A 57,671-nucleotide genomic window follows, 5' to 3' on the forward strand; every position below is an offset into this window, starting at 1 on the left:
TGCCGAAGATCGGCCGCATCGTTCTGACGCCGATGCTGAACGAGAACGGCAAGCTGATCGGCGATTTCACCATCGCCCGCGCCACCGAGCAGACGTTCTACATGTGGGGCTCGTCCCAGGCAGAGATCTATCACATGCGCTGGTTCGAAAAGCACCTGCCAGAAGATGGCTCGGTAACGATCCGTGCGATCAATCTCGGCTGGGTTGGTCTGTCCATCGCCGGCCCGAATTCACGCAAGGTTCTGGAGAAGATCACCGGCGAGGATGTCTCGGGCGAAGCCTTCCGCTTCATGGACTTCCGCGAAATGGATGTTGCCAATGCACCCTGCAAGGTCAACCGCATCACCTACACGGGCGACCTCGGCTACGAGATCTGGATGGCACCGGAGTATCAGCGCCAGGTCTATGATGCCCTGATGGCAGCCGGGGCCGAGTTCAACATCGTCAACTTCGGCATGCGCGCCCTGCTCTGCCTCAGGCTGGAAAAGAACTTCGGCACCTGGTTCCGCGAATTCCGCCCGATCTACGGTCCATTCGAAGCCGATCTCGGCCGTTTCGTGAAACTGTCCAAGGACGCCTTCATCGGCAAGGACGCAGCCCAGAAAGAATTCGATGAAGGGCCGAAGCGCCTGCGTGTCAGCTTCGTGGTCGACGCTTCGGACGCCGACGTCATGGGCGACGAACCCGTCTGGCACGACGGCAAGGTGATCGGCTGGGTGACCTCCGGCGGCTATGCCCACTACCTGCGCAAATCCCTTGCCCAAGGCTACATTCCGGCAAACCTGGCAACAAACACGCAGGAAGGCGCTTTCGAGATCGAGATCCTCGGCGAGCGCCGCAAGGCCACCATCATCAGCGAGCCGCTGTTCGACCCGAAAGCCGAACGCATGCGCATGTGAGGGTTTGGTCTGGCCGGGCAACCCCACCCTGCCTCACTCCGCCCCGGGGTACATCCTGCCGGAACACAGGCTGAAGTCTGTCAATGATCTACGTGCTTGGGACAATCCAACATTGCCCGAGACGTCCCGAACCTCGTCCTCACGATCTCCTTCTGAGGAGACGCCTTGGCGGCGTCTCGAAGCCAATCTCAACAGATAAGGATGGGTGGCGACCTCCGGAGCAAGCGGCCCATCCTTCGAGACGCGCGCAAGCGCGCTCCTCAGGATGAAGCGGTGGTCTTGGATGGGCACTATCGAGTGTCGAAAGATGGATGCGGGCGGGAACGTTCGGATAAACCGGTCCTTCGCCCGCTCAAGACCTGCGTGGCGCAAGCCTAACGGCTCAACAGCTTAAAACCGGGAACACGCTCACCCGACCAGGATGCGCGCCGTCCTGTCCTCATCTCAATCTGAACTCCGCTCCCCACGGCCTCATCCTGAGGAGGTGCCAAGCGCCGTCTCGAAGGATGGGCGGCAAACGCCAGCGCAATTTGCCCATCTTTCGAGATGGGCTTTCAGCCCTCCTCAGGATGAGCAGTTTGGTGGGGACTGGCAGATTATCATGCCACCTAAGCAAACCGATGGCAGAAGCCAGTCGGCTTATCAGAACACACCAGCAGACCGGCTCTCGGCCTTTACTTCAACCGGATGATCTTCGGCCCGAGGGCACGCACGTAATCGCTCTGATCGGCAAAAACCATCACGTTGGTTTCGGTCACTTCGGTCTGTTTCAGTTCCAGTGGCGTCTTGCCGTCCGGATTGACGATCACCTTACGAGTCGGCGGCAGGCCGCGGAAGACCAGAACACCGGCTTCCTTGGTGACGATGGCGCCATAGGGCTCGTTGTGGACGATGCGCGTCGTGCCGCTTTCGGCCTGTGCTGCGGCTCCAAGGGTGATGCTCAGGCCGGCTGCGGCCAACAGGGTTTTGCAGAACGAATTCATGACACGTCTCGCTGTTAACGCTTCATTTACCATGAATCGTAACCGCTCGTTAACTTTTGCGCCAGAGCCTCTGCGGGTTTCTCCCGTGAAACGGTATTTATGGTTAATGCGGCAAGGCTGCTGTCAGGCCAGCACGGGATAATCGTGGCCGGCAGCCTCGGCTTCCATTTTCAAGATCACCGCGTAATCGTCAGAAGACAGGTTCGAGAAGCCCTTGATACCAAGACGGCAGCGGCTTGGTTGCGTTTCAGGGGCGGTAAACACCTCGGCGACGGCCTCGGTTATAAGCGCGTGTTGCGTATCGCTGAACCGGCGAGAGGTGATCAGGGGCAACCCGGGCGCAGATGCAGTGCGGGCAAGCGGCCGAAGTTGCTGCGCCAGGTCGGGAACCTCCCGGCAGACCAAGGCCCAGCAGACCGCGTCGATCGAAGCGATGTCGGCCTTGCCGTCAGCGACGGCCCTCAACGACGCCAGATGACTGCCGCTCTCACCCACCTCTGAAAAGAAACTTCCGCCGGTTTCAAGCTGCGCCACCGCGTGCCGAAAGGCATTCATGCCCGACTGGCTGTCCGGACCGTTGAAGACGGCTCGCTTCCCGCGCAGGTCTGCCAGGGTCTGATGGGCACTGTCCCGCTGTACGATCAGCTGGCTGCAATAGCGTGGACCATCACACCCTTCGGCATCGTAATGAGGTGTCCCCACCAGCCTGACCTTGCCTGCGAGTGCATGGGTCAGCGGATAACCGCAGGTTTGCGACAGGAGAAGACCCGGATCCGTCCAGGTGTCAGCAAGGTCGCGTCCCGCCGGCCACGGCCGGATGTCACCATCGGTCAGGTTCAGAGTCTGGCAAAGTGCGGCCTGAAGCGCGCTTTCAAGATCTCGGGTCGCAGCACGCACTTCCGGCCAGTCATACATCGGCAGCCGAACGGCGAGAAAAGATCTCCCGGTCAAGACACCGCCTTTTCCGCGGCGGAAAACCCACTTGTTTGATTGTGTTTGATCGGGTGCACAACGGGCTCCTTGACCTTGAACAGGTAATGTCTGGCCAACTGGAAATAGCTGGAAAAGACATAACCGCCGTTCCGCTCGTGCCATTGCGTTCGGGCGGCGCGGTAGAGATGCGGCAGACGATACCAGGGCGCACGCGGATTGGCATGATGAACGACATGGAGATTATTGTTCAAGAACAGAAGCGAGAACACCGGGCAAAACTCGACGATGATGGATCGGGCTTCCGCCTGTTCATGTGCGCGGTGTTCCGCATAGGTGCGCAGCATCAAGAGGCTCATCCCCGGATAGGCAACAGCGACGATGTAAAGCCAGAACGGCATGCCGCCAACCAGCGTGACATAGAGAACCACCGGCACCAAACCGGCGGCATGATGCGCCCAGGCCCGCATGACCACCCTGTCCCCGGCCATCATCATCCGGATTTCAGCCCCGACGAAACCGGCCACGGAAACCGCCGGGCCGATCAGCAACCTGCCGATGAGCGTGTTGTTGATCGTCAGCACCAGTTGGATCGCACGCGGCAGCTTCTGCCAGTCTGCCCAGGCCAGATAGAAGCTCTCCGGATCGTCATAGGGGTCCGTCAGGCGATCATTGTTGTGATGGCGCAGGTGAAGTGACTTGAAACGGCGATACGGCACACACAGGCCGAACGAGCAATAAACCAGCGCTTCGTTGAGCGCGGGACTGCGCGTCGGGTGCCCGTGCAGCACTTCATGCTGCAGGGAGGATTGCAGCGTCACCAGGATCGCCGCCAACGGACAGACCACCAATGGCCCAAGCTCGGAATAAAGTCCAATCACCAGAATCCATGCCGACGAGCTGGCCAGAATAAGGGCCAGCGTCGGCCACTCGCAGAATGTCACTCGCGGCAAGGAAGTCTCCAAATGTTTGAAAAATCGGCGCAAACCGAAGGAACGGGTCAACTATGCGAGCAGGCCGAGTTCAGAACAATTTGAGACTTGAGAACAAATTCTGCGATATTTCGCAAATTCATCAGCATGTTAAATTTTATAACCATATGATGATTTTTATTCGCAAATGTAGCCTTTTCGATAAGGCGGATGACCGGATCGGAACATCAAGTGGCGGTTTTGCCGCTAGACAAAAATGGGGCTGTCCCCTGTTGTTGGCCGAATGCCGGAAAGAAGGACAGCCATGCCAGAATCGCACCATACGCCGCACCGTTACGACGTCATTATCATCGGCGCCGGCATCATCGGCTGCGCCATCGCACTCTCGCTGACCCGCAAGGGTTACAAAACATTGAACGTCGACGCCTTGCCGGCCGCTGGCTATGGTTCTACCTCCAGTTCGGCCGCGGTGATCCGCACTTACTATTCCACCCGCGATGGCACGGCCATGGCGCTGGAGGGCTATCACGACTGGAAGAACTGGCAGGCCTATCTGGACACGGAGGAAACGGACGGTCTGGCCCGTTTCATCGAGACCGGAACCCTGGTGATGAAAACGGCGTCCGATAATTATCAGAAGCATGTTCTGGAACATGCCGACGCGCTCGGCATTCCCTATGAACACTGGTCGGCCGACCGCATTACGCGGGAACTTCCGGGCTACAATCTGGACTGCTTCGCTCCGGCGAAAACCATGGATAACGACGACTTCGGTATGCCGACCGGCGGTTCGCTTCAGGGCGGTGTCTTTTTTCCAGCAGGTGGATATGTGGACGACCCGCAGATAGCCGCGCGCAATCTAAAGGACGCGGCTGCGAAGCTTGGGGCCGAGTTTCGTTTCAAGACCAAGGTCGTCAAGATCCCGGTGGAGAACAACCGTGTCACTGGTGTGGCCTGCGATAGCGGTGAACACATTCCCGCAGGAATCGTCATCAATGTGGCCGGTCCGCATTCCGGCAAGGTGAATGGCCTTCTGGAAGGGGAGACAGGGCTGAAGATCGGCCACCGTCCATTGCGGCAGGAGGTGGTCCAGATCGCGCCGCCGGAAAGCCTCAACTATTCCCGCGAAGGCCTTGTGGTTTCCGACAATGACATCTCGGTCTACGTCAAGCCTGGCGGTGGCGGCCAGTTGATGATCGGCAGCCAGAATCCGGCCTGTGATCCGCATCTTGAAGAAGATCCCGACGATTTCGCGATGGACCTCACCGACCGCGGCCTCACCTATGCCTACCGTTACTCCCAGCGTGTGCCGGAACTTGGCGTCTCGCAGCACCCGGTTGGTGTGGCAGCGCTTTATGATGCCACGGACGACTGGTTGCCAATCTACGACCGGACCAATGTGGATGGCTATTACCTGGCCATCGGCACCAGCGGCAACCAGTTCAAGAACGCAACGGTCGCCGGACGCCTGATGGCCGACCTGATCGGCTACTGCGAAGCCGGCAACGACCACGACGCCCATCCGCTGCAATTCAAGCTGCAGCATGTTGCCCACACGCTCAACACGGCCACATTCTCCCGCAAGCGCGCGCTGACGAAGGAAAGTTCATTCTCGGTGCTGGGGTAGGAACCTCACTCGCGCCCTTCAACCACGTACACCTCATCCTGAGGAGCGTACGAAAGTACGCGTCTCGAAGGATGAGGCTGAGATTGAGGCTTGGGCCGACAATAGATTGCCGCCCAAGATGGCACTTCTCGGTCAGCGCTTGACGACCTTGCCATTCGGCAACCACGAGCAAATCCACCAGGAGACAGACCTGTCGATTTCCGCCGTGGTCGAATCGCCCGTTTCGGGGTAAGCAACCGAGTCTAATCCTGAAGGAGCATTTTCGTGGCCTGGTCCCCGCAACAAGACGAAGCCCTGAAAGAAGCCGCTGCCTGGCTGAAGCGCGGCGACCGGCAGGTGTTCCGCCTGTTTGGCTTTGCCGGCACGGGCAAGACCACCTTGGCCCGGCATCTGGCGGAAGGCATCGACGGCGATGTCTGTTTCGGCGCCTTCACCGGCAAGGCAGCGCATGTGCTGCGCCAGAAAGGCTGCGAGGATGCAGGCACGATCCATTCGCTGATCTACCGCCCGCGCTCGGCCAAGGAAGAAGAAGATCTCGACGACGATGAGGACGACAATGGTCCGCAGTTCGCCATCAAGCGGGACAGCCAGGCCGCAACGGCGAGCCTGATCGTCATCGACGAATGCTCCATGGTGGACGAAGACCTGGGCAAGGACCTCCTGTCTTTCGGCACGCCCGTTCTTGTGCTCGGCGACCCGGCTCAGTTGCCTCCGGTCAAGGGCGGCGGCTTTTTCACCGAAGCAGAGCCCGACGTGTTGCTGACAGAGGTTCACCGGCAGGCGCAGGACAATCCGATCGTGCGCATGTCGATGACGATTCGCGACGGCGGCCAGCTCGATTACGGTACCTTCGGCGAGAGCCGGGTGATTCATCGGCGCGACATCGACAAGGACCAGATCCTTGCCGCCGATCAGGTGCTGGTCGGCACCAACAAGACGCGCCGGCTCTATAACGCCCGCATTCGCGAGCTGAAGGATTTCTCCACCCCCATGCCCGCTGTCGGTGACAAGCTGGTGTGCCTCAGGAACGACAAGACCAAGGGGCTATTGAACGGCGGCCTGTGGACGGTGAAACGCCTGCGGCCACCGCGCGGCAACACATTGCGCTTCGACGTCGTGTCCGAAGACGAGCTATCGAGAAACGCCGTCAAGGTGAAGGTATTGCCGGCGATGTTCGAAGATGGTGCGGAAAGCATTCCCTACGCCATCCGGCGCAAGGCGGACGAATTCGACTACGGCTACGCCCTGACCGTGCACAAGGCTCAGGGCTCGCAGTGGGACAATGTGGTGCTCTTCGATGAAAGCTGGGCCTTCCGCGAGCACAAGGGCCGCTGGCTCTATACCGCGGTCACCCGTGCTGCCGAGCAGATCACTGTCGTAAGATAGGCGCGTTCGCTGGAACGCCGGAATACTCCTGCACGCCGTCGTTTCCCGGAAGAGCCTGAAGACCTGTTTCGACAAAGGTCTTCAGATCGTTTTCGGTGCTGCCGCTGCGCCCGAGCAGGGCAATCGCTGAAAACTGTCCGTCGATGAAGGTCGCCGTGCGATCGATATCCGTGTCTTCGGGTATCTCGCCGGCTGCAAGCGCCTTCAGGAGCCGGTCCCTGATGGCCTTGAACCGGGCCGCCCGCAGGTTCAGGACAACCTCCTGATGCCGCTGTGCGCCATAGGTGCAGTCGACAAGGGCATTGACCAGGAAGCATCCTGCAGGCGTTTCCTTGTCCAGCGTCAGGTCCGCGACCGCGCCGAGGAAATCCCGAAAGTCCTCGACCACGTGTTTTTCGGCCCGTTTCAACTTGTCGAAAACCGGCCCGCCATAGGTCTCGAAATAGTGCATCAGCGCTTTTTCAAACAGTGCTTCCTTGTCGCCGAATGCAGCGTAAAGGCCCGGTTTGGCCATGCCCGACGCTTCGGCGAGGTCGGTCATCGAGGTCCCGGTATAGCCGTTCTGCCAAAAAGCGATCATCACGGAATGAAGAGCGTCTTTGGTATTTACTTTTCTTGGCCGTCCGCGTGCCATCGGTCTGCACTCCTCATAACAAACCGTGTTATCTGGTTATTAAAGCTCGAGAAACCCGAGCTCCGGCAGGTCATGCATTTTTGTAAAAACATGCACACTGCCAACCAACCACGATATCGTGTTCAAAGAATACCTGCTCGTTTCGAACGTAGAATACGCAATTTATTGCTATCCGTACAGCAACCACCCTACACTCAACCTAAGAGTGTATCTCAAATCCGTCTCTTTTCAATACCTGCCCTGAAGCCGGGAAATCCCGGGGCGTGAGAAGGGTTGATCCCGTGCTTGCCGAATGGCGCGAAGCGGGCATTTCACAGTGGACGGAGCCCTCTTGTCCCTTTTCCGCCCGATTGTGGAGGCTTATCGTCTGCGGCTCAGTTTTTTCGACGGAAAGTACCTTTCGCAAATGGCAAGCGTAACGATGACCGACCCGGCCGCCTCCACTTCCAAGGGGGCCCAGAGCGCCCTGTCCGCCCAGACTGCCCTGCGCATCGCGCAGAGGATCGCGGATGAAATCGGCTGCAAGGCCGGACAGGTGAATGCGGCCGTCCAGATGCTGGACGAAGGCTCCACGGTGCCTTTCATCGCCCGTTACCGGAAGGAAGCCACCGGCGGGCTGGATGACACCCAGCTTCGCAAGCTGGAAGAGCGGCTGATCTATCTGCGCGAAATGGAAGATCGCCGCGCAGCCATCACCAAATCCATCGAGGAGCAGGGCAAGCTCACAGACGATCTTGTTGCCAGCATCCAGGCGGCCGATACCAAGTCCCAGCTTGAGGACATCTATCTGCCGTTCAAGAAAAAGCGCCGCACCAAGGCGCAGATTGCCCGCGAAGCCGGTCTGGAACCGTTGGCGGACACGCTTCTGGACGACCCGTCCCGGGATCCCGAAGCTGAAGCTGCTGCCTTCGTCGATGAAGGCAAGGGCGTTGCCGACACCAAGGCGGCGCTGGACGGGGCCCGCCAGATCCTGATGGAGCGATTTGCCGAAAATGCCGATCTGGTCGGCCGCTTGCGCCGCCATGTCGAGGAACGCGGGGTCGTTCAATCGAAACTCATCGACGGCATGGCGGAAAAGGGGGCGAAATTCGCCGACTACTTCGACTATTCCGAACAATGGTCCAAGATCCCCAGCCACCGTGCGCTCGCGCTGTTCCGCGGCCGCAACGAAGGCATCCTGTCCGTCGACCTGACGGTCGATGCGGACGATGTCTCTCCCGTGCTGCCCGCCGTGAAGATGGTTGCCGACACCTATGGCATCGCCGACCGGGGCAGGGCCGCCGACAAGTGGCTGATGGAAGCCGCCCGCTTTGCCTGGAAGGTGAAGCTCGCCCTGCACCTTGAACTCGACCTGATGGGCGTTCTGCGCGACAAGGCGGAAGAAGAAGCCATCCAGGTGTTTGCCCGCAACCTCAAGGATCTGCTGTTGGCAGCCCCCGCCGGCTCCAGAACGACGCTTGGTCTCGATCCGGGTATCCGGACCGGCGTGAAGGTTGCCGTTGTCGATGCGACGGGCAAGCTGGTCGACACGGCTACCATCTACCCCTTCCAGCCGCGCAATGATGTTTCCGGCTCCCGCGCCGCCCTGCTTGCCCTGATCGCGAAACACAAGGTCGGTCTGATCGCCATCGGCAATGGTACCGCAAGCCGTGAAACCGACAAGCTGGCAGGCGATGTTCTTGCGGACATCCCGGCCGCCCAGCGCCCGGTCAAGGTCATCGTCAACGAAGCTGGCGCCTCGGTCTATTCAGCCTCGGAACTGGCGGCGAAGGAAATGCCTGACGTCGACGTTTCGCTGCGCGGTGCAGCCTCCATCGCCCGCCGTCTGCAAGACCCTCTTGCCGAACTGGTGAAGATCGAACCGAAATCCATCGGCGTCGGTCAGTATCAGCATGACGTCAACCAGACCAAGCTGGCCCGTGCGCTGGATGCGGTTGTCGAAGATGCGGTGAATGCTGTCGGCGTTGATCTCAACACCGCCTCGCCTGCCCTGCTGTCACGCATTTCCGGCCTTTCGGACAGTCTGGCGAAGGCCGTGGTCGAACACCGTGAAGCCATCGGCCGGTTCGACAGCCGGACCCAGCTCAAGGACGTGCCGCGCCTTGGTGCAAAGGCGTTTGAACTTTGTGCCGGTTTCCTGCGCATCAACGAAGGCAAGGAGCCGCTGGACGCCTCCTCCGTCCACCCGGAAGCCTATCCGCTGGCCAAACGGATCGTGAAGGCCTGCGGCCGCGACGTGCGCCAGATCATGGGCGATGCATCACTTCTGAAAGGCCTCGAACCGTCCGAATTCACCGACGAGAAGTTCGGCCTGCCGACAGTGAAGGACATCCTGTCGGAACTGGAAAAGCCCGGCCGCGACCCGCGCCCCGAATTCAAGACCGCCACCCTTCAGGACGGCATTGAGGAAATTTCCGACCTGAAGCCGGGCATGAAACTGGAAGGTACGGTGACCAACGTTACCAACTTCGGTGCCTTCGTCGATGTCGGGGTCCATCAGGACGGACTGGTGCATGTCTCCCAATTGGCCGACCGTTTCGTTGATGATCCCCACAAGGTCGTCAAGGCCGGCGATATCGTGAAGGTGACGATCCTGGAGGTGGATGTTCCGCGCAAGCGCATCTCCATGACCATGAAGTCCCAGGCCGACTATCAGGGCCAGCGCGAACGCGGCAGCCAGGACAGGGGTAGCCAGGATCGCGGCGGTCAGCTCCGGGGTGCCCCGGCAGGCCGAGGCCCCGGCGGAAAAGGCCCCGGCGGTGGCAACGGCCCGCGCGGAAACGGCCCGCGCGGCGGCAGTGGCCCGAAATCCTCTGGCGGAGACAGCGGCAATAACGCACTGGCCGCGGCCCTCGCCGCAGCCATGAACAAGAAGAAATAATCTCCTGATCCAGAGGTGTTTCCGGGCGCCGCTGGATCAGTGCGCTACTGGTTTTCGGAACAGCTATCGGTCTCCGAAGGCGTCTGGAGAAGGAGGTCCCGCCCCTTTCTTTGGACCGTGACTGCATGTCGGCAGATCCCGCTCTCAGGCCAATATGACCCGTTCCCTGCCTCAGGTTTCACCTGGTCAATTTTGCCCCTCTGGCATTACCGGGAAACTGCATTACTCTGTTCGCTAGGAACTCCTTCGAGGAACGGATAATGCCGGAGAAGGATCAGGAACAGGTTTGGCCCAAGCAGGACATGGAGTCCGGCACGCTCACCGCGCTTGCTCACCTTTACCGCGCCGAGGTGTTTCGCAGCACCCATTGGCGTACCCGCCTCGACAACACCACCAACTGGGCCGTGGTCACCACTGGCATCGCCCTGTCGGCGACATTTTCCAACAAGGATGCCTCGCCCCTGCCCATGGTGCTGGTCGGTTTGCTGGTGACGGTTTTTCTGATCTTCGAAGCCCGGCGCTATCGCTATTACAATATGTTCCGGGCCCGCGCCCGGCTGATAGAAACAGATTTTTTTGCGCCAATTCTCGCCGGACGAAAGGTTCCCATGCAGGGGAGCTGGGCAACCATGCTCGCCGACGACTATGAGATGCCGCATTATCACATCTCTCTCGTCAGGGCGGCAGGGCGGCGGCTGCGCAGCAACTATTCCTGGATTCTGGCGATCCAGGCAGTCGCCTACTACGGCAAACTGGCCATTCATCCCGTTCCGCTGAGCAGCCTTGCCTATGTGTTCCACCGGGCCGCCATCGGCCCGATCCCCGGATGGACCGTAATGCTTGCAGGTCTCGTGTTTCACACAAGCTGGGTGGTGTTTGCCATCGTGACCTTGCGGCTGGACAAGCTCTACCGGGAAAAACGCCAATCGCCGATGCAGGCGATCTGAGCCGGAACAGGTCAGCCTCAACAGTGCGCCGCTCTTTTCCTTCATTTGCGGGCTGTGGTATGGGGAGGTACAGTCCACTTCGGAGATTTTATGTCCTGACCTTCCGGGCACCCCTTTGGTGCCCATCCGCAAATCGCCCCCGGCCCTACCGGGCAGCGTTTGCCGAACATAATCACAGACATTACCCGGTCATGTCGCCATGATGGGATCAGGACAATGTTATCCAAATGATCAGACCCTATGTCAGCCAGGACGCTGAGCGGATTATCCATATCTGGCGCAAGGCCAGCGAATACGCGCATCCGTTTTTGAGCGACGAGTTTCACGATACGGCAGCTATCCTCATTCGAGATGTTTATCTGCCGCAGGCGGAAACCCACGTCATGGAAGTCGACGGCAATGCCGTTGGTTTCATATCACTGCTGGACACCTATATAGGCGGCTTGTTTCTCGACCCGCGTTTCCACGGACAGGGCCTTGGAAGGGCCCTTGTGGAACATGCGGTGAAACGAAAAGGACCGCTCACGGTTGAAGTCTTCAAGGAAAACATGAGCGCCCGGCTCTTTTATGCCGCCTGCGGTTTTGAGCCGAGCGGAGAATACTTCCACGAGATGGCGCAGCATATCAGCGTGAAGATGGCCATGAGGCCCTGAGGATCTGAAGCTCAGAGACGACAGCGGCGGCCCCCGGGCCGCCGCAACTGTTCCGCAAAAAGCAAAACCCGCTTTTGGCTCAGAACCGGCTTGCCGCAAAGGGTGCTGGATCAATGCCCGGCCGCGCACCCTCGATCATATCCGCAATCATCTCGCCGGTAACGGCGGATTGGGTCAGACCGTGGTGGGCATGGCCGAAGGCATAGAAGACACGGTCGTGCCGTGTTGACGGCGAAATCACCGGCAGGCTGTCCGGAATGGACGGGCGGAAGCCCATCCAGCGTTTTCCGCCCTCCGACTTGAGCCCAGGAAAGAACAGTTTTGCCTTGGCCAGCATGGCATCTACCCGGCGCCAGTTCGGTGGCAGATCCAGACCGCCGAATTCCACGGCTCCTCCCACCCGCAAGCCGCTGGACAAACGCGACAGCACGAACCCGTGGCCGGACAGCATGATCATGCGCTTCACGGTAACGCCGGGTTCCGGAATGGTGATGTTGTACCCACGCTCCGTATCGAGCGGAATCCGGTCACCCATTTGCGCGGCAAGGGTTTTCGACCATGCACCGCAGGCAATCACCAGCCGTTCGGCTTCAATCTTGCGACCATCTTTCAGAACCACATCACAGCCGGTGTCATTGGGCTGCAAGCGGCTGACCTCACCCACCTCGAATTTGACACCCTGCGAGGAAAGCCACTCGGCAACGGACAGGCAGAGCACCTTGGGTTCATCCATCTGAACCCAGTCCGGCACCAGCGCGCCGCCGACGACACGGTCAGAGAGGTCCGGCTCCAGATCGCGGATCGAAGAGGCGTCGAGTTCCTCCACCTTGATGCCGTAGTCGCGCTGCTCGGCCCAACCCGCGCGCGAGGCTTCAAGTGATTGTACCGTGTCGAACAGTTCCAGGCAGCCGTCCCGGCGCACCTGGTTGTGGGTTCCCGTCACGCGCCAGAGCGCCTCCCAGGCCGGGAGTGCACCGCCGTTCAGGTCTGCCAGCGCCTTCGTGCTTTGCTCCACTTTTGCGGGATTGGAGGCCGCCATGAACCGCAACATCCACGGCAGGATCTTGAGCGCGTAGGCCGGACGCACCGACAAGGGGCCCAGAGGATCCAGCATCCATTTGAAGGCCTGCTTCCAAAGACCGGGCGATGCCAGCGGGGCAACATCCGTCCAGGCGATAGCGGCCGCATTGCCCTGGCTTGCCCCTGCCGCCGGGCCTTCGCGGTCCAGCACCGTGATGCTGTAGCCACGCTGCACCAGGGCAGCTGCGGTTGCCAGGCCGACAATGCCGGCGCCGATCACATGGACATGTCCCTTGCTCATTCGGTCAGTCTTTTCTCGTATGTCATCGCTTGTTCGTACCGCCGGATCAGGCGGCGAACACCTGCGGCAGCCGACAAGGACCGGTCATCGTTTTCTGGTTCCACGTCCTGCCAGAACCGGCAAGGCTCGTCTACAGCTTCATTTTGTGATATATCACAAGTACACCTGAAACATACAAAGGTCTTCTCTTCCATGTCTGCAGAACCCAGCCGATCCGCGCAGGCTTATCGCCTGCTGGAAGAAGAGATCGTCACCCTGAAGCTGAAACCAGGCGGCACGATAACCGAAATTGCCCTCACCGAACGGCTGGGGCTTGGCCGAACGCCGATACGAGAGGCCATTCAACGGCTGTCATGGGAAGGCCTTCTCAACATTCGGCCGCGTCTTGGCATCGTCGTTGCCGAAATGAACCCGTCCGATTTTCTGAAGGTCCTGGAGGCGCGCCATGCGCTGGAACGCCTCGTTGCCGGACTTGCTGCACGCCTTGCCGGCAAGGATGAGCGAAGAACCCTTGAAGCGATTGCCGAAGACATGCGCGAGGCCGCTGCCAAACCGGATGTGGAGGACTATCTGCGCCTCGACAAGGCCTTTGACGAGGTCGTTGCGGCGGCGGCCTGCAATCCATTCGCCGCGAAGGCTCTTGCTCCCTTGCAGACGCAAAGCCGCCGGTTCTGGTACCGCCATTTCGGCGAGGCAGATCTCATCCCGGCGGCCTGGAGCCATATGGAGGTTATGCGTGCCATTGCAGCAGGAGATGAAGACGCGGCAATGGATCACGCAGAGAACCTGATGCTATACCTGCGCCGCCAGGCAACGACGCTGGTCAGCGGCGCCGGTTAGGCCGCCGCCGGAAAATGCGACCGCGTCCTGTTTGCAAAGGCAACCAGCGACAGCATCACCGGCACTTCCACAAGAACACCGACAACCGTCGCAAGAGCCGCCCCTGAATTCAGGCCGAACAGGCTGATGGCAACAGCGACGGCCAGCTCGAAGAAATTGGACGTTCCGATCAGCGCAGCCGGTGCGGCTGTGTTGAACGGCACGCGCCAGAAATAGCCCCAGGCATAAGCCACCAGGAAGATGCCGTAGCTCTGGATCAACAGAGGGACCGCGATCAAAACGATCACCAGGGGCTTCTCCAGAATGGTCTGCGCCTGAAAACCGAACAGCAGCACGACGGTCGCCAGAAGCCCCATCACGGAAAAGGGTTTGACCTTTGCCGTAAATTCGGAGATGCGCGCGTCATTGCCCGATCCATCCAGCGCCTTGCGGGTGAAATAGCCGGCCACCAGCGGAATGATCACATAGAGGATCACGGAAAGAAGCAGGGTCTGCCACGGCACCACAATGTCGGTCACGCCAAGCAGCAGCGCCGCAATGGGCGCGAAGGCGAACACCATGATGATGTCGTTGATGGAGACCTGCACGAGCGTGTAGTTGGCATCTCCGCGAACCAACTGGCTCCATACGAAGACCATGGCCGTACACGGTGCGACCCCGAGCAGGATCATGCCGGCGATATATTCCTTGGCGGTCTGCGGATCCACCAGCCCGGCAAACACATGCTCGAAGAACAGAATACCGAGCGCCGCCATCGTGAAAGGCTTGATCAGCCAGTTGACCACGATCGTGATGCAGAGGCCCTTGGGCTTGCGACCGACATCTTTCAGCGAGGCGAAATCGACGTTGACCATCATGGGGTAGATCATCACCCAGATGAGCACGGCAACAACCAGGTTGACGCTGGCATATTCCAGAGACGCGATTGCCTCGAAGATCCCGGGAAAGAGCGCACCGAGACCTACCCCGGCAGCAATGCACAATGCGACCCAGAGCGACAAGAAGCGCTCGAAGATCCCCATGGGTGACGTTTCCTGTGTCATTCCAACTCTTTCTCAACTCGGATTTTCAGCAAAACAAAGACGCGCATGCCACGGTTCGTCAGCAGGTTCCACCCGGTTCACAACCGCCACCGGCCACAAGGGAAGCAATCGGCGCGCAGAGCTCCGGATTGCCGCCGCAACAGTCCTGCAACAGATAGGTCACGAGGCCCTGCATCGTCTCAAGGCTCGCGCGATAACAGATCGAGCGCCCGTCCCGTTCGGCGTGCACAAGGCCGGAGCGGGACAAGGCGCCCAGGTGGGTCGACAGGGTATTCGGACGCACATTGAGCACATCTGAAATGGCACCGGCGGACATGCCTTCTTTTCCGGCTTTCACCAAAAGGCGAAAGACGTCGAGGCGGGTTTCCTGACCAAGCGCGGCCAATGCATTCAGGGCGTCTTCTTTTTCCATATTTCGAGAATACTCGAAATAACGAAGTTTACAACCCCAAAACCAATCCAGAACGAAGAAGAAGCAGAACCGAAGCCGACCGCAGGCCGATGCATGAAGCAAAATCAAGCCTCGGCAGGTCTCCGGGCTAAAAGCAAAAGACCCCCGCTCTATCGGGAGCGAGGGTCCTGTTCCATGCGCCTTGCAAGGCAGTCCGGCTCAGGCCGCTTTTGCTGCCAGGCGTTTCCTGATGCTGGCCACATCCGCCCGGGGCGTCGCGGCAAACAGCGTCTTGGTGTAGTCGTGCTGCGGATTTTCGAACACCTCGTCCCGGGTGCCGTATTCCACCACCTCACCGAAGTACATCACCATCACCTTGTCGGCGATGTAGCGCACCACAGAAAGGTCGTGGGAGATGAACACATAGGTGAGGCCCATTTCTTCCTGAAGATCGGCAAGCAGGTTCAGGATCTGCGCCTGAACCGACAGATCCAGCGCGGAGACCGGCTCGTCGAGCACCAGCAGTTTCGGCTTCATCATGATCGCCCGGGCGATCGCGATGCGCTGGCGCTGACCGCCGGAGAACATATGCGGGTAGCGGCCGTAATGTTCCGGCTGCAGCCCGACCTTCTCCAGCATCTGAAGGGCCAGATCGCGGCGCTCTGCCGACGGCATGTCGGTGTTGAGCAGCAGCGGCTCTTCCAGCACGTGGCCGATCTTCTGGCGCGGATTGAGCGAACCATAGGGGTTCTGGAACACGATCTGCACCTTCTGGCGCATTTCCTTTGAGATACCGGTCTTCGAGATATCGATCGACAGACCGTCGATCTCGATCAGGCCGGAGGTCTGCGCGTCGATCATGGTGAGCATCCGGGCAAGGGTTGACTTGCCACAGCCACTTTCACCAACCACCGCCAGGGTGGTGCCGCGTTCCACATCCAGGTTCACGCCCTTGACGGCCGTCAGGGTCGACGCCTTCTTGAACATGCCGCCCTTGATGTCATAGGTCCGGTAGAGATCGCGAACCTTGAGAATTACATCGTCAGCCATCTCAGAAACCTCCCGCTTCGGCAAAGTCGCTCACCGTCGGCAAACGCTTGCCGGTGGCATTTTCCGGCAAAGCCGAAAGCAGCGCCTTGGTGTAGGGGCTCTTGGGGTTTTCGAAGAGGGACAGCACGTCGGCCTCCTCCATCTTGCGGCCCTTGTACTGCACGATGACCCGGTCGGCGGTTTCGGCCACCACACCCATGTCATGGGTGATCATGATCAGCCCCATGCCGCTGTCCTGCTGAAGCTGGACCAGGAGATCGAGGATCTGTTTCTGGATCGTCACATCAAGGGCGGTCGTCGGTTCATCGGCAATCAGCAGCTTCGGCGCGCAGGAAATTGCCATGGCGATCATCACGCGCTGGCACTGGCCCCCGGACATCTGGTGTGGGAAGGCCGACAGACGTTCGGCCGGGTTCGGAATACCGACGGAGGTCAGGATCTCGACCACCCGGTCGCGGGCCTGACGGCCCTTCATCCCCATATGGGTCTTCAGCGTTTCACTGAGCTGGAAGCCGATCGTGAAACATGGATTGAGGCTGGCAATCGGCTCCTGGAAGATCATCGAGATGTCTTTGCCAATCACCCGGCGCCGTTCCTTGGCCGACAGGGTGCGCAGGTCCAGCCCCTCGAATTCCATCTTGTCTGCAGTGATCGTTGCCGTGTTCGGCAGCAGGCCCATGGTTGCCAGCATGGCAACCGATTTGCCGGACCCGGACTCGCCGACGATGGCCAGAACCTCGCCCGCGTCGACCGTGTAATCAACCCCGTCCAGGGCCTTGAACGGGCCCTTGGCGGTGTCGAACTCGACCTTCAGGTTTCTGATTTCAAGAAGAGACATCGCTTAGCTCCTCTTCAGTTTCGGATCGAGCGCATCGCGCAGGCCGTCGCCAACCAGGTTGATGGCAAGAACAGTGATCAGGATCGCAAGGCCCGGGAAGGTGACCACCCACCAGGCGCGCAGGATGAACTCGCGCGCTTCGGCCAGCATGGTGCCCCATTCCGGGGTTGGCGGCTGTGCGCCCATGCCCAGGAAGCCGAGGGCGGCCGCATCCAGGATCGCGTTGGAGAAGGACAGCGTTGCCTGAACGATCAGCGGCGCTAGACAGTTCGGCAGGATCGTCTTGAACATCAGCCGCATGTGCCCGGACCCTGCCACCTTCGCCGCGACGACATAGTCACGCGTGCGTTCGGACAGCACAGCCGCGCGGGTGAGCCGCACGAAGTGCGGCTGCAGCACGATGGCGATTGCGATCATGGCGTTGATAAGCCCCGGCCCCAGGATGGCGACGAGCACCAGAGCCAGCAGGAGCGAGGGGAACGCCAGGATGATGTCCATCACGCGCATGATCAGCGTGTCGGTCATGCCGCGCATGTAGCCTGCGACAAGTCCGATCACGACACCGCCGACAAGGGCGATGGTGACCACGACGACGCCGATGAACAGCGAGAAGCGGGCACCGTAGATGAGGCGCGACAGGATATCACGGCCGACAGCATCCGTGCCCAGCAGGAACGCGGCCTTGCCGCCCTCCTCCCAGAACGGAGGCACCAGGAAACTGTCGCGGTACTGGAAGTCGGGGCTGTGCGGCGCGATCAACGGCGCGAAAAGGGCCATGAGGACCAGAAGCGAAAAGATCACGAGGCCGATCACGGCGCCCTTGTTCTGCGAGAAGTAGTACCAGAATTCCAGAAACTGCGCCTTGGTGGCGTTGCGGCTTTCGGCCTGGAGCTTGGTCTGGTCGGCTTTCACAGCCGGCGAGGTATTTGTCATTTTCCTTGTCCCCGGCTCAGTTGTGGCGAATACGCGGATTGATCAGCCCGTAGAGTACGTCCACGATCAGGTTGACCATCATGATGATCCCGGCGATCAGCAGCAGACCGCCCTGAACCACGAAGTAGTCGCGGCGGGAGATACTGTCGACGAGCCATTTGCCGATGCCCGGCCAGGAGAAGATGGTCTCCGTCAGGATGGCGCCAGCAAGCAGCACCCCGACCTGCAGGCCGATGGTGGTCACCACCGGGATCAGGGCGTTTCTGAGCGCATGCAGACCGACGATCGCACGTGGCGGCAACCCTTTTGCCCGCGCCGTGCGCACATAGTCTTCCCCCAGAACCTCCAGCATGGCGGAGCGGGTCTGGCGGGCGATGACAGCCATCGGAATCGTCGCCAGCACAATGGACGGCAGGATCAGATGCCGGACAGCAGAGAGGAACGCCCCCTTCTCGCCGGACAAAAGACTGTCGATCAGCATGAAGCCGGTGACCTGCGGGAAGAAGAACATCAGCGAGATGCGCCCGGAAACCGGTGTCCAGCCGAGGGTTCCCGAGAACAGGATGATCAGCAGCAGGCCCCACCAGAAGATCGGCATCGAGTAGCCGACCAGAGCTGTTCCCATGATGGCCTGATCGGCGATCGATCCGCGCTTCACGGCCGCGAAGATGCCGGCGGGAATGCCAAGGCAGACAGCGATGATGATAGCGCAAAGAGCCAGTTCGGCGGTTGCGGGAAACAGCGTCAGAAATTCATCGAGCACAGGTTTCTTGGACACGAAGGAGGTGCCCAGATCACCCTGGAAGATACCGGCGATGTAATCGAGATACTGATGCCAAAGCGGTTTGTCGAAGCCAAGTTGGCTCAGGACCTGAGCCCTCCGTTCATCAGATATACCGCGCTCGCCGGCGAGCAGCTCGGCGGGATCGCCCGGCAGCATGCGGATAAACGAGAAGGCGACGAGGGTGACGCCAAAGAATGTCGGTATCAACAGGCCGAGTCGACCTAGAAGAAAGCGAAGCATGTCAGGATCCAGATACAAAGAGCCAGCGGACACGACCTGATGTCAGGAAGGCATCCGCCGGCCAGAATGTCCGAAGGCGCCGGCATTGCTGCCAGCGCCTCCTTCGAGTTAGGCGGATTTACTCCGCAATGTCCACGCCGTCAAACCAGTGACCGCCGAGCGGGTCCATGATGTAACCGGTGACCTTGGAGGACATCGGCATGAAGACGACGGAGTGAGCGATGGTTGCCCACGGAGCCTGCTCCTTGAACACGACCTGCGCTTCTTCGTAGAGCTTGGTGCGCTCTTCCTTGCTGGTCACGGTCTTTGCCTTCATGATCAGCGCGTCGAACTCTTCGTTGCACCACTGGGCGCGGTTGGAGCCGCCGACACCGTCACAGCCGAGCAGAACGGCCAGGAAGTTGTCCGGATCGCCGTTGTCACCGGTCCAGCCGAGAAGCACGGCACCGTCACGGTTTTCGTCCTTGGAACGGGACAGGTATTCACCCCACTCGTAGGAAACGATTTCGACGTTCACACCGATGTTGGCGTAATCGGCCTGAATGACTTCAGCCATACGGCGGGCGTTCGGGTTATACGGGCGCTGCACCGGCATTGCCCAGATCTTCATGGAAAGATCTTTCACGCCAGCGGCTTCCAGCATTTCCTTTGCCAGTTCCGGGTTGTAGTCGTCGTCTTCAACAGCGTCGTTGTAGGACCACATGGTCGGCGGGATCGGGTTCTTCGCAGCCTGGCCGGAGCCCTGGAAAACTGCGTCGAGGATCGCCTGCTTGTTGATCGCGTGGTTCAGCGCCTTGCGGACTTCCGGCTTGTCGAACGGTGCCTGCTTGGTGTTGTAAGCAAGGTAACCGACGTTCAGGCCCTGCTGTTCCATCAGGGTTAGAGTGTCGTCAGACTGGATGTCTGCGATGTCGGCCGGTGCCGGGTACGGCATGATGTGACATTCGCCAGCCTTCAGCTTCTGAAGGCGCACGGCTGCATCCGGAGTGATCGCGAATATCAGGTTGTCGACCGGCTGCTTGCCACCCCAATAGTCCGCGTTGGCGGCATAGCGGATCACGGCGTCTTTCTGGTAACCCACGAAAGTGAACGGACCGGTGCCGACCGGCTGCTGGTTGAGCTGGTCCTTGGTGCCTGCAGCTTCGAGCTGGGCTGCATATTCGGCAGACACGATGGAAGCGAAGTCCATCGCCAGGTTGGCGATCATCGGAGCTTCCGGACGGTTCAGCACGAACTTGACCGTGTAATCGTCAACCTTGACGATTTCCTTGATCAGGTCCGGCATGGACATGCCTTCGAAATATTCCCAGGCGGTGCCGGCGGTGTATTCGTGCCACGGATGATCCTTCTTGAGCTGACGCTCGAAGGTGAAGAGCACGTCGTCGGCATTGAATTCACGGGTCGGCGTGAAGAAGCTGGTGGTGTGGAACTTCACACCCTGACGCAGCTTGAAGGTGTATTCCAGGCCGTCTTCGGAAACTTCCCAGCTTTCAGCCAGGCCCGGCAGCACTTCCGTCGTGCCGCGCTTGAACTCGACAAGCCGGTTGTAGATCGGCTTGGAGGAAGCGTCGAACGTCGTACCAGCTGTGTAGAGTGCAGCATCGAAGCCTTCAGGCGAACCTTCAGAGCAGTAAACCAGGTTTTTTGCAGAAGCGCCGGTTGCTGCAATCACAGCAAGGCTTACGCCAAGAAGGGATGCCTTCAAGGTTTTTTGGAAATTCATCAAACTGTTCTCCCCTTGATGAAGAGCAAGGGCCTTGCATCGTTGAATCGCGCAAAGGAGTTAAGCCCAAGCCAGCGCAAACTAAGGCGTTTTTTTGTCAGAAAATCAACTGCCAACATATTTCTAATTTGACGACGATATTGAAATTTTTTTGCTAGGTAAGAGTTGCTGCCGTAAATATTTAACACGCCAAGGCAGCCACAGGAAAAACAAATACCGCTGAGGCAGCTTTTTCATATATCGGCTAACCGACTGAAAATTATGGGCTCCCGCAAAACCGGGAGCCCATGTGATTGTCAGTCCTGCGTGGAGCGCGTGCGTTTAACGGCATCCTGCCAACCGGCAAGCAATCTTGTCCGCTCACTTTCCTGTAAACGCGGCTCAAAACGCTTTTCCAGCTTCCATTCCGCTGAGAAAGCCTCGGCGCCGGGCCAGATACCAGCCTTTGAACCGGCGAGCCACGCCGCACCGAGCGCAGTCGTTTCGGGCACGGTCGGCCGGTCGACAGGCGCGCCGAGAATGTCGGCCAGGAATTGCATCGTCCAGTCGGACGCCGTCATGCCGCCATCGACACGCAGAACCGGCTGCTCGGCTTCCGGCCAGTCGGCCCGCATGGCTTCAACAAGATCGCTCGTCTGGAAGCCGACGCTTTGCAGCACGGCACGGGCAATTTCCTTCGGTCCCGTGTTGCGCGTCAGGCCGAACAGCGCACCGCGGGCATCCGCATCCCAGTAAGGCGCCCCCAGCCCGACGAAGGCTGGCACAAGATAGACGTCCTGGTTGGGGTCCGCCTGCTCGGCTAGCGCCTGGGTGTCACCGGCGTTTTCGATGAGACCCAGACCGTCCCGCAGCCACTGGACGGCGGCTCCGGCAACGAAGATGGATCCTTCGAGCGCATAGGTGGTCTCGCCGTTCAGCCTGTAGGCGATGGTCGTCAGCATGCGGTTGTTGGACCGGACCGGCTTGGAACCGGTGTTCATCAACGCAAAACAGCCGGTGCCATAGGTGGACTTGACCATGCCGGGTTCAAAACAGGCCTGCCCGACCGTCGCCGCCTGCTGGTCGCCGGCAACACCGAGGATCGGGATCGCCCGGCCGAACAGCTCGGTGTCTGAAACGCCGAATTCATCGGCGCTGTCCTTGACCTCGGGCAGCAGGCTTTGCGGAATGTTGAGGAGCTCGCAGAGTTCCTCGTCCCACTTGTTGTCATGAATATTGTAGATCAGCGTCCGGGAGGCGTTGGTGGCATCCGTTGCATGCACCTTGCCGCCCGTGAGCTGCCAGATCAGCCAGGTGTCGACGGTTCCGAACGCGAGCTCTCCGCGCTCTGCGCGCTCACGCGCACCCTCGACATTGTCGAGGATCCAGGCAATCTTGGTTCCGGAAAAATACGGATCGAGCAGCAGACCCGTCTTGGCCGCAAAGGTGCCTTCCCGGCCTTCGGCGCGCAATTTTGCGCAGAACTCCGCCGTGCGCCGGTCCTGCCAGACAATGGCGTTGTAGACGGGCTCGCCTGTCGACCGATCCCAGACAAGCGTGGTTTCACGCTGGTTGGTAATCCCGATCGCGGCAACATCCGCCCCGCCGGAGGGAGCCTTTTCCAGTGCCTCACGGCACACGCGCAACGTGCTCGCCCAGATGTCGGCAGGTGAATGCTCCACCCATCCCGACTTCGGGAAATGTTGCGGAAATTCCTGCTGCCCCACACTGATTGGATGGAAATCGTCGCCGAAGACAATTGCCCGGCTCGACGTCGTGCCCTGGTCTATTGCCAAAACACATCCGGCCATGGCGCACCTCCCGTTTTCTTCTTGTCATGAAAACTGCCGGCAAGGCCGGCAGGTCGTCTGGTTCCGTTTGACGAAACTATGCCGCAGCGCCCGCCTGCTCTGCAAGATAGGCCGACAGATAGGTGTCCAGCTCGGCAGCTTCCTCCCGGCTGAGCCGCAACCCCAGCTTCGTCCGCCGCCACAGAATGTCCTGCGCGGTGCGCGCCCATTCGCGGCGGACCAGCCACTTCACTTCCGCTTCATGGAGATTGTAGCCAAAGCAGCGGCCGAGATCTTCGAGCGTCTTCGCCTCTCCCAGGATGTAGCGCGCATCCGTGCCGTAATGCCGGATCAGACGGGTGGCGAACACCTTGTCCAGGAACGGAAAATCAGCCTCGAGCCGGGAAACCTGCGCGTCGAATTCGCTCACCTTGAAATCCCCGCCCGGCAGCGGTGCATAGGCGGTCCACACCCCGCGCTTCAGCGGCAGATAAGGCTCCAGCTTGTCCAGGACATGCTCGGCCAGCTTGCGGTAGGTCGTGATCTTGCCACCGAAGACGGACAGGATCGCGGGCTTCTTGTCGCCGACGTCGAGTTCCAGCACATAGTCGCGCGTCGCCGCCTTGGCATCCTTCGCGCCATCGTCGTAAAGCGGGCGAACGCCGGAATAGGTGTGAACCACGTCTTCGGGTGTGATCGGATTTTCCAGGTACTCGCTCGCAGCCTTGCACAGATAGGCGATCTCGTCCTTCGAGATCTCGACCTTGCTCAGGTCGTCCTGGAAATCGACATCGGTCGTGCCGATCAGCGTAAAGTCGTTTTCATAAGGGATGGCGAACACGATCCGGCCATCGCCGTTCTGGAAGATAAAGCAGCGGTCATGCTCGAGCTGACGCTTGACGATGATGTGACTGCCCTTCACCAGGCGGACACTGGAACTGTTGTTCGCGCCCGCCACACCATTCAACATGTCGGCAACCCAGGGTCCCGCCGCGTTGACCAGCACATTGGCGGTCACGGTCTTTTCCTCGCCGCTCGCCAGATCCTTCAGAACGACCTGCCAGTGATCTCCGTCCCGCCGCGCGCTGGTGCATTTGGTCCGGGTCAGGATATCCGCCCCGCGATCGGCCGCGTCGCGTGCATTGAGAACGACAAGGCGGGCATCGTCCACCCAGCAGTCCGAATACTCGAACCCCTTCTTGAAAAGCTTCTTCAGCCCCTGTGAGAACGGTGCCTGGTCCAGACGAACGGTCTTGGTGGCCGGCAGCAGCTCGCGGCCGCCCAGATGGTCATACATGAACAGACCGAGCCGCAGGAGCCATGCCGGGCGCAAGTCCTTGTGGTGCGGCAGGATGAACCGCAGCGGCCAGGCGATGTGGGGCGCGGCCCGCCACAGAACTTCACGCTCCTTCAGTGCTTTGCGCACCAGGCCAAACTCGTAATACTCCAGATAGCGCAGGCCACCGTGGATGAGCTTGGTGGAGGCCGATGACGTGGCGCCGGCAAGGTCACCCATCTCGACCAGAAGAACCGAAGCCCCCCGACCGACCGCGTCGCGGGCGATCCCCGTTCCGTTGATGCCCCCACCGATGATCAAAAGATCGTAATCCGCAGCCATAACTGTCCCCGGCCTGTGTTTTTGCGTCTCAGGATTAGAAATGAAAATAAAACGAAACATCTCGAAATTCAATCAACAATTTCGCAGATAAAGACGAAAGACCCCGGCAAGAGGCTCGCGTCTCTGCCGGGGTCAAACAATCAACCTGATATGCGCAAGGCATTGATCTGACTTTTATTTTCAGTCTTCAGCCGGCGCATCGTCCTCAAGCTGGTCTGCGGAGACGTCAACCTTCTTGCGCTGTTTCGGTTTGCTGTCGTCCTCGACGAAAGGCGGCGTCGCCGAATGATAGGTAACCTGCGGGAACGGGATTTCGATATCCCGCTCGTCGAAGACCTGTTTGACGAATTCGTTATATGCGCGGCCAACGCCCCACTGCTCGCCCGGGATCGTCTTGATACGGCCACGGATATCGATGGAGCTGGCACCGAAGTTGGTGACGCCGTGCATCTCGAAATCGCCAATGATCTTGGGTCCGAAATCCGTTTCCTGCAGCCTGCGGAACGCTTCCAGCATGGCGTCCTTGGCGTCGGATATATTCGTGTCGTAGGAAACCCCGATCAGCGCGACATGATAGGAGAAGCCGCGCATGAAGTTGGACACCATGTCGACGGAAGAAAACGGAATGATATGGGTCGTTCCATCAAGGTCGCGCATGCGCACGGACCGAACGGTGATCCCCTCGACTGTTCCCGTCACCCCGGCGACGGTGACGACGTCGCCTTCGTTGATGGCATTCTCGATCTGGATGAAGGCACCGGTGATGATGTCCTTGACCAAGGTCTGCGCACCGAAGGAAATCGCCAGACCGACGACACCGGCACCGGCGATCAGCGGGCCGATGTCAATGCCGACTTCCGACAGGGACAACAGCAGCGCCATCACCACGATGACGACCGTCGACGCGTTCCGGAACAACTGAAACAGCGTGCGCTCGCGGGCGGTCACGATGTAGCCGGAGCGCGATTGCAGCCTGAGATCCACCCAGGACATGACGGCCAGCCAGATGAGGAAGGCGACGAGCAGGACCAGGAAGGCGGATCCATAGCTGCTGAGAAGCTGCACCCCGGCTTCGCTTGCCAGCCACTCTGCTATCGTCAACAGCCCCCAGATCTCCAGAAGCAACAGCACGGTTGCCAGGAACACGGCGAACCGGATGAACTTCAAGAGGCGCGGCACAAACGCATTCAGCCGGCCCTGAAGCGCCGGAAGGGTCCGGTTCAGGTCATCCGGCAGGCGGATCCCGCCCTTGATCGCTTTGGTGACAACCAGCGAAATGGCCATACCGGCCATGATGGTCAGGATCGACAGCCCCGTCGCTCTCAGGATGATGGTCGTGGCGTCAAACGGCCGGGTGACCCAGATGATGAACACCGCCGCAATGTAACCGAAGGCAGCAAGATGCCAGAGCTGACCGACCAGAATGAGCGCGCGCTTGGCAAGAGCGCTCTGCAGGTGTTCGGCGTAATCCTTGGCGCCAGCGTTCACACGCTGTCTGTTCGTGTGCACCAGAATCAGCAGATAGACCATACCAAGCAGCACGACAATGAACCGCAGGGCGTTACCAAGAACGAAGGAGACGGCAACATTGGCGATCGGCACCGCCAGAAACACACCGAAGATCATCCAGTACATGAACAGCCGCAAACGCCTGTACCAATAGAGCGAACTCTGATCGGTGAACGGCAGAAGCCGCAGCTCCGGCCGCCCGGGCGCAAAGATGAAGCGCAGCGAGACGTTGGCCATTCCGAGGATGAAAAACGCATTCAGCGCCAGGCTTTCCTGCAACGTGACGCCCGCTTTTATACCTCCGAAACTCGCCAGCGCGGCCGCGTTCCCCACGGCCCAGCCGATCCCGACCGTAACCGCATCGACGACTGATGTCAGAACGAGAACGAAGGTCCTGGTCAGCCCGCCACCGTAGCGCGCGTAGAGCGACATGCGCGGGTAAAGCATCTTGGCGACAAACTGGCTGAGCAGAAAGCCGGCATAGGCGGCAATCAGGACGATCACGACCTGACCCGCGATATCCTTCACCCGCTCCCATTTGACCGGGATATCACCCCGCGCGACAAGAACCAGACCGTTCAACGAGCGCATGGCCTGTTGCAGCAGATAGCCGGCATCATCCACCAGTGCGCGCGTGTATTCACCGATCCGCAAGGCGAAATTTTCCTGCTGCAAAGGCGGTGAAGCCTCGTCTACCGGGGTTACCGCTTCGCTCCCGGGAACCTGCCTGTCCCCCTCGGCGGGCTGGCCGCTGCCGGCGTTCTTTTTCAAGAGATCGATCAGTTCTGCCCGGCTTTTCGGATCGTTCAGGACCTTGATCAGCGCCTGGTTCGCCTGCTCGACATCGGTCGACGGCGCCTGTTCCTGCGCTGTGGACGCCCCCCCGCTTTCCTGAGCCAGAACCGGAACCGTTCCGGCGAAGATGATCATCAGAGAAAAGAGGCAACAGCGCAAAATCGTCATTTCAAACCCTTGTTCGTTCCGGAAAGCCAACAGGCGTCCGGCCATGGCAGGGACAATATGGAGGAACGATCCGCGATGAAAAGGCTCAGTCTGCCGTGTTCGGACATTTTTAAGTAATATTGTGAAATGCACGTCGCCTAACTAGTAAGCAGACAGGCATTTCCAGCAGAAGTAGAGTTTCCTTGGAAATCGGAAAAAGTTTTCGCACCAACGCAAGGTAATATGCCACCCTTTGCCTATCGGGTAACGCAAAAATAACAATGTGGGCGCCAATCTGGCCCGATGCGGAGGAAGGGATGCCCAGGTCCTTGATCAAACTCGCCCTGGAAGGCACAGACGAAGCGCGACGGAGACTGTTCGCGCAGGTGAGCGAACTTGTGATCTCGGACCTGGAAGAACGGACCGACCGGGAACTTGCCATCTTCTCCGAAGTGATCATCAAGCTTTACAGCGTCGGCACGCCGAGGGACCGCGCCCGGCTGGCGCACAAGCTGGCGACACATGTGAACACGCCGCCGGAACTTGCCCGCAAGATTGCCCAGGACGATGTCAACGTCGCCATGCCGCTGCTTGCGCAGAGCCCGGCACTGACCCAGGAAGACCTGATCGATTTCGTTGAACGTCTGAGCAACGCTCACCTCCAGGTCATCGCCCGCCGCACGGACCTCTCCACTGAAGTGTCCGATGCCATTGCCGAAAAGGGTGACCGCCCGGTGCATCGTATCCTGGTCGGCAACCGCGAGATCAAGCTGTCGCGCGAGACGATGCTGTCTTTCGTCAAATACGCGACGGAAGACGTGGTCCTGCGTGAAGACCTTTGCCTGCGCTCCGACCTTTCTCCGGCGGTTTGCCGGGCGCTGCTGCCCATGGTGGACGACGAGACCAAGAAGCGGCTGCGCAGCATCATCGAAGGTTCCCTGTCGCAGGAACAGCTCGACCAGATCGCAAGGCTCAAGGTGCTGCGCCGGGAATTCGGCGATGCGCTGAACAATCCCGATATGGCGTTGCTGTGGCGGGAGGCCGAGCGCGCGGACATCACCGTCAACGAACTGATGATCCTGCTGTTGCAGGATGGCCGCTTCAATCACGCGATCGAACTGCTCAGCGCACGCGGGCGGACAGCGCAAAAAGCGCTCAAGGATGCGGTCTTCAACGGCAAGAAGGATGTGGTCCTGAGAACGGCAGCGAAGGCCGGCCTCGACACACCGACCTTTGCCCTGTTTGCCAAGGTGCGCTGCGACCACATGAAGATCCCCGCGGCACAGGGGTCCGAATGGACCGCGACCTACAAGAAATTTCTCGACGGTTCGGCGCAATCCAAACAGCCGCGCTGCGGTGACTTCCAGGCAAACCGGCGAGAAAAAAAAACAAGGATCGCCGCTGACAGGGCCGCACGCGCCGCGGCGATGTAACCCCGGCACGTCCGACGATTGCCGGCCGACCAGATCGGAGCCAGCGCTTCCCTTACCGGCATTTCGGCCATCAAGCCGAAAGGCGCGAACACACAGCTTCCTTCATCAGCCGGACTTCTCGGGACTTCAGTTTCTTGAGCAAAGCGTTGCGGCGATGGCAGTCGACAGGGTAGCGACCGCGTAGAACCACAGCCCCGGCAAAATGGCGGCAGCGGCCAAACCACTGGTCTTGGCGGCAAAAAGCACCAGCGCCACCAGCATGACATCCAGCATCGACCACTTGCTGACCATCGAAAGAAGGGCCAGCGACCGGGTCTTTGCGCCGCTGAGCACAGCCACATGGATCAACAGGATCTTCAGTGCGGGAAATCCGATCGAGAAAAGCGCCACGATCGCGGCAAGAACGGCATCGCCCTCCTGATAGAGGCTCGTCACCATTTCGATCAGCGTGGGACGGTCTTCCAGAAAATAGAGACGTTCGAACCGCATCAGCGGCTGCGTCAACCCAAGGGCAAAGGAAAACGTGGAAACCGGAAGCAGGAAAGCCAGAAATAATCGCATTGAAACTGCCGTACCCTGGCTATCGTCTTAAATTATCGCTGCCCGGTGTCCCTTGAAGGCGCGCCAGACAGCCGTTTCCATATCACCCGGACCGGAAAGCACAAAACCTGACCGCCGCAAGCAACGATCAGGAATATAAGAACATGCATCCAACGCCGCCAGCCCCCTGACGGAGACCGGGCGTTGCAGGGGAAGGTCTGACGGCCTTAGCGTCCGCGTGCCCGCGCGGCGACCTCATCGAGCAGATCCTGCTCCGCCATTTCCTGGGCGGTGCGTTCGCGCTGCTGGTCGCGCTCTTCGAGCTGCTCGAACTTCTTCAGCTCTTCAATCGCCTCGCTGAGCTCATCCCGGGCGCGTTGAAGCTGATCATCCAGTTCATGCGCGGAATTGCGCAGGTTGTCACGCCGGTCCGCAGCGGCCTTGGCGAACGTCGGATAGGCAAAATGTGTGACATCCGTGATACCGACCCGCTCCTGCTCCGACCGGATCTGGTCGTCGAGCTCATCGGCCATACGGTTGAACTCGGCGATCATGCTCTCGATCTGAGCAAGCTGTCGCCGTTTTTCGTCAACCTGAAACCGCTTCAAACGGATCAAACTGTCTCGGGTTTTCATTACTCAATACTCCCCTAACACGGGCAGTCTACCCCTGAGTCATTTCCAAAAGGTTGGCAAGTTGCGCATACCCGTCAGAAAGTGATGTCGCTTCGTCTTTTCCCTGATTGAGAAAATCGTCGATCATGTCGAACCTGTAAATGGCTTCGTCCACGGTCGGGTCGGATCCCTTCCGGTAGGCACCCAGCCGGATCAGCTCTTCCATGTCCGTATAGGTCGACAGAAGCTGGCGCGCGCGGCGCAAAACCGGAAGTTGCTCCGGCGGCACGCAGCGCGGCATCGTTCGCGAAACGGACTTCAGCACATTGATCGCCGGATAGCGGCCCCTCTCGGCAATGCCGCGCTCCATAACCACGTGACCATCGAGAATACCGCGAACCGCATCGGCCACAGGCTCGTTGTGATTGTCCCCTTCCACCAGCACGGTGAAAAGCCCTGTGATCGATCCGCTGTTCTCCTTGCCGGGGCCGGCCCGCTCCAGAAGACGCGGCAATTCTGTGAAAACCGTCGGCGTGTAGCCCTTGGAAGTCGGCGGCTCGCCAATCGACAGGCCGATCTCGCGCTGCGCCATCGCGAATCGGGTCACCGAATCCATCATGCACAGGACATTTTTGCCTTCGTCGCGGAAATGCTCGGCAACCGTCATGGTCAGATAGGCAGCCTGCCGGCGCATCAGCACGCTTTCGTCGGAGGTCGCGACCACCACCACGGAGCGTTCCAGACCCGCTTCGCCGAGGTCGTCCTCGATGAATTCCTGAACCTCGCGACCACGCTCGCCGATGAGGCCGATCACCGCGACATCACATTTGGTATTTCGCGCCAGCATGGACATCAGCACGGACTTGCCGACACCCGACCCGGCGAAAATGCCCATCCGCTGCCCCTCGCAACAGGTTACGAACGTGTTAAGCGCGCGCACACCGAGGTCGAGAGGCGGTCCAACTCGTTTACGTTCGGAGGCCGGTGGAGGTGAACTTCGCAATTTGCGAGGCACTCCGCCATGAACAAGGTCTCCTTTACCATCAATCGGTTCACCAAGTGCGTTAATGACTCGGCCAAGCCAGGCATTGGCCGGATGCACCACGCTGTCGCGCGACTGAATCACCGCTTTGCAGCCCATTCGCACGCCTTCCAGCCCGGAAAACGGCATGCAGAGCGCGTGTCCTTCGCGAAAACCGACCACTTCTGCGGGTACTTTTGGGTTATCCTCACCGTTGTCGATCAATAATCTCGATCCGACACTCATTTCGTGAATAGGCCCCGCGATCTCGACGAGAAGTCCCTGAACCGCAGTCACCCGGCCATAAATTTCGGTCGGCATAAGCGAATCAATCTCGGCGAAAAGCGCCTTCACGTAAATTTCCTTCCCTCGTTAACGGTTTTGGTAACCGATCGTTTACGACTCTGGTTAATCTTAACCTTTGGAAGGCTGACAAGCGAGAGCCATTTCGGAGTCAAAACGGCTTTGTTGAAAGGAATCTGAACGGAATCGGTTAGCGCCGGTTCTTAAAGTTCAACATTAAGATTTGTGAATCCGGATTTTTTTTGGGGATTCAATAAGTTGACTGTTGTTCACAGTTTCCTCTCTCCAGAGCTTGCCGTTACGAATCATATTTTGTTAACCATTAACCGGTAGCTTTGAGTCGGGGTTAACATCAGTCCTTCGTAGCAGGCACCGACAGAGCCGTTGCGACTTGCCCAGGAAAGGCAGAACAAGGGGATTGGCATGCGTGTATTGTTGATTGAGGATGATAGCGCCACGGCGCAGAGCATCGAGCTGATGCTGAAGTCCGAGAACTTCAACGTCTACACGACAGATCTTGGCGAGGAAGGTATCGACCTCGGCAAACTGTACGATTATGACATCATTATGTTGGATTTGAACCTGCCGGACATGTCTGGCTACGAGGTTCTCCGGACGCTTCGCGTTTCAAAGGTCAAGACACCGATCCTGATCCTTTCCGGCAACGCGGGCATTGAAGACAAGGTTCGTGGCCTCGGCTTCGGCGCAGACGATTACATGACCAAGCCGTTCCACAAGGATGAGCTTGTCGCACGTATCCACGCCATCGTTCGCCGCTCCAAGGGCCATGCGCAATCGGTGATTGTCACCGGCGACCTGAAGGTCAACCTGGACACCAAGACCGTCGAAGTCGGCGGCCAGCGCGTCCATCTGACCGGCAAGGAATATCAGATGCTCGAGCTTCTCTCCCTGCGCAAGGGAACGACGCTCACCAAGGAGATGTTCCTGAACCATCTCTACGGCGGCATGGACGAGCCGGAACTGAAGATCATCGACGTGTTCATCTGTAAGCTTCGCAAGAAGCTGGCAGCTGCAACTTCCGGCAAGAACTACATCGAAACGGTGTGGGGCCGCGGCTATGTGCTGCGCGAGCCGGACGTCGAAGCAGCCGCCTGATTCGGCACAAGACGTAGACGTTTTAAAGCCCCGACCTTGTGCCGGGGCTTTTGTTTTGGTCGATGGACAGTTCTAAGCCCGAGTTTCGGCAGGTTCTTGCTGTCACAAAGACGGGATCAGAGCTTCAACTGATAGGATGCCGGTACATAGCGGAATCCGCTGTCGTTCGTGTCCACGTAGCCGACCGCCGGAAACGGCATGTGGTACCCGACGAAGGGGATCTTGTCGGCGGCCAGCATTCCGAAAACATCCTTGCGGGTGGCGGCTGCGCCTTCCTTGTCCATGTCGAAGCGAACTTCCCATTCCGGATGCGCCAGAGACCAGACATAGTGGTTCGCCGTATCCGCTGTTATCGCAAGCTGTTTGCCGTCGCTCTCCAGCATGTAGATCATGTGACCGGGCGTATGTCCTGGCGCGGCCATGGCGGTGACACCACTTGCCACGCTGCCACCGTCGTCCAGGAAAGTCATCTTTTCCGCCAGCGGCTTGACATGACTTGCCATCAGTTTGGTAACCCCATTGGCTTCGGCATCCATCGCTGCCCAGAAGTCATATTCCTTCTGCCCGGTGACGTAGCGCGCATTGGAAAAGGCAGGTGAACCGCCTTCCATCAGACCGCTGATATGATCGGGATGCATATGCGTCAGCACCACCACATCGACCTGCTCCGGTGTGTATCCCGCATTTTCCAGCGCAGCGCGCATGTTGCCCCTGCCCGGCCTCGCACCCTCGCCATTGCCGGTGTCGAACAGAATCAATTCTTTGCCCGTGTTGACGAGCGTCGGCGTGAAACTGATCTGGAAACTGTCGTCAGGCAGGAAATTTTTAGCGTTGGTCGCAGAAAAAGTATCCGCATCAACATTCATGGCGAATGTCTTCTGCGGCTCGTTCAAAGTGACCGCCCCGTCGTGCAATGTCGTGACTTCAAAACCACCCACGGAATAACGGGCAACAGACGCCGGCAGAGCAGACTGCTTTTCGGCCGCCGCATGCACCACAGTGGTTCCGGCGAGGCTTGCTCCGGCAAGCACACCGCCGGCCCCCAGCAGCGCTGCGCGGCGCGTGAGTTCAACTTTAATCTCGGTCATATGTCCACTCCCTGCAATTCCGATGCATCAAGACCGTCCCGCAATCGGACACCGTGTCTCCGGCAGGACGTAAAGCTTACGTCGAAGAAGATGGAATGGTTTCAGGCCCAGACAAGTACCGGCCAGCGTCGCTCGGACACTCGCGAGCAACGCGAATTAAACTGAATTATTTCAACAACTTGACTGAAAGAAACAGGCGGTTCGCATACTCATTCCCCTTCACGATGCCGTGAATGGAAAAGGCGGCCGAGGCCGCCTTTTTAAATCGAACTGTTTTGCTGCACCGGTGGTGCCGGGCAGGCAAGCCTTTAGCGCTGGAGCCCCAGGCCGCCACCGACGGCCAGGCGAGGCGTTGCGGCCGAACCGGTCGATGCCTGGACCGCCTGCTTCTTCTGGAACAGGCCACGCTTACCGGCAACGGGCTTGAAGGCGTCCGTCAGGCCAACCACGGTCTCCGCGGCGCCAAGAACAAGATAGCCGTCGTCCGGCAGGGATTTTGCCAGTCTTCCGAGGATTTCCGTCTTGGTGGCCTGATCGAAGTAGATCAGCACGTTGCGGCAGAAGATGATGTCGAACTCGCCCAGATGGGTGAAGCTTTCCAGAAGGTTCAGCTTCTTCCATTCGATCATGGCGCGCATGCCGGCATTGATCTGCCACATCTCGCCCTTCTGCTCGAAATACTTCAGCAGCATCTGGATCGGCAAACCGCGCTGCACCTCGAACTGGCTGTAGAGGCCGGTCTTGGCCTTTTCCAGCACTTCGTTCGACAGGTCAGTACCCAGAATCCGGGTCCGCCAGCCGGCCATTTTCGCAGCGTCTTCCTTCAGGCAGATCGCCAGGGAATAAGGCTCCTGACCGGTCGAGGCCGCCGCGCACCAGATCTTGATCTGCTTGCGCGTCGCGCGGCTTTCCAGAAGCGCCGGCAGCATCGTGTCCTTGAAGTGGTCGAACGGGGTCTTGTCCCGGAAGAAAAACGACTCGTTGGTCGTCATTGCTTCAACCACATCCGTTTCCAGTGCCCGGTTGGTACCGCGCTGAAGCTGCTGGATGACGGCGCTGAGTGTTTCCAGCTTGGAACTGCGTGCGACCGGCAGAAGACGGCTTTCGACCAGATATTGCTTGTCGTTGGACAGAACCAGGCCGGAGCGGGTCTTCAGAAAGTTTTTCAGAAACTCGAACTCGCTCGGGGTCATCTCGTGTTCCCCTTCAGAACGCGCGAGATCTTCGGGCCGATCTCCTTCAAGGGTAGAATTTCGCTGCAAACGCCCGTTTGTGCAGCTGCGCCAGGCATGCCCCAGACCACGCTTGTGGCTTCGTCCTGCGTGATCACGCTGCCGCCACCTGCCGCAATGGTTTTGACGCCTTCAGCACCGTCGTGTCCCATCCCGGTCAGGATGACGGCAAGACTTGCCGAACCGAACACCTTGGCGACACTGTCGAACAGGGGATCGACGGCAGGCTTGCAGAAATTCACGGGAGGACCATCCGTCAGCCGGATCTTTGCGGCACCGCCGTCCTTCTCGATGATCATGTGCTTGCCGCCAGGCGCGACATAGATATTGCCGGGCTTCAGCACTTCGCCATCCTCGCCTTCCTTGGACGGACGCAGGGCAGCCTTGCCCATGTGTTCGGCCAGAATGGCGGTAAAGGTTGGCGGCATATGCTGGGTGATGACCACCGGCACATCGTTCATGGCCGTCCCGACTTCGCGCATGACTTCCTGCAGAGCCTGCGGACCGCCCGTGGAGGAGCCGATCGCCAGGATGCGCGGACGCGCGGATGAATAAGGACGGGTCTGGTATTTGACCGCTCCGGCAGCAGCTCCCGCCGGTTGAGCAGCACCGCGAAAGGTCGCCCGCGTGTCGGTTGCAGGGCGCGCCGAGACCGGCCTGACCGGCTGCGCGGTGCGGCCTGCGCTGGTTTCCGCACGCATGGTTCGTGCCGGCCCGCGCATGCGGATGGCGCGCGCGCCAAGTGCCTTGACCTTCTCGATCAGTTCGCGGCGAAAATCGATTGACGTCGTGACCTCGGATGTCGACTCCGGCTTCGGCACATAGTCTGCTGCGCCGAGCGACAGGGCCTTCAAGCTGATCTCCGCGTTCCGGCGGGTCAGTGTCGACGCCATGATCACGACGAGGTCGCGCTTCTTTGCCAGCATGAGCGGCAAGGCCGTCATGCCATCCATTTCCGGCATCTCGATGTCGAGAACAACGACGTCCGGATTGCTTTTTTCGATATCTTCTACAGCAAGCTTGCCGTTGCGGTGCGAGCTGACGACTTTCAGACTTTTGTCTTCACCGAGCCAGCGTGTCAGAAGTCCGCGGATGACGACGGCGTCATCTACGACCATGACCTTGATGGGATCGCTGCCCGGACTCGTGCCCGCAGTTATGCTTCTTTGCGCAAACGCCATTTAGATTGCCCAACTCGAAACTAGATAAGACCGACTTCCTGAAACTTGGCTTCCACGATTTCGCGGTCGAACGGTTTCATGATGTACTCGTTTGCGCCGGCGCGAATGGCACGGGCGATGTGCGCAACGTCGTTTTCAGTGGTACAGAATACGACGATCGGGTTTTCACCACCCTCTTCCGCCCGCAGGCTGGTCAGGAATTCAAGTCCGTCCATGACGGGCATGTTCCAGTCCAGCAGAATTGCGTCCGGCATGGTCTTGCGGCATTCGTCAAGCGCCTGCTGGCCGTCTTCCGCTTCGGTGATCTCGAAATTCATATCCTCGAGAATGCGGCGAGCCACCTTCCGGATGACACTTGAGTCATCGACTACGAGGCACTGTTTCATCAGGCTTAACTCCACTCAATAGCCATTATGGCCTTACTACGCTGCAGCCATGGGTTCGGTGAACATCGAGCCGAGCAGTCGATCGACATCCAGAATGACCATCAGGCGGCCATCCAGGCGATGCACGCCTCCGGATATCTCTGCCCAGCGACGATCCAGGTTCGACGGGTTGGGTTCCGCCGATGCGGACGAAAGCGTCAGCACTTCGCCAACCGTATCGATGACAAGGCCGTAGCTTTCCTGCTTGTACTCGATACCGACAGCCATCATCTGGCCTTCCTTCAAGGGCGGCAAATGCAGGCGGCGACGCATGTTGATCGCGGTGACGATGCGTCCGCGGAGGTTCAGGACACCCTGAACCTCGGGAGCGGACATAGGCACGCGTGTAACGCTTTCCGGCACGAACACATCATGTACCTGGGAAATGGGCAGGCCGAACAACTGGCCGCCGATGACCACGGTTACATACTGGATCATGTCACTTGCGGATTTCTGCTCCGCGTTGAGTTTGTGTTCCAGCACACTCATGCTGCAGCTCCCATTTCACCGGAGAAGACGTCTTTCAGGGCGGCAATCAGGCCCGGACGGTCGAACTTGGCGACATAATCGTCGAAGCCCGCCTGGCGGCCGCGTTCGATCGAAGCCGGCGTCACCATGGACGACAGGGCCAGGATCGGAATGTTGCGGAACCGGGGATCACGACGCAGCGATTCACAGAACTCGAAGCCGTTGATTTCCGGCATTTCGATGTCGCTGACGATCGCATGGAACTTGTCGCCGTTTTCCAGAAGGTCGAACGCCTGATGCGGACCGGTACAGGTGGTCACATCATAGCCGGCGGCTTTCAGAACCGGTGTCAGCATGTTGCGGAAGAAGGACGAGTCATCCACGAAGAGAACCTTCTTGGTGAGCGCCTCGATGTCCATTTCCTTGCGCATGAACCAGTCTTCGAAGGCCTGCGGCAGGTAGTAGCCGAGGTCGATGATCTCGGTCGCACGTTCCTTGACCACGGCGGAGCCGAGGATGCCGGGACGTTCCGAACCGACTTCGATGTTCATGCGGTCCTCGACGATGTCGACGATCTCGTCGACCACGAGGCCCATGGAGCGGCCCGCATCGGAGAACACCAGCATCGGCTGGGTGCCTTCCGACTTGTGGCTGTCGCCATCGTTCAGATAGACGAGCGGCATGAGCGCACCGCGGTACTGGACCAGATCGCGGCCGTTCGACCGTTCGATCTTGGAGACCTCGAACTCTTCCAGACGCGTGACCAGCGACAGCGGCACGGCCTTCGGTTCCGGCGCACCGGCACGGAAAAGCAGAAGAGAGATCGAGCTCTGGCCCGAAACGGCACGGCTCTGCAGGTCTTCGTGTTCGTCTTCCTGGTTCTCGGTAACCGCGCTCGACGCATGGCTTGCCATGGCACCGGCGATCCCGTTCGGATCGATGATCATGATCACCGAGCCGTCGCCCAGGATGGTGTTGCCGGAGAACATGCCGAGGTTGCGCAGCATGGTCGACATCGGCTTGACCACGATTTCCTCCGTATGGAAGACACCGTCGACGACCACGCCGAATGTCTGACTGCCGACCTGCATGACAACGATGAAGCCGTTGTCCGCATCGATGGCCTCGTCAGCGTTTTCACCCTCGTAGATGCCCAGGAGCTGGGAAAGGTGCACCAGCGGCAGCAGCTTGTTACGCAAGCGCAGAACCGGGGTGTCCTTGATCCGCTCTATACGGTGTTCCGAATTGGTCTGCACGCGGACCAGTTCGACAACGGAGAGCTGCGGGATCGCGAACCGGTCGCCGCCGGCTTCGACGATCAGCGTCGAAACGATGGCAAGCGTCAGCGGGATCTTGATGATGAAGCTCGAGCCCTTGCCCTGTGTAGAGCGCAGGTCGACCGTACCGCCGATCAGTTCGATGTTGTTGCGCACCACGTCCATGCCGACGCCGCGGCCCGAAACGCTGGTGACCTTTGCAGCCGTGGAGAACCCGGCGGCGAAGATGAACTTGTGGATCTGGGCGTCCGTCATCTTGTCGACTTCGGCTTCCGACGCCAGGCCGCGTTCAACGACCTTCGCCTTCACCCTCTCGACGTCGATGCCCTTACCGTCATCACGAACTTCGATGATGATGTGGCCGCCTTCATGATAGGCCGCCAGGGTAATGGTACCCTTTTCCTGCTTGCCTGCCGCGCGGCGATCCTCCGGACGCTCAAGACCATGGTCGGCCGAGTTGCGGACCATATGTGTCAGGGGGTCCTTGATCATCTCCAGAACCTGGCGGTCCAGTTCGGTATCCGCGCCGATCATTTCCAGTTCGATCGGTTTTTCAAGTTCCTGGCTGAGATCGCGAACGATACGCGGCAGTTTCTGCCATGCATTGCCGATGGGCTGCATGCGCGTCGCCATGACGCCTTCCTGCAGTTCGGCGGTAACGTTCGACAGGCGCTGCAACGGCACCTTGAATTCACTGTCCTCGTGACGGCGCACGATTTCCAGAAGCTGGTTCCGGGTCAGCACCAGTTCGGACACCATGGTCATCAGGTGTTCGAGGGTGTCGACCGCAACGCGGATGCTCTGGTTGGAAACACCGCCGCCGGAAGACTTCTTCTCGCCGCCTTCGCCGCCAGACGCCTTTGCGGGGGGCTTGCCCGCCGCCTTGGCTTCAGCCTTGACCGCAACGGGAGCGGGCTCGGGCTCTTCGACTTCTTCGACGATTTCTTCAGCTTCCTGAACCACCGGTTCAGCAACTTCAACTTCAACCTCGGTTTCGCGGAAGGCGCGCTCGAGTTCGTCCAGCGACACTTCGCCAGGACGAAGCGGACGCTCCAGCGATTGATCGGCTGAAGGTTCCTCTACGGATGCTTCCGGCTCGGCCTCGGCTGTTTCCGCCACAGGCTCGGGCGCCGGAGCTTCCGCGGCAGCCGCACCACCCTTCATGGCGGCGTCAGCTTTCGCGGACATTTCTTCCAGCTGGCCGATCAGCTCACTGTCGTCGCCTTGCGGCTCTTCGCCTTCAGCGGCTTCCAGATCTCCCAGTATGTCCTTGATCTGATCGATCGAGGTCAAAATGAGGGAAACGGCTTCTTGCGTGACAGGAGCGCCGTCGCGGAATTTCCCCATGAGGGTTTCTGCCGCATGCGCGATACCTTCAAGACGGGGAAGGCCAAGGAAGCCACAGGTGCCCTTGATCGTGTGCACCAGGCGGAAAATGTTATCTAGGATAGTGGCGTTGTTCGGTTCCTGCTCGAACTTTACGAGCTCAACGTCAACAACATCGAGACTCTCATTGGTCTCTGTAATGAATTCCCTGAGGAGGTCGTCCATGGCCTGCTCTCACCCGACTTGTTACTGGTTCCGCACCCCAAAAGGGATGTCTGGACCGAGAAGTCCATGAGAGCTAGGTTGACGGCAAACAGTTAAGATACGCTGAAGCGGATGGAGTCTTTTGAAGGCCTTGATTATTCTGCCAAAAGGGCCGTTATTTTTACCAACTCTTCTTGTTTATCTATCGTTAATACCATGCCGCATTCGCGGGCCAGCAGCAACGTGTAGATCGGCTGCACGGAATGCGCATCGACCCGTTCCGGCTCTTCTCCGCCAAGGGTTTCCTTCATTCCGAGCGGAATGCGCGGGTTGAGACCGCTGGCCTGGAGCGTAAAAGTGGGCGATTGTGGCTCGCCTTCCATTTCAACCTTGATTTCGCCACCGCGTGGAACGCACTGGTTGGCAATAAGGATCAAATTCAGGAGTAGTTTTACGTAGTTCTTCGGCATCAGGTGCCGGGACAGTTGCCAATTTAAGTTGGATTTTTCGTTTTCCATGAACCCGGTCGCAACGACCTGAGCATCCCCAAGGTCAATTTCGGCCCCCGCGGAGCCGGCTGCCCCAAAGGCAAGACGGGCAAATTGAAGTTTTGCCGAAGCCTGTCGTGCGCTCTTGCGGATGAGATCCATGGCGAATTCGCGCATGTCCTCCGACCCTTCCTCGTCCAGCACTTCCAGACCGTTGGTTATCGCACCGACCGGAGAAATGATGTCATGGCAGACGCGACTGGCCACCAGGGCGGCAAGATCAAGAGAGGAAAGCTCTTTAAGTGCAGACATGGCGTTTTGAGGCTCTTCTTGAGGAGGCTGCGGAAACTGATTCGACATAGTGGTTGCAAGCGTTACACATCCTCGCAGCGGCTGCCAAGGCAGCCAGGGACTGCAATCCATGTCATCCAGATGAAAGTTTGCGCCGAAATCCGCCTTTTCCGGCACCCGCCTGCTGTTGAACCGCGCGCCTGTCTACCGCTGGGGCACGCAGCCGACCCGTTCGGCGTTATCGTGAGCGGCCGTCATCAACACACTGCCGTTGACGACGAACAGGAACCGGTTGACCACCGAATGAAAGAAAACCAGATGGCCATCGACAACAGCATAGATGAACGGATTGCCCGCCGTCGCAAAGCCTTCGGACAGCGCATGCGCGCCGCAACCGGCAAACAGCGGCGCGTAAGCTTCAGGATCGCGCTTGAAGGCGGCAAGATTGCCTTCATTGACGAAGATCCATTCGGTACCGCCCCATGCGAGCGTGTGCTCCCGTTTGCCCTTGCGCGGATAGCCGTCGACGAAATAACTCACCGGGTCATGTCCGCCCAAAGCGTATCCGGTGATCGGATCTGGAACGAAAACCTGGGGACGCGCCAAGGCTTTCCCCGCAAATTGAAAGGAGAGCAGGATCAATACAGCGCAAAGACATAACCTTGTCTTTTTTTGGGGCCAGCTTTCCATTGATTCGGCTTATGTAAGGTGCACCATCTCATGCGAATCAGCATGATATTGCATCAGTTTAACATTGCGGCCTGACCGGACGGCAACAATCGGCGCGGCCAAGAAACTTTGGGAGAATATCGAATGGCACAAAGTTCCCGGCGAGTTGTATCCCTGATATCGGCTGCGTTCCTGGCCTTGTGTGCATTTGCGTTTTCCAACCCGGCCCTGTCCCAGACGTCCGGAAACGAGCCCATTGCATCGGGCCAGACCTACGACCAGGACGAAATCCTGCAGGCCGGCCACCAGTTCTTCGGTTCCGTATCTGGCGGCCTTGCGTCCGTTGTCGAAAAGGCCTTCTCCAGCTACGGCGAACCCAACGGATATGTGCTGGGTGAAGAAGGCTCGGGCGCACTCATTGCAGGTGCGCGCTATGGCGAAGGCAATCTCTACACGCGCAACGCCGGAACTCACAAACTGTTCTGGCAAGGCCCGTCCGTCGGCTGGGACTTTGGCGCCGACGGTGCCCGGGTCATGATGCTTGTCTATAATCTGCCCACAGTGAACTCGATCTACACCCGCTTTGCCGGCGTCAACGGATCCGCTTACCTGGTCGGCGGCGTCGGCATGACCGTGCTGTTGAACAATGAGATCGTGCTTGTGCCGGTTCGCGCGGGCGTCGGTGCCCGGCTCGGTCTGAACATGGGCTACCTGAAGTTCACCGACAAGCCGACCTGGAACCCCTTCTGAGCCGGCTGGAAGAGCGACCATGGCAACCTGGCGACGAAGCCGGGTTGCATTCGTTCCACGTAGAACACTTGGCGGCAGTGCGACTGTCGTTTATTGATGGAGTTGTGGGCGTTTTTCAAGACGTAACCGGGAGCCGGACTTGATTGAAGCAGCGATGTATGTGGCACTGGGATTTTGCACCGCCGGCCTGATCGGACTGGCAATCCTGCCCGCATTCTATCGCAGGGCGGCCCGCCTGACCGAAGAAGCCCTGCGCGCCGTCAATCCCACCAGCTATGCCGAAGTCCGCGCCGCCCAGGATCAGGAACGCGCGCGCCATGCCGTCGAATTGCGCCGGGTCGAGAAGCGTCTCGACAGTGAGCGCGAGAAAGCTGCCAGATTTCAGCTCGAAACCACGCGGATGCGGGCTGAAGTCGAAGCGCTGAAAAAATCTCACCAGGACACAGTGTCCAACCTGGAAGCCAAGCTTGCCGCCCAGGTGAGCGACCAGCACGCCGTCGACATGCTGTCGTCTGAAGTGACCAACCTGAAAAAGAAGCTGTCGGAAGCCGAACAGGCTCTTGCGGAAAGCTGGACAAAGTCTTCCGAAGACAAGCCGGACACCAAACCCGCCGACACCGAAGAAGATGACGGCGGCTGGCTGCCTGCCTCCGGCACCATGGCGCTTGCCACCATCACCGGGCTTGAGGCGGAAGTGGCCACGCTCAAGGCCAAACTGGCGCGCTATGAGCCCACAGTCGCGGGCCAGATGGATGCAGCCCGCAGCGAAACCGCCAAGACCAGGCTTGCCGAACTGGAAGCCCAACTGGTCGATACGGAATCCAATTATGTATCCGCCCAGGCGGAAGTCACCCGCCTGTCGCTGATGCTGGATGCCGCCAGGTTCCCTGAAAGCGAGCGTCAGAAGCATCTTGATGCCAAGCTGGAGAAGCTTTCCGGCGATGCTACCCGCTATCAGGCGGACGCCGCCGAAAAGGATCGTGCCCTACGGCGTATCACCGCGCAGATGGCGAAACTGCAAAAAGACCTGGCGTCGGTTCCTGCCCTTATGGATCTGCGCCGCGACTTCCGAGCGCTCGCAGAAAAGCTGACCGGTCAGGAGACCCCGGATCTGACGCCTTCCGGAACAACCGCTTCTGCAATGCCGAAAGCGCCCCTCGCCCCGCGCAGCGCATCTGTTGCTGCGGAGGCCGTTGTGTCCGGTTCGGCCGACACTGCTCCGTCAGGCGGAAACAGGCCAAAGGCTTCGTCCGCAGAAGCTCCTGCGTCGAAAGAGGCAAGGGATGAAGAGCAGGCTCCGGGTCAGGCCCAGTCCAAGTCCGCAAATATCGCCAACGCCGCCGAGGCTCTGGTGAGCAGGATCGTCGCCTCCAACCGGATCAAGTCCAAACCGGAAGAGGAAACCAGGTCGGCAGGCGCCGGAGCCGCACAAGACAGCGACCGGAAAACGAAAGCCGCGAAACAAAAAAAGAAAGATGTGGCTTGATCTGACCGGTCCGCTCCGGTCATCTAGTCTTATGGACACTCATCTGAAAATCCAGTGAAGCTGACCTGCTGATCCCCCTTTCCTGCGTTTGCAGCCTGCTGACGCAGGGTGGCCCAGCCGTTTTTCACTCAATCGAGCCTGCGGTACATGTTGATCGAACGCCACAACGCCATTCTGGAACTCGCCCGGCAAATGGGCCGCGTCAGCGTCGACGATCTCGCCCGACGCTTCGACGTCAGTCCGCAGACCATCCGCAAGGACCTGAACGAGCTGTGCGACCGGCGCCTGCTGGCACGCACACATGGCGGAGCCCTGCTGTCGTCCGGCATCGAGAACGTCGGCTATGAGGCGCGCAGGATCATCTCCAGCCGGGAAAAAGCGGACATTGGCGAGAAGGTCGCCTCCCTCATCCCCGACAACGCGTCGATCTTCATCAACATCGGCACCACCACTGAAGCCGTTGCGCAGGCGCTGCTGCAGCATCGCGGCCTGATGGTGATCACTAACAACATCAACGTTGCCAGCCTGATGCGCGGCTATTCGCAGATCGAGGTGGTTATCGCCGGCGGAGTGCTGCGCCACTCCGACGGTGGCATCGTCGGCGAGGCGGCGGTCGATTTCATGCGTCAGTTCAAGGTGGATTTCGCGGTCATCGGTGCTTCTGCAATCGACCCGGACGGCTCGCTTCTCGACTATGACTATCGGGAAGTGAAGGTCACCAAGACCATCATGGACAATGCCCGGCACGTCATTCTGGCGGCCGACAGCACCAAGTTCGAGCGCACCGCCCCGGTTCGTGTCGGGCATCTGCGCCAGGTCAGCACCTTTGTGACCGATTATTGCCCCTCACCGGACTTCGCACAGATTGCGCAGGAGGCCGAGGTCGAACTGATCGAGACCGGACAACAGGAAGACACCACCAGCAGCTGATCAGCCTTCGGGGCGTGCAAAACCTGTGCACAAATGGGTGGAGAACCCTGTGTGCAAGGTGTGAATATGCTGTTCGTGCCTTGGGGAAAAATGGCACGCCCAACGGGACTCGAACCCGTGTTTCCGCCGTGAAAGGGCGGCGTCCTAGACCGCTAGACGATGGGCGCGCGGGGCTTGAGAAGCTCACTGCCTCAAGCCGAGGACCGTGCGTATAAGGCTGCATTGGAAAAGACGCAAGCCCTAATTTTCATTTTTTTGTCACATGCCTGTTCATAACCCGGCCGCTCAGGCTCGACGCTGCGTCAGCGCGCGACAAAATCCGTACGGCCCAATTGTTTTCCCGTGACAGGATCGAAGCGCAGCAAGGCGGTCTTGCTGCCTTCGCGCACCAGAACCATCAGCAGACCATCGGAGATGTTTGCCTGCAGTATCTCCGCGTCAGCACCAACTGCCACCGTCGCGGCATATTGATCGGCGGAAACATCGGTCGTATTGGAGTTGATCTTGTAGAGAATTGCTGCAAAGACAGCGATAAAGCCGGCGATCATGACGAGGGACGAGCCGAGCAGCAGACGCTTCAGCTTGGCCTGGATGCGTTCGGCCGCAGGATCAAGCGGCTTTTCACCCGGCCCCTCATCCCGATAATCAGGTTGTGACATGACAGACAATTCCCTCGAGTATCCGGCCGGTCTGGACCAGGATTTCAGTTTAACAGTTGATGCAGCCGATGCCGGGAAACGGCTGGATGCGGTGCTGGCGGCTCATCTGGAAGCCCTTAGCCGCAACAGGATCCAGTCCCTGATCAAGTCCGGGGACGTCACCGTCGGCGGCGCGAAAATAGTGGAGCCGAAATACCGGGTCAATGAAGGCGATGCCCTGACCCTCACTTTGCCGCAGGCCGAGGACCCCGAGCCCAAGGGTGAGGATATCCCCGTCACGGTCGTCTTTGAGGACGAACACCTCATCGTCGTGGACAAACCGGCCGGTCTTGTCGTGCATCCGGGTGCAGGCAACTGGACAGGCACACTCGTCAATGCGTTGATCCACCACTGTGGCGACAGCCTTTCGGGCATCGGCGGCGTCAAACGTCCGGGCATCGTCCACCGGATCGACAAGGATACGTCCGGATTGCTGGTCGTCGCCAAAACCGACCAGGCGCACAAGGGCCTGGCCGCCCAGTTCGCCGACCACGGCCGCACAGGTCCGCTGGAACGCGCCTATTCCGCTCTGGTCTGGGGCGCACCCTCCGGCCTGAAGGGCACGATCAATGCCAATCTGGCCCGGTCGCAGGCCAACCGGCAGAAGATCGCGGTCGTCAAGACCTCTGGCCGCCACGCCATTACCCACTGGCAGGTGAAGGAGCGCTTCGGCAATGCCGAGCAGCCCGCCCTCGCCTCGTTGCTGGAGTGCCGCCTTGAAACCGGCCGTACCCACCAGATCCGCGTTCACATGGCCCACATCGGCCACCCGCTGATCGGAGACGACGATTACGGGTCGGGTTTCAAGACCAAGGCCAACCGTCTGGAAGAGCCGCTCAAGAGCCTCGTGAACGGTTTTCACCGCCAGGCGCTGCATGCCGGCCTGTTGGCTTTCGAGCACCCCGTAAACGGTAAAACCTTGCGCTTTGAGAGCCCTTACCCGGCCGATTTCGCAAAACTTTTGTCCGGATTACAAAAATTTTAGGATTCGTTTTCGTTTTCTGACCATGCATTCGCCGAATTTCGACCTATATTAGGCTATCTTGTGTGCCTGTACGGACACGATTGTGCGTCCGACTTCCCTCCCAAATGGCTTGCTTGCGTATCACTGCGGGGCAGCGGGAGGAAGGCGACGCAAACTTGACGAAAGGGGGTGCATGATATGGCCCAAAACGTTCCGACGCTTACAGCAGGGGAAGGCGGCCTCAGCCGATACCTGGACGAGATCCGCAAGTTTCCGATGCTTCAGCCGCAGGAAGAGTACATGCTCGCCAAGCGCTACAAAGAGCATGAGGATCCTGAAGCAGCCGAACGCCTGGTCAATTCCCATCTACGCCTCGTCGCCAAGATTGCCATGGGTTACCGCGGCTATGGCCTGCCGATCGGAGAAGTCGTCTCCGAAGGCAATGTCGGCCTGATGCAAGCGGTCAAGCGCTTTGAACCGGACAAGGGTTTCCGGCTCGCGACCTATGCCATGTGGTGGATCAAGGCAGCTATTCAGGAATACATCCTGCGCTCATGGTCTCTCGTTAAAATGGGGACCACGGCCAACCAGAAACGCCTGTTCTTCAACCTGCGTCGCCTCAAGGGCAAGATCCAGGCGCTGGACGAAGGCGATCTGAAGCCGCACCAGGTATCGGAAATCGCTACCAAACTCGGAGTGTCCGAGGAGGAAGTGGTATCCATGAACCGCCGTCTGGGTGGTGATGCCAGCCTGAACGCGCCTGTGCGCGCGGAAGCAGACGCGGGCGAGTGGCAGGACTGGCTTGTTGATGAAAGCGAGAGCCAGGAAACCCTGCTTGCCAACCAGGAAGAGCTGGACATGCGTCGCAAGATGCTGAACGACGCCATGGACGTGCTCAACGAACGCGAGCGGCGCATCTTCGAAGCGCGCCGCCTGTCGGAAGATCCGATGACGCTGGAAGACCTTTCCGGTGAATTTGGTGTCAGCCGTGAACGCGTTCGCCAGATCGAGGTCCGCGCCTTCGAGAAGGTTCAGAAGGCCGTGCGCAACAGCGCCCGCACCATGGACCAGCCTGCCGCCTGAGCCAGGTAACCTAGAAAACAAACAAGCGCCGGAGCCAACCTCCGGCGCTTTTCTTTTACGTGAACTGATTGGATTAGCGGATCTCGGCTGTATAGCTTTCCACCGGCACGACTTTGCTGATCAGGCCAGCTTCGGCCATGAACTCGGCAAAACGCTGATAGCGGCCTGCGTCGAGTGCCGCCGGGCGCTTGGCGAAGCGCGGCAGCGTGTCGAACCAGGCCCGTCTGTTCAGCTCGTCGTTGAGGTTCGGATATGCCTCTATGAACGCATTCCAGGATTCTTCCGGATGATTGCTCAGATAGATCGTGGCCGCTTCCACAGCCGCGAGGAACTTCGCGAAGCGCGGATCGTCGGTCTCGTCCTTGTTCACGACATAGATCAGCTCATCAAAGATCGGCACGCCGTTTTCTTCCGGAAAGAAGGCCTTGCCCGGTTTGCCTTCGATTTCGAGCTGGGTCAGCTCGAAATTGCGATAGCCGCCGATCACCGCATCCACCTGGCCGGCAAGCAAAGAACCCGACAGCGCGAAATTGACGTTGACCAGTTCCACGTCATCAATGGTCAATCCCGCCGATTGCAGCATCTGGCCCAGCATCGCATCCTCGAACCCGGACACGGAAAAACCGATGCTCTTGCCCTTCAGGTCCTTCAGCTCCTGAATTGGACCATCCTTGAGCACGATGAGCGAATTGAGCGGCGTTTCCACCAGTGTCCCGATCCATTTCAGCGGCAGCTCCTCGTCTATCTGCGCGTGAAGCGTCGGTTGATAGGAGACCGCAATATCGCCCTGCCCGGCAGCGACCAGCTTCGGCGGCATTGCAGGATCTGCAGGCTCGATGATCTCAACGTCCAGACCTTCCGCTTCGAAGAAGCCTTTTGTCTGAGCGGTAACCAGCGGCGCGTGATCCGGATTTACGAACCAGTCGAGCAGCAAGGTCAGTTTTTCACCGGCCTGCGCCGGGCCCGACGCCAGCAAGCCGGCCGCGAGAACAAGAGACAGGAATTGTTTTTTCATGAGGTCCTCCGTTGAGCGGCAGCTAGCTGAGCGTCTGCCAGGGAACAAGAAGTCGGGTGAGATGGTTCACGGCAAAACGCATGATCAGCACCATGGCTGCCAGAAGGATCAGGGCAGCGAACATCATGTCCGCCTGCATCCGGTTGCTGCTTTGAAGCATTATGAAGGCAAGGCCGCCCTTCGCCCCGGCCCACTCACCGATGATCGCCCCCATGGGCGCGAACACAGCAGCAACCCGCAAACCGGAGGCAAATGCCGGCAAGCCCGACGGCAGACGGAAGAACCAGAGTTCCTTCAAACGAGACAGCCGATAAAGCCGGGCAAGGTCGTGCAGACCCGGATCCAGCCGCTGCAGGCCGTCGAAAAATGTCGACGTGACCGTGAAGAAGATGACCAGGATGACAACGACGATCTTGGACGCCAGCCCGAACCCCAGCCAGAGCACGAGGATCGGCGCGATGGCAAAGACAGGCAGGGCCTGCGTGACCAGAATGGGGGGCATGGCCAGCCTTGCAGCAACCGGAAACAGCCACAAGAGAATGGAAAGCAGCGCCCCGGCTGCAGCTCCAAGCACAAAACCGAGCACCGTCTCATAGGCGGTGATACCGGCATGATGCAGCAGAAAGCCGGCGTGTTTGGCGAAAGCTGCAAACACCCGGTCCGGACCCGGCAGAATGTAGTGCTGGGTGTCGAAGATATGGACAATGGCCGCCCAGATCGCGACGGTCAGCAGCAGGCCGAACACCGTCCGGCCGACAGCTTTCAGGAAAACCATCATCCGGCCACCTTGGTCACCACAGGCTGACAGGCCGGTTCAAGCGCCGATACCGGCAGTCGGATGTGCAGCCAGGGCTGCGGTCGCAGACAGATACGCATAGGATCTCCCGTCTTCGGACAAGCCGAAAATGACAATGGAGATCCGGGAATAGGCTAAGGATTCCGTCCCTTCGCCGGCATGACCCGGATCAGGTTCTAAGGGTTCGGCATCACGCCATCTCAGCTCCGGTAACCGGAACACCCCTCGGACCAAGTCGGAACATGCCTTGTGTCAGGAAAAAAGGCAAGCGGCTGCGGAACGGTTTTTAGGCAGGTTCCAAGGGCTTACCTCGCCCAGCCGGACACACCTCAACGTGCACCCAAGACCAGAACCACCAGATCATCGCCCTTGCACGCAGAGATAAGCTTATGAAAAAATTGAGATTTTCAGAACCAGATCCCAGCTCGCAGGTCACCCCGCGCGGATGACGTTGGAACGGGCATCCACGGAAAAAAGCCAGAAGCCGCTGTGAAGCGGCTTCTTCCAATTCTCAAAGCAGGAGACGATTGCTTAGCCGGCTTGCCAGGAGGTAATTGCCTTTTCAACAGCATCCGCACCGGCCGTTCCCTTCTCAAGGGTCAGGATGCCGCGCTTGCCGTTTTCATACAGCATCGGAATGTCGATCCAGCCGCGTTCACGCAGCAGGGCCAGATTGCGTTGCTGCTCGTTCGGCAGGCTGGACAGGGCGATCCAGAAAAAGCCTGGAGACACCTTCACCGAAGCGCCGATCAGCGCATCGCCGCGGGCCTCTTCAGTCGGCTTCATGACGAGACCCGGAACATTGACGACATCGCCCGGAGCGAAGTTTTCCGGAAACTCGTATTTGATCTCGACAAGATGGCTGGCTGGCAGGGAGGTGTCGTCATTCGGCTTGATGCGAATGTCGACTTTCACATCCCGCTCGGGGATTTCGACCGATGCACTCAGAACCGCCAGAGCCTTGCCATCGAGATTGGTTTCTTCCTCGACGCTCCAGACAACGGCACCTTGTGCCGCAGTGCCGGCGCCACCGGACTCTTCACCCTCTTCATAAAGAATCGAGCGCTGCACGGAAGAATCAGCCGCCGAAGCAGACGGAGCAGGCGCACTGTCATCCGGCGAGATAGCCGACAGGTTGTCTTCCGGCACCGCGACCGGGTTTTCTGTTATCGCAGGCGCCTGATCGTTGTCGGTGCTCGTCACGATGGAAGGCTGTGAAGGCTCGGGCGCAGTGTCTGCCGGGGTATCGGCCTCAGAGCTATCGGCCTGCCCGGTAATGGTTGTTGTGGTCACCGTACGAGCATCAGGCGCAACCACATCCGTTTCGCCTTCATTCAGCAAACGGTCGGTGTTCTTCGACGGTTCATCGCCTTCTCCGGCAGCAGTCGAAACCGGCGGCTCCGTGTTGGTGACAGGTTCGCTGTCCGAAACTGTTGGGGAAGACGATGTGGCAGGTACGTTGCCATTATCGGCGCTCTGATCACCTGCGGGCATCAGGAAATAGGCCCCTGCTCCCAGAAGGACCAGCACCAGCAATGCGGCGGCAATCGCAATAGGAACGGTGCGGCTGCCGGACGTATCCCCACGCAGCGCATCCGACGCCTTCGGCTTCGACCGTTTGTCGCGGTTTTTCTTCGGCGCCGGCTCTTCCTTGGGCTTGCGTGCCTCATCGCCGTGATACGGCTGATCGACGGAAACGGATGCAGCGGCACCGTTCGTCGGTTCGAACAGGCTGTCATCCGCCGGTTCTGCCTGTGCCGGCCCACCGAACGAGGGTTCCTGACGCACAGGTGCCGCGCTCGGATCGGAAGCTTCCTTGGCGTTGTGGACAGCCTGGCTGGCCGCCGTGCCAAGTGCTTCGGCCTGCGACAGGGTTTCTTTCAGCGGCGAAGGATCAGGTGTTTCCACTGCTGGAGTGGGAGCTGCTTCCGGCTCCTGCGGGGCAGGCACATCCGGCGCCGCCTCCGCGACCGGCTCAGCCTGCGGCGGCGTCACGGGTGGCGCGGAAACCTGCGGCGCGGGGGCTGGCGCCTCAACCTTCGGAACCGTCGGGCTCAGGCCCAGGCTCTCGCGCGCGGCCTCAGCTTCCACCTTGCGGATGGCTTCTTCAAGACGCAACTGCTCAGCCGTGATTTCGGACGGCGCTAACGGCGGTTCATAGGCTTTGAGCTGATTGACGATGGCATTGCGCGCACGGCTGTAAACGCTTCTGCGTGCGGCACCATTGTTTTCAGGTAAAGACGCGATCGTTTTCTTCAGAATCGAATAGTAATCAGCCATCTTCCTGCCTACCGGCCGACTGCAAGGATCTGTTGTGCGGGCCCGAGATTTCGTATCATTCTCAGGCTTATAGCAAGTTTTTCGAAAACAGGTGCTATTTCTTCAATATCTCGCCGCGACAGAAACCCTCGCAGTACCCTTTTTCCTAACACAGATTTGTCTCTTCGGCACACACATGGAACGCCGAAAACGAAGGGCGGTTGCATGCAGTGATTCGCAGCACGCAACCTAAGTCCTTAATAATGTGCTTTTAACGTCACATATCTCAATCCTGGAAGGGATTCTGCACAAGAATTGTGTCGTCCCGTTCCGGACTTGTCGACAGAAGAGCCACCGGAGCACCGATCAGTTCTTCGACATGACGCACATATTTGATCGCCTGAGCCGGCAGCTCGGCCCACGTCCGGGCCCCTTCGGTCGATTCTTTCCAGCCCGGCAGGCTTTCGTAAATCGGCTTCACCCGCTCCTGCGCCCCCTGCGAGGCCGGCAGATAGTCGATCCGCTCGCCATCCAGCTCATAGCCGATACAGATCTTGATTTCGTCGAGGCCGTCCAGCACGTCCAGCTTGGTCAGCGCGATCCCGGTGATACCGGATGTGCACACGGTCTGGCGCACCAGAACCGCATCAAACCAGCCGCAGCGGCGGCGGCGGCCGGTCACGGTACCGAATTCATGACCGCGCGTGCCCAGGAACTCGCCGACCTCATCCTTAAGTTCGGTCGGGAACGGACCTTCGCCCACACGGGTGGTGTAGGCCTTGGTGATGCCGAGCACGTAATTGATCGAATTCGGGCCGAGGCCGCTGCCTGCCGCGGCCTGGCCGGCGACGGTGTTGGACGAGGTCACGAATGGATAGGTGCCGTGGTCGATATCCAGAAGCGCACCCTGAGCGCCCTCGAACAGGATCCGCTTGCCCTGGCGGCGCTGCTCGTCCAGCAGATACCAGACCTTATCCATGTAAGGCAGCACCTTGTCGGCGATGCTCGCAAGTTCGTCGTAGATCGCCTGAGCGGAAATCTCGTCCTGACCAAGACCCCGGCGCAGCGCATTGTGGTGCGTCAGCAAGCGGTCGATCTTGGCAGGAAGGGTCGCAAGGTTCTTCAGGTCCATCAGGCGGATGGCGCGGCGGCCAACCTTGTCTTCATAGGCCGGGCCGATACCGCGCTTGGTGGTGCCGATGCGCGTACCGGTGTTGGAATTCTCGCGCAGGGCATCGAGTTCGCGGTGGAGCGACAGAATCAGCGTCACGTTTTCGGCAACGCGCAGAGATTCGGGTGTCACGACGACACCCTGATTGCTTAGGCGCTCGACTTCCTCAGCAAGGGCGTGCGGATCCAGCACGACGCCGTTACCGATCACCGAAAGCTTCCCTTCACGTGCAACCCCGGACGGCAGGAGAGACAGCTTGTAGCTGACACCATCGATGACAAGGGTATGACCGGCATTGTGCCCGCCCTGGAACCTTACGATGACATCGGCCTGTTCCGACAACCAGTCGACAATCTTGCCTTTGCCTTCGTCACCCCATTGCGAACCGACAACAACCACATTCGCCATCTAGACTTTGCTCTCCTGAAGCAGCTTCCGCACTCTCCGAAACATGTCCGGGATGCCAACACGACAAGCCCCGGCAACCGGACCGGGGCAAACGGCGCGGACTATAGACAGGTTTCCCTGCTCATGCGAGTCTCCGCACGGAGATTGCGAGCCAAAAGCAAGTTTTTTTGCCAGCTCTCCTGAACGGCCTGCTCACCCTTGTGACAATTGACCGCTCACATCGCACCCATATCGGACATTTCCCGGATTAGATCGCATTTGCGGCAATGTCGCGACGGCAGTTTATTTTGCCGGCGGCTCGCCTGCTTCCCGTTTGTCGTGACGGGCAAGCCTGAAGATCATCGGCGACGTGCGCAGCAGCCAGACGAAGCGATGGCGCCTGTTTGCCGGGACAGCATCCCGGCTCATGATACGCGCGAAGACGAACACGACCAGCGACAGGTGCAATGTGGCGGTATAGAGGAAAAAGGCCGAGGCGCCGAATTGCTCCATCACCAGAGACGCGATGAACGGCCCGACCATCGCGCCCACGCCATAGGCTAGCGTAAGTCCCGCCACCACGTCGATAAACTGCCCAGACTCTGCGTTGTCATTGGCATGGGCCGCACACAGGGAATAAAGCGGCAGGGCAAATCCGCCAAACAGAAAGACACCGGCGAAAAGCTCCAGACGGGTCGACGATCCGGAAATGAAAAGACAGGCCAGCCCGGCGCCAACCGTGAAGACCCCGAGCACGATACGCCGATCCAGTCGGTCGGACAGCCAGCCGGCCGGATACTGGAAGATGGCTCCGGCAAAGACCCAGATCGCGACAAATGCGGCAACCGTTTCCAGCCCCAGCCCCACACCTTCCGCGTAAACGGGGCCAACCATTCGGAAGGCGCCGTTGGTAAGGCCGATGGTGAAAACGGCAACAAGGGCAACCGGCGACACCCGCCACAACATCAGCGGATCGAAGAAACGCGCTGGCGGTGCCGCGGGATTCTGCTCGCTTGTCAGGGAAATCGGCACCAGAGCAAAGCAGAACAGGATGGCCAGCACGATCAGAATATCCGGTCCCAGCGGCCCGAAGGCCGGCAACATGAACTGGCTGCCCATCACTGCGATCATGTCGACAATCCGGTAGACGGAGAGGATCCGCCCCCGGGAGGCATTGGTGGCAATGGAATTGAGCCAGCTTTCCAGAACCATGGTGGTACCGCAGAACGCCGCCCCGCTGACCAGGCGTACCACCATCCACAGCCATCCGGCCGGAGTGAAGGCTATCGCCAGAATGGCTATGGCACTGATGGCCGCCAGTGTGGAAAAGACCCGAATGTGCCCTGCCCGGGCGATCAGAAACGGCGTCAGCAGCACGCCGACAATCATGCCGCCGAAATAACACGAGCCGAGCAGCCCGATCAGTGCATCGGACATGCCTTCCGACTTGGCCCGAACGGAGATCATGGTGACGGAAAGCCCGTTCGCGCCCAGAAGGCAGGCGGCAGCAACCAGCAACGGTGTCAATCGTCCGGCAAGCGATCTCGTGCCTGCCGCGGCAACCTGGGTCATGAATGAAGAACTCTTGCGAGCAGCCGAAGAAAACGCGGCTGGAACACTGTTGCCGGACTGGAACAGCGGCGCAAGTCCGGGACGGACGCTTTTGCAGACAAAACAGACAGTTCGGCCTGAATTGTTTGTCGGGCGATCCAAAACGGGGCCCTGTTCCGAGAGACCTGCCTCCGGTCAGGCAAACGGACCAACCCGCAAGGCACGTTTCGACGAGCCTCGGTCCTTGAAGCAAGGCAGCAATCCGGGCGCTCGCGTTTCGGGTGTTCTTCAGACCGGCGAACTGGTACCTGAAAAACATCTCTCAAACGGAGGCTGTAAATTGCCCCTTCGAAACTGGATCATGCTGACCGTGCTTGGCGCCATCTGGGGCGGCTCCTTTTTGTTTGCAAAGGTGGCCGTTGCGGAAATCCCGCCCTTCGTTCTTGTCTTCCTGCGGGTTTCCATCGCCTGTGCCGTCCTGCTGATCATCCTCTGGCATCGTGGCATGTTGAGCCGGCTGGAGAAAAAATACGCCTTGTCGTTTCTGGTCATGGGCCTGTTGAACAACGCCATCCCCTTCTCGCTCCTGTTTCTTGGTCAGACCGCAATCGGTGCCGGTCTCGCGTCGATCCTGAATGCAACGACACCCGTCTTCACCGTTGTCGTTGCCAGCCTGCTGACCAAACAGGAAACATTACAGGGCAACAGGATTGCCGGCGTGGTGCTGGGTGTGGCGGGTGTTGCCCTCATGTTGTGGAGCAGCCTGTCGGGCCTTGCCAGCGACCCCTTGTGGGCACAGCTCTGTTGCCTGGGTGCGGCCATCTCCTACGCCTGCGCGGCAACCTTCGCCCGCCGGTTCAAATCATTGCCGCCGCAAGTCTCGGCAACGGGACAGTTGATCGGCTCCAGCACGCTCATGCTGCCGGTTGCGCTTCTGACGGCGGGGGACTGGTCCATCGCCGATCCCGGCCTGACTGCCTGGTTCAACGTGCTCGCGCTCGGCGTCCTGGCGACCGCCCTTGCCTATCTGATCTACTTCCAGATTCTGGCTGAAGCCGGGGCAACAAATGCGTCGCTGGTCACGCTTCTCGTGCCGGCAAGCGCGCTGTTCTTCGGCTGGCTGATCCTGGGAGAAAATCTCGGGGTAACGCAGCTCGGCGGCTTTGCCGTGTTGCTGGCAGGTCTTGTCGTCCTGGACGGACGCATTCTGAAACGGCTCCGCGCACCGGCAGTGTGACCAATCGCGAAAAAAGGAGCCTTCTGCAAAAGGCAGAAGGCTCAAGCGCCAGGAACTTGGGCTGCACCTGACGAATATCCGGGAGGCATGATTAGGGGCACGCCCCTTTAGACCGGACAGCGGGTTGGCGGGCGCTTGAATAAACGCCCGCCGTTTTCAGAATTTCAGGGCCTTGACCTGTTTGACGTGAGAAACCGCTTCCAGCCGCGCCAGAACGTCAGGCGACACATCCCCATCCACCTCAACAAGGCAGATCGCATCATCACCTGGGGCCAGACGGCCGAGATGGAAAGTCGCGATGTTGACGCCGCTGTTGCCCAGTTCCATGCCGAGCTGCCCGATGAAACCGGGCTTGTCCTCGTTTGTGATGTAAAGCATCTGCGGCCCGAGTTCGGCCTCCATGTTGATGCCCTTCACTTGGATGATCCGTGGCTTGCCGTCGGCAAACACCGTGCCTGCGACCGACCTTTCCTGCCGCTGAGTGATCACGGTCAGGCGCATGTAGGTCTCGTAGGCACCGTCTTTCTCGCGGCGGATTTCCTCGATCTTCATACCGCGTTCCTTGGCAAGAATGGGCGCGGAGACCATGTTGACCGTCTGCAGGAGCGGCGTCAGCAGCCCTGTCAGCGCAGCAGCCGTCAGGGCCTGCACGTTCATTTCAGCCACCGCACCGGCATATTCCAGGCGAACCCCCTCGATGCCGGTTTCCGTCAGTTGGCCTGCGAAGGAGCCCAACTGTTCCGCCAATCGCACGAACGGCACCAGCTTGGGGGCTTCCTCGGCAGTGATGGACGGCATGTTGAGCGCGTTGCGCACAGCACCCTGGAGCAGGTAGTCGCACATCTGTTCGGCCACCTGCAGCGCGACGTTTTCCTGCGCTTCCGTGGTGGACGCACCCAGATGCGGCGTCGAAACGAAGTTCGGCGCGCCGAACAGCACGTTTTCCTTGGCCGGTTCCTCGACAAAGACGTCAAATGCCGCCCCGCCAAGCTTGCCCTCGTCCAATGCCGCGCGCACGGCCGCTTCATCGGCAAGCCCGCCCCGGGCACAGTTGATCAGATAGGCGCCCTTGCGCATTTTCTCGATCGCCTTGGCGTCGATGATGTTGCGCGTCTTGTCGGTGAGCGGCGTGTGCAGGGTAACGAAGTCGGACCGGCACAAGAGGCCATCAAGCTCGACCTTCTCGACACCGAGCGCAACCGCCCGTTCCGGCGTCAGGAAGGGATCGAAGGCGATCACCTTCATTTTCAGGCCGATGGCCCGGTCCGCCACGATCGAGCCAATGTTGCCGCAACCGATCAGACCGAGTGTCTTGCCGGTGAGTTCGCGGCCCATGAAGCGGGATTTCTCCCACTTGCCGGCCTGGGTCGAAGCGTCGGCAGCCGGTATCTGGCGTGCGACCGCCATCATCATCGAGATGGCATGTTCGGCGGTGGTGATCGCGTTGCCGAAAGGCGTGTTCATGACGATGATACCGCGCGCCGTTGCCTTCGGAATATCGACGTTGTCGACGCCGATCCCGGCCCGGCCGATCACCTTCAGATTTTCAGCGGCGGCAATGATCTTTTCCGTGACCTTGGTGGCCGAACGGATCGCCAGACCATCATAGTTGCCGATGATCTCCAGCAGTTTTTCCTTGTCCTTGCCAACCTCCGGCAGGAAGTCCACATCGATGCCGCGATCCTTGAATATCTGCACGGCAGCATCCGACAGCTTGTCGGAAATCAGTACCTTGGGAGCCATTGGAGCCTCTCCTTGAATACGAGAAACGATCCGGGCAGCGCACCGCCCGGGACTGTTGTCGTTGAAGGATTGAACAGGCTCAGGCAGCCTGAGGAAGCTTCGCTTTTTCTGACTGGAATGCCCAGTCAAGCCAATGGGTCAAGGCCTGAAGATCGCTCGTCTCCACGGTCGCACCTGCCCAGATCCGAAGACCGGAAGGTGCATCACGGTAGGCGCCGATGTCGTAGGCGATGCCTTCGGCGTCGAGCGTACCCGCAAGCGCCTTGGCAAAGGCGGCCTGCTGGTCGGCGCTGAGCGCCAGAATGCCCGGATCGGTCACTTTGAGGCAGACGGACGTATTGGACCGCGTTGCCGGATCGACCGCCAGGAAATCCACCCAGGAGGTTTTCTCCACCCAGTCGGCGAGCACCTTGAGATTGGCATCGGCACGCGCCCGCAAGCCGGAAAGACCGCCGATGCCGTCAGCCCATTTCAGCGCATCGATATAATCCTCGACGCAGAGCATGGACGGCGTGTTGATGGTTTCGCCCTTGAAGATGCCCTCGATCAGCTTGCCGCCTTTGGTCATGCGGAAGATCTTCGGCATCGGCCAGGCCGGCGTATAGCTTTCCAGGCGCTGGACGGCACGCGGGCTGAGGATGAGCATGCCGTGCGCAGCTTCCCCGCCCAGCACTTTCTGCCAGGAGAAGGTCACGACATCCAGCTTGTCGAAAGCAAGGTCCTGCGCGAAGGCGGCGGAGGTCGCATCGCAGATGGTCAGGCCTTCGCGGTCTGCCGGGATCCAGTCGCCGTTGGGAACACGGACGCCGGAGGTGGTGCCGTTCCAGGTGAAGACCACGTCTTTGGTGAAATCGACGGAGCCAAGGTCCGGCAGTTCACCGTATGGCGCTTCCAGAACCCGGGCATCATCAAGCTTGAGCTGTTTGATCACGTCGGTGACCCAGCCGGAGCCGAAACTTTCCCAGGCGAGCATTTCAACGCCACGGGCACCGAGCAGCGACCAGAGCGCCATCTCGACCGCGCCGGTATCGGACGCGGGAACGATGCCGATC

49 protein-coding genes, 1 tRNA gene and 1 riboswitch (2 of these 51 running past the window's edge) are annotated in these 57,671 nt (G+C 59.5%); of the genes, 15 read left to right on the forward strand and 35 right to left on the reverse strand.

All coding sequences use genetic code 11. The features are described 5' to 3' along the window. A protein-coding gene (locus tag V1T76_RS20130; protein ID WP_330562460.1) for a GcvT family protein crosses the window boundary here: on the forward strand, nucleotides 1-899 show its 3' portion. The gene continues 1,537 nt to the left of window position 1, outside the view; only the last 899 of its 2,436 coding nucleotides appear in the window; its start codon lies off the left edge, out of view; its stop codon occupies nucleotides 897-899. 674 nt (nucleotides 900-1,573) lie between these two features. On the opposite strand, the gene V1T76_RS20135 is transcribed toward V1T76_RS20130, so the two are convergent. The 3 genes from V1T76_RS20135 to V1T76_RS20145 all read right to left on the reverse strand — a co-directional run bounded on the left by V1T76_RS20135 (nucleotide 1,574) and on the right by V1T76_RS20145 (nucleotide 3,756). Continuing rightward, nucleotides 1,574-1,882, reverse strand: coding sequence for a hypothetical protein (locus V1T76_RS20135; protein WP_330562462.1), 309 nt, complete (start codon nucleotides 1,880-1,882; stop codon nucleotides 1,574-1,576). Nucleotides 1,883-2,005: 123 nt separating this feature from the next. Beyond that, nucleotides 2,006-2,833: a phosphate/phosphite/phosphonate ABC transporter substrate-binding protein gene (locus tag V1T76_RS20140; protein ID WP_330562463.1), complete on the reverse strand. Its 828-nt coding sequence runs from the start codon at nucleotides 2,831-2,833 to the stop codon at nucleotides 2,006-2,008. Next, nucleotides 2,830-3,756, reverse strand: a complete 927-nt coding sequence (locus V1T76_RS20145) for a fatty acid desaturase (RefSeq protein WP_330562682.1) — start codon at nucleotides 3,754-3,756, stop codon at nucleotides 2,830-2,832. The genes V1T76_RS20140 and V1T76_RS20145 overlap by 4 nt, the downstream gene beginning before the upstream one ends. A 292-nt stretch (nucleotides 3,757-4,048) precedes the next feature. Here V1T76_RS20145 and V1T76_RS20150 point away from each other — a divergent pair, with 292 nt between their 5' ends. Continuing rightward, nucleotides 4,049-5,371, forward strand: a complete 1,323-nt coding sequence (locus V1T76_RS20150; RefSeq protein ID WP_330562464.1) for an NAD(P)/FAD-dependent oxidoreductase — start codon at nucleotides 4,049-4,051, stop codon at nucleotides 5,369-5,371. A 264-nt stretch (nucleotides 5,372-5,635) separates the two neighbouring features. Next, entirely contained in the window at nucleotides 5,636-6,757 is a 1,122-nt protein-coding gene (locus V1T76_RS20155) for an ATP-dependent DNA helicase (RefSeq protein ID WP_330562465.1), read from the forward strand. On the opposite strand, the gene V1T76_RS20160 is transcribed toward V1T76_RS20155, so the two are convergent. Then, complete coding sequence (locus tag V1T76_RS20160; protein WP_330562683.1) at nucleotides 6,741-7,337, reverse strand: TetR/AcrR family transcriptional regulator; 597 nt, start codon at nucleotides 7,335-7,337, stop codon at nucleotides 6,741-6,743. The two genes, V1T76_RS20155 and V1T76_RS20160, sit on opposite strands and share 17 nt — an antisense overlap. 460 nt (nucleotides 7,338-7,797) lie before the next feature. On the opposite strand from V1T76_RS20160, the gene V1T76_RS20165 reads away from it, so the two are divergent. The 3 genes from V1T76_RS20165 to V1T76_RS20175 all read left to right on the forward strand — a co-directional run bounded on the left by V1T76_RS20165 (nucleotide 7,798) and on the right by V1T76_RS20175 (nucleotide 11,872). Further along, nucleotides 7,798-10,272 (forward strand): Tex family protein, encoded by a 2,475-nt coding sequence (locus V1T76_RS20165; protein ID WP_330562467.1) that lies wholly within the window; start codon nucleotides 7,798-7,800, stop codon nucleotides 10,270-10,272. 260 nt (nucleotides 10,273-10,532) lie between these two features. Beyond that, nucleotides 10,533-11,219 carry a DUF2270 domain-containing protein gene (locus V1T76_RS20170; protein ID WP_330562468.1) on the forward strand — a complete coding sequence of 229 codons (687 nt, stop codon included), beginning with the start codon at nucleotides 10,533-10,535 and terminating at the stop codon, nucleotides 11,217-11,219. A gap of 227 nt (nucleotides 11,220-11,446) precedes the next feature. Then, nucleotides 11,447-11,872, forward strand: a complete 426-nt coding sequence (locus tag V1T76_RS20175) for a GNAT family N-acetyltransferase (RefSeq protein ID WP_330562469.1) — start codon at nucleotides 11,447-11,449, stop codon at nucleotides 11,870-11,872. 79 nt (nucleotides 11,873-11,951) lie between these two features. On the opposite strand, the gene V1T76_RS20180 is transcribed toward V1T76_RS20175, so the two are convergent. After that, a complete protein-coding gene (locus V1T76_RS20180) occupies nucleotides 11,952-13,193 on the reverse strand; it encodes an NAD(P)/FAD-dependent oxidoreductase (protein ID WP_330562470.1) in 1,242 nt (413 codons plus the stop codon). 192 nt (nucleotides 13,194-13,385) lie between these two features. On the opposite strand from V1T76_RS20180, the gene V1T76_RS20185 reads away from it, so the two are divergent. Then, nucleotides 13,386-14,033: a GntR family transcriptional regulator gene (locus V1T76_RS20185; RefSeq protein WP_330562471.1), complete on the forward strand. Its 648-nt coding sequence runs from the start codon at nucleotides 13,386-13,388 to the stop codon at nucleotides 14,031-14,033. On the opposite strand, the gene arsB is transcribed toward V1T76_RS20185, so the two are convergent. The 10 genes from arsB to V1T76_RS20235 all read right to left on the reverse strand — a co-directional run bounded on the left by arsB (nucleotide 14,030) and on the right by V1T76_RS20235 (nucleotide 26,894). Next, a complete protein-coding gene (gene arsB / locus V1T76_RS20190; protein WP_330562472.1) occupies nucleotides 14,030-15,076 on the reverse strand; it encodes an ACR3 family arsenite efflux transporter in 1,047 nt (348 codons plus the stop codon). The genes V1T76_RS20185 and arsB overlap by 4 nt on opposite strands. Before the next feature lie 58 nt (nucleotides 15,077-15,134). After that, nucleotides 15,135-15,488, reverse strand: a complete 354-nt coding sequence (locus tag V1T76_RS20195; RefSeq protein WP_330562473.1) for an ArsR/SmtB family transcription factor — start codon at nucleotides 15,486-15,488, stop codon at nucleotides 15,135-15,137. Nucleotides 15,489-15,686: 198 nt separating this feature from the next. Further along, nucleotides 15,687-16,517, reverse strand: coding sequence for a dipeptide ABC transporter ATP-binding protein (locus V1T76_RS20200; protein WP_330562474.1), 831 nt, complete (start codon nucleotides 16,515-16,517; stop codon nucleotides 15,687-15,689). Nucleotide 16,518: 1 nt separating this feature from the next. Then, complete coding sequence (locus V1T76_RS20205; RefSeq protein ID WP_330562475.1) at nucleotides 16,519-17,355, reverse strand: ABC transporter ATP-binding protein; 837 nt, start codon at nucleotides 17,353-17,355, stop codon at nucleotides 16,519-16,521. Between the two features lie 3 nt (nucleotides 17,356-17,358). Next, complete coding sequence (locus tag V1T76_RS20210; RefSeq protein ID WP_330562476.1) at nucleotides 17,359-18,288, reverse strand: ABC transporter permease subunit; 930 nt, start codon at nucleotides 18,286-18,288, stop codon at nucleotides 17,359-17,361. A gap of 16 nt (nucleotides 18,289-18,304) precedes the next feature. After that, complete coding sequence (locus V1T76_RS20215) at nucleotides 18,305-19,312, reverse strand: ABC transporter permease subunit (protein ID WP_330562477.1); 1,008 nt, start codon at nucleotides 19,310-19,312, stop codon at nucleotides 18,305-18,307. Between the two features lie 118 nt (nucleotides 19,313-19,430). Next, nucleotides 19,431-21,035, reverse strand: a complete 1,605-nt coding sequence (locus V1T76_RS20220; protein ID WP_330562478.1) for an ABC transporter substrate-binding protein — start codon at nucleotides 21,033-21,035, stop codon at nucleotides 19,431-19,433. Nucleotides 21,036-21,331: 296 nt separating this feature from the next. Further along, nucleotides 21,332-22,825 carry a glycerol kinase GlpK gene (gene glpK, locus V1T76_RS20225; protein WP_330562480.1) on the reverse strand — a complete coding sequence of 498 codons (1,494 nt, stop codon included), beginning with the start codon at nucleotides 22,823-22,825 and terminating at the stop codon, nucleotides 21,332-21,334. A gap of 76 nt (nucleotides 22,826-22,901) precedes the next feature. Beyond that, complete coding sequence (glpD, locus tag V1T76_RS20230) at nucleotides 22,902-24,422, reverse strand: glycerol-3-phosphate dehydrogenase (RefSeq protein WP_330562481.1); 1,521 nt, start codon at nucleotides 24,420-24,422, stop codon at nucleotides 22,902-22,904. Nucleotides 24,423-24,602: 180 nt separating this feature from the next. Next, nucleotides 24,603-26,894, reverse strand: a complete 2,292-nt coding sequence (locus V1T76_RS20235) for a mechanosensitive ion channel domain-containing protein (RefSeq protein WP_330562482.1) — start codon at nucleotides 26,892-26,894, stop codon at nucleotides 24,603-24,605. A 296-nt stretch (nucleotides 26,895-27,190) separates the two neighbouring features. On the opposite strand from V1T76_RS20235, the gene V1T76_RS20240 reads away from it, so the two are divergent. Next, nucleotides 27,191-28,306: a DUF2336 domain-containing protein gene (locus tag V1T76_RS20240; protein WP_330562483.1), complete on the forward strand. Its 1,116-nt coding sequence runs from the start codon at nucleotides 27,191-27,193 to the stop codon at nucleotides 28,304-28,306. Nucleotides 28,307-28,432: 126 nt separating this feature from the next. Here the strand turns inward: V1T76_RS20240 and V1T76_RS20245 are convergent, their stop codons facing one another. The 3 genes from V1T76_RS20245 to fliI all read right to left on the reverse strand — a co-directional run bounded on the left by V1T76_RS20245 (nucleotide 28,433) and on the right by fliI (nucleotide 30,835). Further along, on the reverse strand, nucleotides 28,433-28,867 hold the full coding sequence (locus tag V1T76_RS20245; RefSeq protein ID WP_330562484.1) for a paraquat-inducible protein A: 435 nt from the start codon (nucleotides 28,865-28,867) through the stop codon (nucleotides 28,433-28,435). Nucleotides 28,868-29,073: 206 nt separating this feature from the next. After that, complete coding sequence (gene fliJ / locus V1T76_RS20250; protein WP_006932052.1) at nucleotides 29,074-29,481, reverse strand: flagellar export protein FliJ; 408 nt, start codon at nucleotides 29,479-29,481, stop codon at nucleotides 29,074-29,076. Between the two features lie 28 nt (nucleotides 29,482-29,509). Beyond that, nucleotides 29,510-30,835 (reverse strand): flagellar protein export ATPase FliI, encoded by a 1,326-nt coding sequence (gene fliI, locus V1T76_RS20255; RefSeq protein WP_442970152.1) that lies wholly within the window; start codon nucleotides 30,833-30,835, stop codon nucleotides 29,510-29,512. 372 nt (nucleotides 30,836-31,207) lie between these two features. On the opposite strand from fliI, the gene ctrA reads away from it, so the two are divergent. Continuing rightward, a complete protein-coding gene (gene ctrA, locus V1T76_RS20260) occupies nucleotides 31,208-31,900 on the forward strand; it encodes a response regulator transcription factor CtrA (RefSeq protein ID WP_031270498.1) in 693 nt (230 codons plus the stop codon). 116 nt (nucleotides 31,901-32,016) lie between these two features. Here the strand turns inward: ctrA and V1T76_RS20265 are convergent, their stop codons facing one another. The 8 genes from V1T76_RS20265 to V1T76_RS20300 form a co-directional block, all read right to left on the reverse strand. Next, a complete protein-coding gene (locus tag V1T76_RS20265; protein WP_330562487.1) occupies nucleotides 32,017-32,988 on the reverse strand; it encodes an MBL fold metallo-hydrolase in 972 nt (323 codons plus the stop codon). A 308-nt stretch (nucleotides 32,989-33,296) separates the two neighbouring features. After that, nucleotides 33,297-34,181: a CheR family methyltransferase gene (locus tag V1T76_RS20270; RefSeq protein WP_330562488.1), complete on the reverse strand. Its 885-nt coding sequence runs from the start codon at nucleotides 34,179-34,181 to the stop codon at nucleotides 33,297-33,299. Beyond that, a complete protein-coding gene (locus V1T76_RS20275) occupies nucleotides 34,178-35,401 on the reverse strand; it encodes a protein-glutamate methylesterase/protein-glutamine glutaminase (protein WP_330562489.1) in 1,224 nt (407 codons plus the stop codon). Before V1T76_RS20275 ends, V1T76_RS20270 begins: the two co-directional genes overlap by 4 nt. Nucleotides 35,402-35,421: 20 nt before the next feature. Then, a complete protein-coding gene (locus V1T76_RS20280) occupies nucleotides 35,422-35,787 on the reverse strand; it encodes a response regulator (RefSeq protein WP_006932059.1) in 366 nt (121 codons plus the stop codon). Nucleotides 35,788-35,823: 36 nt separating this feature from the next. Then, nucleotides 35,824-36,315, reverse strand: coding sequence for a chemotaxis protein CheW (locus V1T76_RS20285; RefSeq protein ID WP_006932060.1), 492 nt, complete (start codon nucleotides 36,313-36,315; stop codon nucleotides 35,824-35,826). Continuing rightward, nucleotides 36,312-39,122 carry a hybrid sensor histidine kinase/response regulator gene (locus tag V1T76_RS20290; RefSeq protein WP_330562490.1) on the reverse strand — a complete coding sequence of 937 codons (2,811 nt, stop codon included), beginning with the start codon at nucleotides 39,120-39,122 and terminating at the stop codon, nucleotides 36,312-36,314. Before V1T76_RS20290 ends, V1T76_RS20285 begins: the two co-directional genes overlap by 4 nt. A gap of 134 nt (nucleotides 39,123-39,256) precedes the next feature. Further along, nucleotides 39,257-39,901 (reverse strand): histidine phosphotransferase ChpT, encoded by a 645-nt coding sequence (chpT, locus tag V1T76_RS20295; protein ID WP_330562685.1) that lies wholly within the window; start codon nucleotides 39,899-39,901, stop codon nucleotides 39,257-39,259. 183 nt (nucleotides 39,902-40,084) lie between these two features. Then, nucleotides 40,085-40,486, reverse strand: a complete 402-nt coding sequence (locus tag V1T76_RS20300; RefSeq protein WP_330562491.1) for a YHS domain-containing (seleno)protein — start codon at nucleotides 40,484-40,486, stop codon at nucleotides 40,085-40,087. A 207-nt stretch (nucleotides 40,487-40,693) separates the two neighbouring features. Between V1T76_RS20300 and V1T76_RS20305 the strand changes: the two genes are divergently transcribed. From V1T76_RS20305 to V1T76_RS20315, 3 genes are all read left to right on the forward strand, one after another. Next, nucleotides 40,694-41,299: a DUF1134 domain-containing protein gene (locus V1T76_RS20305; RefSeq protein ID WP_330562492.1), complete on the forward strand. Its 606-nt coding sequence runs from the start codon at nucleotides 40,694-40,696 to the stop codon at nucleotides 41,297-41,299. A 139-nt stretch (nucleotides 41,300-41,438) separates the two neighbouring features. Beyond that, nucleotides 41,439-42,785 (forward strand): hypothetical protein, encoded by a 1,347-nt coding sequence (locus V1T76_RS20310; RefSeq protein ID WP_330562494.1) that lies wholly within the window; start codon nucleotides 41,439-41,441, stop codon nucleotides 42,783-42,785. 147 nt (nucleotides 42,786-42,932) lie between these two features. Then, nucleotides 42,933-43,715 (forward strand): DeoR/GlpR family DNA-binding transcription regulator, encoded by a 783-nt coding sequence (locus V1T76_RS20315; RefSeq protein ID WP_330562495.1) that lies wholly within the window; start codon nucleotides 42,933-42,935, stop codon nucleotides 43,713-43,715. 91 nt (nucleotides 43,716-43,806) lie between these two features. Here V1T76_RS20315 and V1T76_RS20320 read toward each other — a convergent pair. Together V1T76_RS20320 and V1T76_RS20325 are read right to left on the reverse strand one after the other, a co-directional pair. Then, nucleotides 43,807-43,882, reverse strand: a tRNA-Glu gene (locus V1T76_RS20320). Between the two features lie 135 nt (nucleotides 43,883-44,017). After that, nucleotides 44,018-44,374: a hypothetical protein gene (locus V1T76_RS20325; RefSeq protein WP_330562496.1), complete on the reverse strand. Its 357-nt coding sequence runs from the start codon at nucleotides 44,372-44,374 to the stop codon at nucleotides 44,018-44,020. Between V1T76_RS20325 and V1T76_RS20330 the strand changes: the two genes are divergently transcribed. Beyond that, complete coding sequence (locus V1T76_RS20330; RefSeq protein ID WP_330562497.1) at nucleotides 44,373-45,398, forward strand: RluA family pseudouridine synthase; 1,026 nt, start codon at nucleotides 44,373-44,375, stop codon at nucleotides 45,396-45,398. The genes V1T76_RS20325 and V1T76_RS20330 overlap by 2 nt on opposite strands. Nucleotides 45,399-45,575: 177 nt before the next feature. Beyond that, nucleotides 45,576-46,460: an RNA polymerase sigma factor RpoH gene (gene rpoH, locus V1T76_RS20335; protein WP_330562498.1), complete on the forward strand. Its 885-nt coding sequence runs from the start codon at nucleotides 45,576-45,578 to the stop codon at nucleotides 46,458-46,460. A gap of 73 nt (nucleotides 46,461-46,533) precedes the next feature. Here rpoH and V1T76_RS20340 read toward each other — a convergent pair whose 3' ends face one another. From V1T76_RS20340 to V1T76_RS20360, 5 genes are all read right to left on the reverse strand, one after another. Beyond that, nucleotides 46,534-47,475 carry an ABC transporter substrate-binding protein gene (locus V1T76_RS20340; protein WP_330562499.1) on the reverse strand — a complete coding sequence of 314 codons (942 nt, stop codon included), beginning with the start codon at nucleotides 47,473-47,475 and terminating at the stop codon, nucleotides 46,534-46,536. Between the two features lie 22 nt (nucleotides 47,476-47,497). Then, a complete protein-coding gene (locus V1T76_RS20345; RefSeq protein ID WP_330562500.1) occupies nucleotides 47,498-48,253 on the reverse strand; it encodes an ABC transporter permease in 756 nt (251 codons plus the stop codon). Between the two features lie 147 nt (nucleotides 48,254-48,400). Continuing rightward, a riboswitch (TPP riboswitch) is annotated at nucleotides 48,401-48,507 on the reverse strand. A gap of 295 nt (nucleotides 48,508-48,802) precedes the next feature. Continuing rightward, the gene (locus tag V1T76_RS20350) at nucleotides 48,803-50,551 is read right to left on the reverse strand and encodes a hypothetical protein (RefSeq protein WP_330562501.1); all 1,749 of its coding nucleotides are present in this window, start codon (nucleotides 50,549-50,551) and stop codon (nucleotides 48,803-48,805) included. A 265-nt stretch (nucleotides 50,552-50,816) separates the two neighbouring features. Continuing rightward, nucleotides 50,817-52,109, reverse strand: coding sequence for an adenylosuccinate synthase (locus tag V1T76_RS20355; protein WP_330562502.1), 1,293 nt, complete (start codon nucleotides 52,107-52,109; stop codon nucleotides 50,817-50,819). 282 nt (nucleotides 52,110-52,391) lie between these two features. After that, nucleotides 52,392-53,660: an MFS transporter gene (locus tag V1T76_RS20360; RefSeq protein ID WP_330562503.1), complete on the reverse strand. Its 1,269-nt coding sequence runs from the start codon at nucleotides 53,658-53,660 to the stop codon at nucleotides 52,392-52,394. Nucleotides 53,661-53,979: 319 nt separating this feature from the next. On the opposite strand from V1T76_RS20360, the gene V1T76_RS20365 reads away from it, so the two are divergent. Further along, nucleotides 53,980-54,876 carry a DMT family transporter gene (locus V1T76_RS20365; protein WP_330562505.1) on the forward strand — a complete coding sequence of 299 codons (897 nt, stop codon included), beginning with the start codon at nucleotides 53,980-53,982 and terminating at the stop codon, nucleotides 54,874-54,876. Nucleotides 54,877-55,032: 156 nt separating this feature from the next. Here V1T76_RS20365 and serA read toward each other — a convergent pair whose 3' ends face one another. Together serA and V1T76_RS20375 are read right to left on the reverse strand one after the other, a co-directional pair. Further along, on the reverse strand, nucleotides 55,033-56,619 hold the full coding sequence (gene serA, locus V1T76_RS20370) for a phosphoglycerate dehydrogenase (RefSeq protein WP_330562506.1): 1,587 nt from the start codon (nucleotides 56,617-56,619) through the stop codon (nucleotides 55,033-55,035). Nucleotides 56,620-56,698: 79 nt separating this feature from the next. After that, nucleotides 56,699-57,671: the 3' portion of a phosphoserine transaminase gene (locus tag V1T76_RS20375; RefSeq protein ID WP_330562508.1), read on the reverse strand. 206 nt of this gene lie beyond the right edge of the window; the window shows 973 of its 1,179 coding nt (coding positions 207-1,179); its start codon lies beyond the right edge, outside the window — the gene reads right to left on this strand; the stop codon is at nucleotides 56,699-56,701.

The sequence above is a fragment of the Roseibium sp. FZY0029 genome (assembly GCF_036350355.1).
Taxonomy (GTDB): domain Bacteria; phylum Pseudomonadota; class Alphaproteobacteria; order Rhizobiales; family Stappiaceae; genus Roseibium.

Bases quoted from the DNA above. Each gene is read 5' to 3' on its own strand.
- glpD (WP_330562481.1), bottom strand. From the start codon at position 24,422: ATGGCTGCGGATTACGATCTTTTGATCATCGGTGGGGGCATCAACGGA.
- ctrA (WP_031270498.1), top strand. From the start codon at position 31,208: ATGCGTGTATTGTTGATTGAGGATGATAGCGCCACGGCGCAGAGCATC.
- V1T76_RS20265 (WP_330562487.1), bottom strand. From the start codon at position 32,988: ATGACCGAGATTAAAGTTGAACTCACGCGCCGCGCAGCGCTGCTGGGG.
- V1T76_RS20150 (WP_330562464.1), top strand. From the start codon at position 4,049: ATGCCAGAATCGCACCATACGCCGCACCGTTACGACGTCATTATCATC.
- V1T76_RS20290 (WP_330562490.1), bottom strand. From the start codon at position 39,122: ATGGACGACCTCCTCAGGGAATTCATTACAGAGACCAATGAGAGTCTC.
- V1T76_RS20245 (WP_330562484.1), bottom strand. From the start codon at position 28,867: ATGCGATTATTTCTGGCTTTCCTGCTTCCGGTTTCCACGTTTTCCTTT.
- V1T76_RS20240 (WP_330562483.1), top strand. From the start codon at position 27,191: ATGCCCAGGTCCTTGATCAAACTCGCCCTGGAAGGCACAGACGAAGCG.
- V1T76_RS20175 (WP_330562469.1), top strand. From the start codon at position 11,447: ATGATCAGACCCTATGTCAGCCAGGACGCTGAGCGGATTATCCATATC.
- V1T76_RS20360 (WP_330562503.1), bottom strand. From the start codon at position 53,660: ATGACCCAGGTTGCCGCGGCAGGCACGAGATCGCTTGCCGGACGATTG.
- V1T76_RS20180 (WP_330562470.1), bottom strand. From the start codon at position 13,193: ATGAGCAAGGGACATGTCCATGTGATCGGCGCCGGCATTGTCGGCCTG.
- rpoH (WP_330562498.1), top strand. From the start codon at position 45,576: ATGGCCCAAAACGTTCCGACGCTTACAGCAGGGGAAGGCGGCCTCAGC.
- V1T76_RS20195 (WP_330562473.1), bottom strand. From the start codon at position 15,488: ATGGAAAAAGAAGACGCCCTGAATGCATTGGCCGCGCTTGGTCAGGAA.
- fliJ (WP_006932052.1), bottom strand. From the start codon at position 29,481: ATGAAAACCCGAGACAGTTTGATCCGTTTGAAGCGGTTTCAGGTTGAC.
- V1T76_RS20285 (WP_006932060.1), bottom strand. From the start codon at position 36,315: ATGAGTGTGCTGGAACACAAACTCAACGCGGAGCAGAAATCCGCAAGT.
- V1T76_RS20235 (WP_330562482.1), bottom strand. From the start codon at position 26,894: ATGACGATTTTGCGCTGTTGCCTCTTTTCTCTGATGATCATCTTCGCC.
- V1T76_RS20325 (WP_330562496.1), bottom strand. From the start codon at position 44,374: ATGTCACAACCTGATTATCGGGATGAGGGGCCGGGTGAAAAGCCGCTT.
- V1T76_RS20280 (WP_006932059.1), bottom strand. From the start codon at position 35,787: ATGAAACAGTGCCTCGTAGTCGATGACTCAAGTGTCATCCGGAAGGTG.
- V1T76_RS20355 (WP_330562502.1), bottom strand. From the start codon at position 52,109: ATGGCGAATGTGGTTGTTGTCGGTTCGCAATGGGGTGACGAAGGCAAA.
- V1T76_RS20275 (WP_330562489.1), bottom strand. From the start codon at position 35,401: ATGGCGTTTGCGCAAAGAAGCATAACTGCGGGCACGAGTCCGGGCAGC.
- serA (WP_330562506.1), bottom strand. From the start codon at position 56,619: ATGGCTCCCAAGGTACTGATTTCCGACAAGCTGTCGGATGCTGCCGTG.
- V1T76_RS20205 (WP_330562475.1), bottom strand. From the start codon at position 17,355: ATGTCTCTTCTTGAAATCAGAAACCTGAAGGTCGAGTTCGACACCGCC.
- V1T76_RS20270 (WP_330562488.1), bottom strand. From the start codon at position 34,181: ATGACCCCGAGCGAGTTCGAGTTTCTGAAAAACTTTCTGAAGACCCGC.
- arsB (WP_330562472.1), bottom strand. From the start codon at position 15,076: ATGACACAGGAAACGTCACCCATGGGGATCTTCGAGCGCTTCTTGTCG.
- V1T76_RS20220 (WP_330562478.1), bottom strand. From the start codon at position 21,035: ATGAATTTCCAAAAAACCTTGAAGGCATCCCTTCTTGGCGTAAGCCTT.
- V1T76_RS20350 (WP_330562501.1), bottom strand. From the start codon at position 50,551: ATGGCTGATTACTATTCGATTCTGAAGAAAACGATCGCGTCTTTACCT.
- V1T76_RS20345 (WP_330562500.1), bottom strand. From the start codon at position 48,253: ATGATGGTTTTCCTGAAAGCTGTCGGCCGGACGGTGTTCGGCCTGCTG.
- V1T76_RS20165 (WP_330562467.1), top strand. From the start codon at position 7,798: ATGGCAAGCGTAACGATGACCGACCCGGCCGCCTCCACTTCCAAGGGG.
- V1T76_RS20315 (WP_330562495.1), top strand. From the start codon at position 42,933: ATGTTGATCGAACGCCACAACGCCATTCTGGAACTCGCCCGGCAAATG.
- V1T76_RS20185 (WP_330562471.1), top strand. From the start codon at position 13,386: ATGTCTGCAGAACCCAGCCGATCCGCGCAGGCTTATCGCCTGCTGGAA.
- V1T76_RS20215 (WP_330562477.1), bottom strand. From the start codon at position 19,312: ATGCTTCGCTTTCTTCTAGGTCGACTCGGCCTGTTGATACCGACATTC.
- V1T76_RS20135 (WP_330562462.1), bottom strand. From the start codon at position 1,882: ATGAATTCGTTCTGCAAAACCCTGTTGGCCGCAGCCGGCCTGAGCATC.
- V1T76_RS20170 (WP_330562468.1), top strand. From the start codon at position 10,533: ATGCCGGAGAAGGATCAGGAACAGGTTTGGCCCAAGCAGGACATGGAG.
- chpT (WP_330562685.1), bottom strand. From the start codon at position 39,901: ATGTCTGCACTTAAAGAGCTTTCCTCTCTTGATCTTGCCGCCCTGGTG.
- glpK (WP_330562480.1), bottom strand. From the start codon at position 22,825: ATGGCCGGATGTGTTTTGGCAATAGACCAGGGCACGACGTCGAGCCGG.
- V1T76_RS20200 (WP_330562474.1), bottom strand. From the start codon at position 16,517: ATGGCTGACGATGTAATTCTCAAGGTTCGCGATCTCTACCGGACCTAT.
- V1T76_RS20160 (WP_330562683.1), bottom strand. From the start codon at position 7,337: ATGATCGCTTTTTGGCAGAACGGCTATACCGGGACCTCGATGACCGAC.
- V1T76_RS20305 (WP_330562492.1), top strand. From the start codon at position 40,694: ATGGCACAAAGTTCCCGGCGAGTTGTATCCCTGATATCGGCTGCGTTC.
- V1T76_RS20340 (WP_330562499.1), bottom strand. From the start codon at position 47,475: ATGAAAAAACAATTCCTGTCTCTTGTTCTCGCGGCCGGCTTGCTGGCG.
- V1T76_RS20330 (WP_330562497.1), top strand. From the start codon at position 44,373: ATGACAGACAATTCCCTCGAGTATCCGGCCGGTCTGGACCAGGATTTC.
- V1T76_RS20210 (WP_330562476.1), bottom strand. From the start codon at position 18,288: ATGACAAATACCTCGCCGGCTGTGAAAGCCGACCAGACCAAGCTCCAG.